The 57,671-nt window shown below is 48.6% G+C and carries 50 protein-coding genes and 1 pseudogene (1 of these 51 running past the window's edge); 18 read left to right on the forward strand and 33 right to left on the reverse strand.

Annotated elements, in window-relative coordinates; translation table 11 throughout:
• A partial coding sequence (locus tag H581_RS0130500; RefSeq protein ID WP_028609021.1) for an IS3 family transposase occupies positions 1-301 on the forward strand: 301 nt, incomplete at its 5' end.
• Between the two features lie 275 nt (positions 302-576).
• Here the strand turns inward: H581_RS0130500 and H581_RS0130505 are convergent.
• From H581_RS0130505 to H581_RS0130515, 3 genes are all read right to left on the reverse strand, one after another.
• On the reverse strand, positions 577-1,581 hold the full coding sequence (locus H581_RS0130505) for a hypothetical protein (protein WP_029192563.1): 1,005 nt from the start codon (positions 1,579-1,581) through the stop codon (positions 577-579).
• Between the two features lie 75 nt (positions 1,582-1,656).
• Positions 1,657-2,457, reverse strand: coding sequence for an ABC transporter permease (locus H581_RS0130510; RefSeq protein WP_051251483.1), 801 nt, complete (start codon positions 2,455-2,457; stop codon positions 1,657-1,659).
• On the reverse strand, positions 2,454-3,407 hold the full coding sequence (locus H581_RS0130515) for an ABC transporter ATP-binding protein (protein WP_029192565.1): 954 nt from the start codon (positions 3,405-3,407) through the stop codon (positions 2,454-2,456). The genes H581_RS0130510 and H581_RS0130515 overlap by 4 nt, the downstream gene beginning before the upstream one ends.
• A 300-nt stretch (positions 3,408-3,707) precedes the next feature.
• Here H581_RS0130515 and H581_RS0130520 point away from each other — a divergent pair, with 300 nt between their 5' ends.
• Positions 3,708-4,478 (forward strand): S-layer homology domain-containing protein, encoded by a 771-nt coding sequence (locus tag H581_RS0130520; protein WP_029192566.1) that lies wholly within the window; start codon positions 3,708-3,710, stop codon positions 4,476-4,478.
• Positions 4,479-4,585: 107 nt separating this feature from the next.
• Here the strand turns inward: H581_RS0130520 and H581_RS0130525 are convergent, their stop codons facing one another.
• Genes H581_RS0130525 through H581_RS0130545 form a run of 5 tightly spaced genes read right to left on the reverse strand, consistent with a single transcriptional unit; the run spans position 4,586 to position 8,055 of the window.
• Positions 4,586-5,395: a DUF817 domain-containing protein gene (locus H581_RS0130525; protein WP_029192567.1), complete on the reverse strand. Its 810-nt coding sequence runs from the start codon at positions 5,393-5,395 to the stop codon at positions 4,586-4,588.
• A gap of 34 nt (positions 5,396-5,429) precedes the next feature.
• Positions 5,430-6,374, reverse strand: a complete 945-nt coding sequence (locus tag H581_RS0130530) for an ABC transporter permease (protein ID WP_029192568.1) — start codon at positions 6,372-6,374, stop codon at positions 5,430-5,432.
• Positions 6,367-7,299, reverse strand: coding sequence for an ABC transporter ATP-binding protein (locus H581_RS0130535; RefSeq protein WP_029192569.1), 933 nt, complete (start codon positions 7,297-7,299; stop codon positions 6,367-6,369). The genes H581_RS0130530 and H581_RS0130535 overlap by 8 nt, the downstream gene beginning before the upstream one ends.
• 44 nt (positions 7,300-7,343) lie before the next feature.
• On the reverse strand, positions 7,344-7,565 hold the full coding sequence (locus H581_RS0130540; RefSeq protein ID WP_029192570.1) for a helix-turn-helix domain-containing protein: 222 nt from the start codon (positions 7,563-7,565) through the stop codon (positions 7,344-7,346).
• A 10-nt stretch (positions 7,566-7,575) separates the two neighbouring features.
• Positions 7,576-8,055 carry a DUF2975 domain-containing protein gene (locus H581_RS0130545; protein WP_029192571.1) on the reverse strand — a complete coding sequence of 160 codons (480 nt, stop codon included), beginning with the start codon at positions 8,053-8,055 and terminating at the stop codon, positions 7,576-7,578.
• Between the two features lie 635 nt (positions 8,056-8,690).
• Here H581_RS0130545 and H581_RS35890 point away from each other — a divergent pair.
• Positions 8,691-10,301 (forward strand): cellulase family glycosylhydrolase, encoded by a 1,611-nt coding sequence (locus tag H581_RS35890; RefSeq protein WP_245600208.1) that lies wholly within the window; start codon positions 8,691-8,693, stop codon positions 10,299-10,301.
• 140 nt (positions 10,302-10,441) lie between these two features.
• On the opposite strand, the gene H581_RS36780 is transcribed toward H581_RS35890, so the two are convergent.
• Both H581_RS36780 and H581_RS35900 read right to left on the reverse strand, forming a co-directional pair.
• Positions 10,442-10,906, reverse strand: coding sequence for a hypothetical protein (locus tag H581_RS36780; protein WP_051251484.1), 465 nt, complete (start codon positions 10,904-10,906; stop codon positions 10,442-10,444).
• Between the two features lie 142 nt (positions 10,907-11,048).
• Positions 11,049-11,523: pseudogene (locus H581_RS35900) on the reverse strand (GNAT family N-acetyltransferase).
• 345 nt (positions 11,524-11,868) lie between these two features.
• Between H581_RS35900 and H581_RS35905 the strand changes: the two are divergent.
• A complete protein-coding gene (locus H581_RS35905) occupies positions 11,869-12,585 on the forward strand; it encodes a DUF421 domain-containing protein (RefSeq protein ID WP_051251485.1) in 717 nt (238 codons plus the stop codon).
• A gap of 83 nt (positions 12,586-12,668) precedes the next feature.
• Here H581_RS35905 and H581_RS0130570 read toward each other — a convergent pair whose 3' ends face one another.
• The 3 genes from H581_RS0130570 to H581_RS35910 form a co-directional block, all read right to left on the reverse strand.
• A complete protein-coding gene (locus H581_RS0130570) occupies positions 12,669-13,463 on the reverse strand; it encodes an excinuclease ABC subunit UvrA (protein ID WP_029192572.1) in 795 nt (264 codons plus the stop codon).
• A 157-nt stretch (positions 13,464-13,620) separates the two neighbouring features.
• A complete protein-coding gene (locus H581_RS38175; protein WP_425414671.1) occupies positions 13,621-13,893 on the reverse strand; it encodes a helix-turn-helix domain-containing protein in 273 nt (90 codons plus the stop codon).
• 256 nt (positions 13,894-14,149) lie between these two features.
• Positions 14,150-14,479 carry a DUF2087 domain-containing protein gene (locus H581_RS35910; RefSeq protein ID WP_084134873.1) on the reverse strand — a complete coding sequence of 110 codons (330 nt, stop codon included), beginning with the start codon at positions 14,477-14,479 and terminating at the stop codon, positions 14,150-14,152.
• Between the two features lie 185 nt (positions 14,480-14,664).
• On the opposite strand from H581_RS35910, the gene H581_RS0130585 reads away from it, so the two are divergent.
• From H581_RS0130585 to H581_RS35915, 4 genes are read left to right on the forward strand one after another with little or no spacing between them, the layout of a single operon-like run.
• A complete protein-coding gene (locus H581_RS0130585) occupies positions 14,665-15,939 on the forward strand; it encodes a phytoene desaturase family protein (protein ID WP_036720664.1) in 1,275 nt (424 codons plus the stop codon).
• A gap of 24 nt (positions 15,940-15,963) precedes the next feature.
• A complete protein-coding gene (sigJ, locus tag H581_RS0130590) occupies positions 15,964-16,860 on the forward strand; it encodes an RNA polymerase sigma factor SigJ (protein ID WP_029192574.1) in 897 nt (298 codons plus the stop codon).
• Between the two features lie 27 nt (positions 16,861-16,887).
• Entirely contained in the window at positions 16,888-17,631 is a 744-nt protein-coding gene (locus H581_RS0130595) for a VOC family protein (RefSeq protein ID WP_029192575.1), read from the forward strand.
• On the forward strand, positions 17,628-18,026 hold the full coding sequence (locus H581_RS35915; protein ID WP_051251487.1) for a DUF6220 domain-containing protein: 399 nt from the start codon (positions 17,628-17,630) through the stop codon (positions 18,024-18,026). Before H581_RS0130595 ends, H581_RS35915 begins: the two co-directional genes overlap by 4 nt.
• Positions 18,027-18,240: 214 nt before the next feature.
• Here the strand turns inward: H581_RS35915 and H581_RS0130605 are convergent, their stop codons facing one another.
• Entirely contained in the window at positions 18,241-19,125 is an 885-nt protein-coding gene (locus tag H581_RS0130605; protein ID WP_029192576.1) for an RCC1 domain-containing protein, read from the reverse strand.
• A gap of 196 nt (positions 19,126-19,321) precedes the next feature.
• Positions 19,322-20,575 (reverse strand): MFS transporter, encoded by a 1,254-nt coding sequence (locus H581_RS0130610; protein ID WP_029192577.1) that lies wholly within the window; start codon positions 20,573-20,575, stop codon positions 19,322-19,324.
• A gap of 258 nt (positions 20,576-20,833) precedes the next feature.
• Here H581_RS0130610 and H581_RS0130620 point away from each other — a divergent pair, with 258 nt between their 5' ends.
• Positions 20,834-21,541: a MerR family DNA-binding transcriptional regulator gene (locus tag H581_RS0130620; protein WP_029192578.1), complete on the forward strand. Its 708-nt coding sequence runs from the start codon at positions 20,834-20,836 to the stop codon at positions 21,539-21,541.
• A 113-nt stretch (positions 21,542-21,654) separates the two neighbouring features.
• Here H581_RS0130620 and H581_RS0130625 read toward each other — a convergent pair whose 3' ends face one another.
• Positions 21,655-22,446: a sugar phosphate isomerase/epimerase family protein gene (locus H581_RS0130625; RefSeq protein WP_169507563.1), complete on the reverse strand. Its 792-nt coding sequence runs from the start codon at positions 22,444-22,446 to the stop codon at positions 21,655-21,657.
• Between the two features lie 130 nt (positions 22,447-22,576).
• Positions 22,577-22,864 (reverse strand): hypothetical protein, encoded by a 288-nt coding sequence (locus H581_RS0130630; RefSeq protein ID WP_029192580.1) that lies wholly within the window; start codon positions 22,862-22,864, stop codon positions 22,577-22,579.
• A 152-nt stretch (positions 22,865-23,016) separates the two neighbouring features.
• Between H581_RS0130630 and H581_RS0130635 the strand changes: the two genes are divergently transcribed.
• Positions 23,017-23,421 carry a CBS domain-containing protein gene (locus tag H581_RS0130635; protein WP_029192581.1) on the forward strand — a complete coding sequence of 135 codons (405 nt, stop codon included), beginning with the start codon at positions 23,017-23,019 and terminating at the stop codon, positions 23,419-23,421.
• 133 nt (positions 23,422-23,554) lie between these two features.
• Here the strand turns inward: H581_RS0130635 and H581_RS0130640 are convergent, their stop codons facing one another.
• On the reverse strand, positions 23,555-24,937 hold the full coding sequence (locus tag H581_RS0130640; protein ID WP_029192582.1) for a stalk domain-containing protein: 1,383 nt from the start codon (positions 24,935-24,937) through the stop codon (positions 23,555-23,557).
• Positions 24,938-25,333: 396 nt separating this feature from the next.
• Between H581_RS0130640 and H581_RS35920 the strand changes: the two genes are divergently transcribed.
• From H581_RS35920 to H581_RS0130660, 4 genes are read left to right on the forward strand one after another with little or no spacing between them, the layout of a single operon-like run.
• On the forward strand, positions 25,334-25,903 hold the full coding sequence (locus H581_RS35920; RefSeq protein WP_036720667.1) for a sigma-70 family RNA polymerase sigma factor: 570 nt from the start codon (positions 25,334-25,336) through the stop codon (positions 25,901-25,903).
• Positions 25,860-27,023 (forward strand): hypothetical protein, encoded by a 1,164-nt coding sequence (locus tag H581_RS36785; RefSeq protein WP_029192583.1) that lies wholly within the window; start codon positions 25,860-25,862, stop codon positions 27,021-27,023. Before H581_RS35920 ends, H581_RS36785 begins: the two co-directional genes overlap by 44 nt.
• The gene (locus H581_RS0130655) at positions 27,020-28,009 is read left to right on the forward strand and encodes an ABC transporter ATP-binding protein (protein ID WP_036720670.1); all 990 of its coding nucleotides are present in this window, start codon (positions 27,020-27,022) and stop codon (positions 28,007-28,009) included. Before H581_RS36785 ends, H581_RS0130655 begins: the two co-directional genes overlap by 4 nt.
• Positions 28,006-28,851 (forward strand): ABC transporter permease subunit, encoded by an 846-nt coding sequence (locus H581_RS0130660; RefSeq protein WP_029192585.1) that lies wholly within the window; start codon positions 28,006-28,008, stop codon positions 28,849-28,851. Before H581_RS0130655 ends, H581_RS0130660 begins: the two co-directional genes overlap by 4 nt.
• Before the next feature lie 154 nt (positions 28,852-29,005).
• Here the strand turns inward: H581_RS0130660 and H581_RS0130665 are convergent, their stop codons facing one another.
• From H581_RS0130665 to H581_RS0130675, 3 genes are all read right to left on the reverse strand, one after another.
• Positions 29,006-29,308 carry a putative quinol monooxygenase gene (locus tag H581_RS0130665; protein ID WP_029192586.1) on the reverse strand — a complete coding sequence of 101 codons (303 nt, stop codon included), beginning with the start codon at positions 29,306-29,308 and terminating at the stop codon, positions 29,006-29,008.
• Positions 29,309-29,458: 150 nt separating this feature from the next.
• Entirely contained in the window at positions 29,459-30,331 is an 873-nt protein-coding gene (locus H581_RS0130670; protein ID WP_029192587.1) for a PhzF family phenazine biosynthesis protein, read from the reverse strand.
• A gap of 209 nt (positions 30,332-30,540) precedes the next feature.
• Positions 30,541-31,338, reverse strand: coding sequence for an SDR family NAD(P)-dependent oxidoreductase (locus H581_RS0130675; protein WP_029192588.1), 798 nt, complete (start codon positions 31,336-31,338; stop codon positions 30,541-30,543).
• A gap of 237 nt (positions 31,339-31,575) precedes the next feature.
• Here H581_RS0130675 and H581_RS0130680 point away from each other — a divergent pair, with 237 nt between their 5' ends.
• A complete protein-coding gene (locus H581_RS0130680; protein ID WP_029192589.1) occupies positions 31,576-32,475 on the forward strand; it encodes an AraC family transcriptional regulator in 900 nt (299 codons plus the stop codon).
• Positions 32,476-32,612: 137 nt separating this feature from the next.
• Here H581_RS0130680 and H581_RS0130685 read toward each other — a convergent pair whose 3' ends face one another.
• Both H581_RS0130685 and H581_RS0130690 read right to left on the reverse strand, forming a co-directional pair.
• Positions 32,613-33,017 carry a nuclear transport factor 2 family protein gene (locus H581_RS0130685; protein WP_029192590.1) on the reverse strand — a complete coding sequence of 135 codons (405 nt, stop codon included), beginning with the start codon at positions 33,015-33,017 and terminating at the stop codon, positions 32,613-32,615.
• 87 nt (positions 33,018-33,104) lie between these two features.
• A complete protein-coding gene (locus tag H581_RS0130690) occupies positions 33,105-33,572 on the reverse strand; it encodes a DinB family protein (RefSeq protein ID WP_029192591.1) in 468 nt (155 codons plus the stop codon).
• A gap of 206 nt (positions 33,573-33,778) precedes the next feature.
• On the opposite strand from H581_RS0130690, the gene H581_RS0130695 reads away from it, so the two are divergent.
• Complete coding sequence (locus tag H581_RS0130695; protein WP_029192592.1) at positions 33,779-34,681, forward strand: LysR family transcriptional regulator; 903 nt, start codon at positions 33,779-33,781, stop codon at positions 34,679-34,681.
• Positions 34,682-34,793: 112 nt separating this feature from the next.
• Here the strand turns inward: H581_RS0130695 and H581_RS0130700 are convergent, their stop codons facing one another.
• Complete coding sequence (locus H581_RS0130700; RefSeq protein WP_036720673.1) at positions 34,794-36,602, reverse strand: helix-turn-helix transcriptional regulator; 1,809 nt, start codon at positions 36,600-36,602, stop codon at positions 34,794-34,796.
• 188 nt (positions 36,603-36,790) lie between these two features.
• Here H581_RS0130700 and H581_RS0130705 point away from each other — a divergent pair, with 188 nt between their 5' ends.
• Entirely contained in the window at positions 36,791-37,594 is an 804-nt protein-coding gene (locus H581_RS0130705) for a carbonic anhydrase (RefSeq protein WP_029192594.1), read from the forward strand.
• 298 nt (positions 37,595-37,892) lie between these two features.
• On the opposite strand, the gene H581_RS0130710 is transcribed toward H581_RS0130705, so the two are convergent.
• The 3 genes from H581_RS0130710 to H581_RS36790 form a co-directional block, all read right to left on the reverse strand.
• Complete coding sequence (locus H581_RS0130710) at positions 37,893-38,525, reverse strand: nitroreductase family protein (protein WP_029192595.1); 633 nt, start codon at positions 38,523-38,525, stop codon at positions 37,893-37,895.
• A 284-nt stretch (positions 38,526-38,809) separates the two neighbouring features.
• Positions 38,810-39,220: a GNAT family N-acetyltransferase gene (locus H581_RS0130715; RefSeq protein WP_029192596.1), complete on the reverse strand. Its 411-nt coding sequence runs from the start codon at positions 39,218-39,220 to the stop codon at positions 38,810-38,812.
• Between the two features lie 53 nt (positions 39,221-39,273).
• Complete coding sequence (locus H581_RS36790) at positions 39,274-41,049, reverse strand: LamG domain-containing protein (RefSeq protein ID WP_051251488.1); 1,776 nt, start codon at positions 41,047-41,049, stop codon at positions 39,274-39,276.
• A gap of 740 nt (positions 41,050-41,789) precedes the next feature.
• Between H581_RS36790 and H581_RS0130730 the strand changes: the two genes are divergently transcribed.
• Positions 41,790-42,623 carry an AraC family transcriptional regulator gene (locus H581_RS0130730; protein ID WP_029192597.1) on the forward strand — a complete coding sequence of 278 codons (834 nt, stop codon included), beginning with the start codon at positions 41,790-41,792 and terminating at the stop codon, positions 42,621-42,623.
• 91 nt (positions 42,624-42,714) lie between these two features.
• On the opposite strand, the gene H581_RS35940 is transcribed toward H581_RS0130730, so the two are convergent.
• The 6 genes from H581_RS35940 to H581_RS35950 all read right to left on the reverse strand — a co-directional run.
• The gene (locus H581_RS35940) at positions 42,715-44,799 is read right to left on the reverse strand and encodes an AbfB domain-containing protein (protein WP_084134875.1); all 2,085 of its coding nucleotides are present in this window, start codon (positions 44,797-44,799) and stop codon (positions 42,715-42,717) included.
• Positions 44,800-45,080: 281 nt separating this feature from the next.
• Positions 45,081-52,049: a LamG-like jellyroll fold domain-containing protein gene (locus tag H581_RS36795; RefSeq protein ID WP_051251489.1), complete on the reverse strand. Its 6,969-nt coding sequence runs from the start codon at positions 52,047-52,049 to the stop codon at positions 45,081-45,083.
• Positions 52,050-52,430: 381 nt separating this feature from the next.
• Complete coding sequence (locus H581_RS0130745; RefSeq protein ID WP_029192598.1) at positions 52,431-54,104, reverse strand: extracellular solute-binding protein; 1,674 nt, start codon at positions 54,102-54,104, stop codon at positions 52,431-52,433.
• A gap of 124 nt (positions 54,105-54,228) precedes the next feature.
• Positions 54,229-55,122: a carbohydrate ABC transporter permease gene (locus tag H581_RS0130750; protein WP_051251491.1), complete on the reverse strand. Its 894-nt coding sequence runs from the start codon at positions 55,120-55,122 to the stop codon at positions 54,229-54,231.
• Between the two features lie 13 nt (positions 55,123-55,135).
• On the reverse strand, positions 55,136-56,110 hold the full coding sequence (locus H581_RS0130755; RefSeq protein WP_051251534.1) for an ABC transporter permease: 975 nt from the start codon (positions 56,108-56,110) through the stop codon (positions 55,136-55,138).
• Between the two features lie 299 nt (positions 56,111-56,409).
• Positions 56,410-57,671, reverse strand: the 3' portion of a protein-coding gene (locus H581_RS35950; RefSeq protein ID WP_036720678.1) for an alpha-L-fucosidase. Its footprint extends 22 nt past the window's final position; only the last 1,262 of its 1,284 coding nucleotides appear in the window; its start codon lies off the right edge, out of view; its stop codon occupies positions 56,410-56,412.

A 57,671-nucleotide genomic window follows, 5' to 3' on the forward strand; every position in this document is an offset into this window, starting at 1 on the left:
TGATGCAATCCTTCACTCGGACCAAGGGGTGCACTACACCCATCCTGTGTTTCAACAGAAAGTAAAGAATGCGGGGTTCACACAATCCATGTCTCGCAAGGGTAACTGCTGGGATAACGCACCCATGGAGTCCTTCTTTGGTCATATGAAAGATGAGTTAGATTATGAGGACTGCCAAACCATAGAAGAGCTTCGTCAAAGAGTTAACGAATACATCCTAATGTACAACACATCTCGCTATCAATGGGGATTAAAAAAGATGACTCCTGACGAATACAGGAGCCATCTACTTTCAGCTTAGCACTTTTTATTAAGTGTCCACAAACGGGGTTACAGTTCAGGGGGTTACCCTGCGCAGCCGTTTTTTATACGTATATACGTTTAGTGATTTTTTATTCGCCCGGTTCTTGGTGCATCACAAAGTCATGCTCTAACTTCACGCCGTTCATCTTGACGGGAGGCTGCGGGTCAGGTTCATAAGCCCTCAACCGCATTGGTCGAAAATAGGATGTGATGCTCGAAAGTTACTGTACTAAATCCAGTATGGCCATAGAAGAGTATCTTCCGGCGAACCTCTTAGTCAATATTCGCGATATACCACCGGCCGCCTTTATCCTGAAGTAAATAGACGGTATTGCCAGACCTATGAACGATACCGTCCGATAAGTATTCAAACTCGGTTCCCACATCCGCTCTCTCGGTATCTCTTGGATAGGAAATCGGGGCAGCGAGCCTGATAAACCGATATTGTCTATCCTGCTCCAGAAAGAAGTCCAAGTAATCGGCATCCGTCGTCTGCAGCGTATCTCGGAACGCCGCTTTATCTTTGGCCGCTATCGCTTCGAGATTTTGCTTTACCAACCGATAAATTTCTGCTTCCTCTTCATTCTCTCCGTCAGGGAACTCGATCTCCATGCCCGGCTTGAACGCAGCCGGGTCTGCCACATAGCGGAGCGATCTGGCGGAGGCGAGCAGGTCGGGCAGTGCAGTCGTTAGATCCTTCTCGGGATAGCGAAGCCGGATGGCCAATCTGCTGCCGTGGTCGGTCAGCACAAAGTAATCGGTATAGGTGTCGTCGACCTTATGCGTACCGGCATATTCGTTAAACTTGACCAGCGCCGAATTGATGTAGTTGGTCTCGGGCGGAACATCCCCGGCTTCCATAAGCGACAGATCCGCCCGCCGGTCTTCCGTCCCCCACAAGATGCCTTCCTCCAACTTAACCTCCTTCATCGTTTCGAGAATATAGAACCCATAAGGCCGTGACGGGTCTTTCTTGAAAAAGGCCGGCGTATTCCCGCCTTCCAGACTGTCTATCTTGTCGCCCCCGTCATAGTAGGAGACGCTGCCCGAGAACAAGCTCTCCTTGCTTTCCTCTGGTATGGCTGCCGGATCTTCCGTAGGCGCCTCGGCTGCCGCCGACGGCGGCGGTGACGCATCGTTAGTGCCGCCGGTTCCTTCCGGATTTTGGACGGCATCAGGGGATATGCTATCCGGATTCTCTATCTGTCCGCAGCCGATTAAAGCGGCAAGAACCAGTGCGGCCGCACCGGCAGCGAGCCATCTTCGTCCTCTATGCATTTCTCATCACCTCAAGTCCATTGACGAGATAAATGCAAATAATGTTCCTGTAATTGGAAGGATTCATCCGATCTCTCACTTATTAACCCGCCAATTTACCATTTTGTTAATGAGCACAATCGTAACGAGGCTGTAACCGAGCAGCACGACGCAATCCAGCATGACGCCGCGCGACCAGCCGGTCAAGAGCACGTTTCGCATCGCATCCGCGGCATAAGTAGTGGGGAAAATATAGGACAGCCACTGCAGCGGTGCGGGAAGCTGGTCAATCTCCACCATGACAGGCGAGAGAAAGGTGACGACCATCATAAGCGCTTGAACCAGCATGTTGGTTAACTGATGGTTCGGCGACCAGAAGCCGATGTACACCCCGATTCCGACCACACTTGCGAGCGACAGAATAATGACCAGAGGAAGCCCCCACGAATAATGAAACTGAATCCCGTAGATCAGTTGTCCGATCATGCCAAGGATAACAAACGAAGGAATCGTATTGAGCAGACCCCTGAACAGATTGGCGAGCACGAAGTTGATTTTCGAAATCGGCAGTGAGGCGTAGTACGTAAAATGACCTTCATGTTTCTGCCAGGAAATTTCCTGCCCCATTCCGTTCATCCCCATCACGATGACACCGAAGATCAGATTACCCGCGATAATGCGGATCATCATCTCTTCGCTCGGATTTTCTGCGAAAAACTTCATGAACAGAACTGTCGTCAGCGGAAACATCGTGGCCATCAGGATAACCCAGGCCCAGCTGTCTCTAACAATAGCGAATTGGATGCGAAACAGAATAGAGAGTTCCGTCCACAGCCTGCCCGGTCCCTTTAACGGAACCCCAAACGCCGCGTGATTCGTTCCGGTTGAAAGCTTCATACCAGGGCCGCCTCCTTCCGGACCTGCTCGTCGATATGGAAATACACGTCCTCCAGACTCGGCGGTTTCACGGCGTACTCTTCGATCGGCAGCTCCGGGTGGCGAATAATATGATCCAGCATCCGGCTTGCCTCCTGCTTCTCGACAAGAAGAACCAGCCGGTTCTCCCCGTTATCCTGCATGCTCCCCCAGTAGGCCAAAGCCGCCATGACTTCCTCTTTCCGCCCGAACTCGGTACTCAGTTCGAATTTCAAACGCTGGTCGACCTTCTGCTTCAACCTCGAAACCGCATCGATGTCAAGCAGGCGCCCGTGGTTGATGACGGCGACGCGATGAACGACCTGCTCGGCTTCGAGCACATTGTGCGTGACCAGGATGACGGTCGTCCCCTGACGGTTGCGCTCCTTGATCAAATTCCAGACCAGGCGGCGGTTCTTCGGGTCGAGCTCATTGGTGGGCTCATCGAAAATCATCACCGGGGAGTGTCCGATCAGCACCGTGCCGATGCCGACCATTCGCTTCTGTCCGCCTGACAAATGCTTAAGCTGCTTATTGCGTAACTCCGTCATCCCGAACTGCTCGAGCAGCTCCTCCGCTTCCCGATCGGCGGCGGACTTCGTCATGCCTCTCAGCCTCCCAGTAAACGCAAGCGCTTCATAAGTTTTCAGCGCCGACAGAACATGGGGCTCTTGTGAATAGTACGCGACAAGGCTAGCCACTTTTCTCGTCTGCTTGGACACGTCCTCCCCGGCGAACAGAATGCGTCCTTCCGTCGGCTTCAGATGACCGACCATCTGCTTGATCAATGTGGATTTTCCCGCGCCGTTCGGGCCGAGCACACCAAGAATCTCTCCTTCCGGAATATCGAAGGTGATGTCTTCGTTCGCCTTGACCTTGCCTTTCTTGTACAACTTGCTGACATCCCGAACCTCATAAACCATCCGTTCCATGAACAACGCCTCCCGTACGTTTTCATCTTCATTCGAAAACCTCATACCGTTAAGGATATACGGAATCGTCAGTCCGTTGGAGCGTCCGCAGACCAAATCCCTTCACCATCCCGAGCCGTATTTTGCTCTCTGTCTGAAGACCGATTGCTCTCCGGTTCCGGAAAGAGGAATAATTTACACCTGGGTTCTGTAGGTGGATGTGTAGAATGCACGCAACTTTAAACGATTGCAAACGTCTAAGTAATTTAATGCGGAACATTTTCATCACAACTAGAATCGTAGGGGAAGGGGAGTTCCAGAATGCAAAAGCAAACGATGAAAGGCTTTGTCTTAGGTTTTTCAACAGCATTATTGTTCGGATGTGCATCACTTACCGCAGGAGCGGCAAGTGGAGCGTTTAAGGATATTAAAGCGGGAGCTTGGTACGAAAGCGCGGTCCTTTGGGCTCAAGAAAAAGGAATTGTTAACGGTTATCCGGACGGTACATTCAAACCGAATGGCAACGTCACGCGCGCCGAATTATCAGGAGTGGTACAAAACTTAGCCAAAGAAGGCTATATCGATACGGGAATTCCTTTAGAAGCGACCGAAGGTTATGGGAAACCTACAGTTACTTACGAAAAGTTTAAGGCTATCCGTATCGGAGAAACAACGCTTAAAGACCTGGAAAAGCTGTATGGTCAGAAACTGAACTATGATCTTTATGCCGATACATTCGAAATAATTGCAAATCATGCAGCGGATCCAAGTATTTTTGTGCGAGTAAACCTGGATCAAGTGGTAACGAGTAGATTTTTTTTAGGCGATGATGATCTCAAGAGCATCCGATATCCTCAAGTAACGGAACAGAACTATAACAAGTTAGAAAATAATATGAGCTATGAATTTGTTAGTGCCATACTTGGCGGAGAGGGTATTCTTGTCTTTGACAGTTTAAATGAGCAAATTTATAACTGGTACGGTACGGGGGATACTTACGCACATCTGGTTTTTACTAAGGCCGGGAAAGGATTGTCCTTAACGCTTGACGGCGGGAAGGAGGGAAGAAGCATGTTTGATGCTTTATCATAAAGCATCAAACATAGGCTCAATTTCATAAGCAATGCTTGACTGCTAGCCCGACATCCGAGCCGGTTGTACTCGATGAGTAAACCGGCCTTATAGCGGATGCGATTAAATTATCCTTTGATGCTCACGTCTTTTGATGCAAGGGCTTGTCGACCCTTCACCAGCTTTAAAGTCGCTACGATCAAAAAGCTGATAATCACAAGCAGCAGCCATGAGCTCACCTTGCCAAAATGGACGATCCGCCACGATACAGACTGATCCGGGTATTCCCAGGCTCCGAAGAAAGTAGCGACGTTTTCCGCTATCCAGATAAAGAATCCGATCAGAACGAATGAAAGCGCAAGCGGCATCCGATAGCGAAAATGCCCGACCTCAAAGGTAACCCATGTTCGCCAAAATACGAGCAGCACCAAGGCCGACAGCCACCAGCGGATGTCGATCCAATAATGGTGGGTAAAGTAATTCAGGTAGATGGAAGCGGCAAGCGGGGTAACCAGCCAGAGTGGAGGCCAACGAACAAGGTCGACCTTCATGCGCCGCCAGGCCTGACACAGATAGCTGGCCACGCTGGCATACATAAATCCGCTGTAAAGGGGGACTCCGTTGATCTTCGTCCAGCCTTCCTCCGGGTACGACCAGGACCCCATGCGCACCTTAAACAATTCCAGAGCCAAGCCGATCAGGTGGAAGACGGTGATCACCTTCAGCTCATCGCGTGTTTCAAGTCCGGAGCGCAGCATCCATATCTGCATGGTCAGGCAAATGATCAGCAGCCAGTCGTAACGGGGCAGCCAGGGAAGGGGGATGAGCTGTGTCAGAGCCAGCGAGGCAAAGATGACCACGGGAAATACGCAGGACAACGCTTGCTGCCAGCCGAATCGCACCAGCTGCTGCAGCGCATGCCATAAGCTTCTTTGCATAAAATCCTCCCCCTTCCCAAACAATTCCCTGGGGTCACGCAGCAACATCCCTCTTCGTAAATACGAGCCAAGACACTAGATTAAACAAGATAAAGTAAGCGCTCAGCACAACAGCCGAAAATGTGAGGGTCATCCCTTCCTGATAGGGGCGGCCAGTTAGATACTGGGTCAGATCGAGATTGGAGAACAGAATGAATTTACTCCACTCGTAAGCTTGCAAGACCTCCGAGACGATGGTTCCCGCAAACAAAGCAAAAATGGAAAAGCCAATCGCCATCGCACTGCTTCGGAAAGCGGAAGAAATCATAAAGGCCATGGTGACGAACATAATCGTGGAAACCCCGTTGAACAAATACGTTTTCCAGAGGGTGGCGACCATATTCCGCTCTACGATCTCCCCTTCGGTATTGACCATTACCAAAGGCAGGTCTATATTCCCGAAACGATAGATCAGCCCATTAAACAAAATCGACACGATGAATAGAATAAGCAGCAGCAAAATGCCAAACATCAGCATGGAAATATATTTGGATACAAGGATCTTGAGCCTGCTTGCCGGCCGGATGAGCAGCAGCTTGATCGTACCGCCCGAGAATTCGCCAGCCAGGCTGTCCCCCGCTACTATAACCGTAAACAACGTTATGAGAATCGTCAGTCCGGCCGTACCGTTGATCGCATCCCACATCGTGCCTTCTTCCGGGCGAATATCATGTTCCAGATGATAATCAAGAATAGCAACGCGCTGCTCGTTATACGAACGGTTTTCCTCATTCAACTTCGGATCATTCAAAATTTCCGATCGCTGCTGCTTCTCCTCGATCACGACATTCCGCCATTCGTCTCCTTCCGTACGCTTGTCGTTATGGTACCAGTCCATGATGCTAAGGAAAAGAACTATGGCCACCATAAACCCCAGCATAGCCCACGTTCGCGGACGCCGATACAGCTTCATATTCTCATTGAGGATCAAACTACCCATTCTGCCCACCGCCTGTCATCTCTAAGAATCGATCTTCCAATGATTGGCGCTGCGGCTGTGCCTTGTAGATACGGATGTTTAATCGCATCAGATCCGCCAGAATCTCCGGTATGTGCTCCCGCTCCGCCACGAGCTCCAGACCATCCGGAACGGCCTTCGCCTCTCTTACTTTATCCATGTCGCATAAAGCCCCGAGTGCTTGTTCCGCAGGCGAGGCATCGATGATATACGTTTGCACCTGTTCGGTCGCAGAGCTCATGAACTCTTGGATTCCCTTTACATCCACCAGCTTGCCTTGTTGAAGGATAGCGACCCGATCACACATCAACTCCATCTCGGATAATAAATGACTGGAGACAATTACGGTAATCCCCTCCGTGCGGGTCAATAAGCGCAAATAATCCCGAAGCTCTCGAATGCCCGCCGGATCCAACCCATTGGTCGGTTCGTCCAGGATGAGCAGTGACGGACGGTGCAGCAGCGCCTGCGCTACGCCTAATCGCTGACGCATCCCTAAAGAGTACTTCTTCACCTTGTCATGGATCCGTTTATCCAGCTTAACGAGGCTGATCACCTCATCGATTCGTTCCTTGTTCACGCCCGGCACCATCCGCGCATAATGAACAAGGTTGTGATAGCCGCTCAAATACTTATACATTTCCGGGTTTTCTACGATGGCACCGACATGGCGGATCGCTTGCTCGAACCCGCTCTTAATATTTTCTCCCTTTATGATAATCTCACCTTGGGTAATTGACATTAAGCCGACCATCATGCGGATGGTGGTTGTCTTGCCAGCCCCGTTAGGCCCCAAAAATCCGAAGATTTCCCCCTGCGGAACATCGAACGTAAGATTATCTATGATCGTGGAACGGCCGATTCGTTTCGTCACATGACGCAAGCTGACAATAGGTTCATGGCTCATGATAAACCTCGCTTTTCTACACAATGTTAAATTCCCCTGCTTTATTACCCTTGAGTGTCTTCGTCACTTTTGTATTCCAGAATATCTCCAGGCTGACATTCTAAAGCCTTACAAATTGCCTCTAAAGTGGATAATCGAACCGCTTTTGCCTTTCCGTTTTTCAATATGGAAAGATTGGCCATCGTTATTCCAACCCTCTGCGTAAGTTCTGTAACGCTCATTTTTCTTTTAGCCAGCATCACGTCAATATTGATTATAATCGCCATGTTATTCACCTCAGACCGTTAAGTCATTTTCTTCTTTTATATCTATGGCATTTTTTAATAGCTTCTGAAGAACAGCGGCAAAGACAGCAATCACCATGCAACCAAAAATAATGGCCATCCCGATCAGTATAATACCCGGGGCATCGTCTACCTCTGCCATAAGATATATGAGCGGCATAAATGCCACATATAAGGCACCGATGGCGATGGCGCAGTTTTTGATATTCTTTAAAGACTTTACAGATAATTCCGAAAACGACTGGTTCTTGTCAATATAGCTTAAAAGTTTTAAGGTCTGGTACAATGCAACGAAAAATACAATCGCTGTTACATATAACCCGATTAAAAAGGGATATTGCAAAAAATCTAATTTCGGATTTAATTCCGCAAAAAATTCAGCTATTTCAGGCAACGCAAATACACACAAAGCAAGGACAGGAAGCCCCATAAGAACAACAACGAACTTTAAAAAGAGTGTTTCTCGTTTCATAAAAAGCACCTCACTTATTTATTTACAATTAGAATTTAACACAAAATTTATCGTTTTGCAATATATTTTGATTGATATACAATTTATCATTATTGTTTTGTACTTCCCTTCATTTTGCGTAAAAATAAAGAGCATTTCTCATTACAAAGAAATGCTCTTGCCAGCACACTTGAATTTGTTCTCATCCGCCAATGTAACGCGATTGTTCGGATTCGGCAGTACTTCACCGACCAACGTAACACTGCCGTAATGATTGTAATCGAAGAGCGCTTGTCTAAACCGCTCGCCCCATACCGGGCCGCCCTACGCTTTGGAAACGCCGTTTGCGAATTCAACCGGCCTTGCCCCATGGGAATGAAGCGTATAGCCGCTCAGAAAGTCATGTTTCGTCCGATCTTAAATGATAGCCTTTTCATTTTTTTATATGATTTTTGCAACAATTTATGGGGTAATTACTATGCATTTATAATTGTATAATCATTACGCACCGCAGATATTCATACTCCAGTCCCCAGGTAGAAATTCCAAGAGACGGTAGGAAAGAAAGGGGGAATGAATCAAGTCGTTTTCGAATGGAAGCGCTTACGTTTTTATTCATGCACAATGAAGTAAAATAAGAAACGGAGGTTTGTGACATGTTGTCAAAAGTTAAGGCATTCAGGATCTACTTGTTAGCAATGGTAGTGGTATTTACAACCGTCATTTCCGGTTGGAGTCCGTCAGTATCAGCAGCAGAAACAGCTGACTTCACATCATTGAATGCTTCGCAAATTGTTTTTGAAATGGGTGCGGGCTGGAATCTGGGAAACCAGCTTGAAGCCAATTCCAACGGTACACCCAGCGAAACGGCGTGGGGCAATCCTACGGTAACACAGGCTTTCATTCAAAAGGTGAAGGCAGCAGGATTTAAAACCATCCGCATCCCTGTTTCGTATTTGAATTATATAGGGAGCGCACCGAATTATACGATTAATTCCACATGGCTGAACAGAGTAAAAACAGTCGTTGACTATGCCTACAACGAGGGCTTGTATGTAATCATCAACATGCATGGAGACGGTTACAATTCAGTTGCCGGCTCCTGGCTGTTGGTCAATTCAAGCGATCAAACAACGATTAGAACAAAATATCAAAAAGTCTGGCAGCAGATCGCTAATACCTTCGTGAATTATGACGAGCATTTGATCTTTGAATCCATGAACGAAGAATTTGACGGTACTTATGGCACGCCTAACACCACATACTATTCAAATCTTAATGCTTATAATCAAATCTTTGTAGATACCGTAAGACAAACCGGTGGAAACAATAGTGCCAGATGGCTTCTTATTCCCGGCTGGAATACAAACATTGATTATACCGTAGGTAATTATGGCTTTGCGCTTCCCGCAGACAATTATCGATCGTCTACAATTCCGAGTTCTGAAAAGAGAATCATGATATCCGTTCATTATTATTCGCCTTGGGACTTCGCTGGCGAGGAATCCGGCACAATCACCCAATGGGGAGCGACAGCTGCCAACGCTTCAAAAAAATCAACCTGGGGGCAGGAAGATTATTTAGATTCGCAACTCAAGTCCACGTATGATGCATTCGTAACAAAAGGATACCCTGTGATCGTCGGTGAATACGGTTCTATAGATAAAAGAGCTTTTGATTCAACGAATAATACTTATCGCGCGGCATTTGCAAAAGCAGTAAGCGGGGCTGCCAAGAAATATAGTTCTGTACCTGTTTATTGGGATAATGGACACAACGGACAATATGGTTTTGGATTGTTTAACAGGTCTACCCATGCTATAACCGAGCAGGGAATTATTGATGCGATAATGAGTGTTATGGGCACTTATAAAATGAAGAACGCAACGACTGGTTTGTATCTTGACGGCATGGGCCGTACGACAAACGGCTCAAACGCAGGCCAATGGAGCGACAGCGCCAGCAACAACCAGAAATGGGTAATGGAATACTACGGAAGCTATTACAAAATTAAAAATGTTGCTACAGGTTTGTATATTGACGGTATGGGCCGTACCGCAAACGGCTCCATCTGCGGACAGTGGAGCAACAGCACCAGCAGCAACCAGCGGTGGGTATTCGAAGCCTACGGAAGTAATTACAGGATAAAAAATGTCGCTACCGGTCTTTATTTGGATGGCGGCGGCAATTCTACAAATGGCTCCGACTTGAAATTGTGGAGCGGCAATGCCAGTACCAACTTGCAGTGGCAGTTTGATAAGCCCTAATCATAACAAAAACAAATGGTTGGTGACAGAAAGCCAATACAATCGTGTGACCTCCTCTGACTGACCCCAATAAGGAAACAGCGGCAGCCAATGGACCCTAAATAAGGTCCTGGACTGCCGCTGTTTAGACCAATGATTCTTTAAGTTTCACTTGCTTTCCTTCTGATTTTAAGTGAACCTTCGGAGAAACCTATACTTTCTCTAGCTTTCTGAAGCACTCCAGTGAGTAAATTGATTTCGTTATCCCGTTTGGCAATTTGAATTTTCAATTCTTTATTCTCTGCTACCAGGAGTTCAATTAATTGGGAAGCTTGTGTAATTACATCATCTGACGCAATAACAGTCAGATGTTCTTTAACGGCATTGTTTGGCCTTGTTCCTTTAATTTCAACTTTCCGCTCCTTCGCCTTTTCCAGTTGCTCAAGAAAGTTTTTACGAACTTCTTTGTTCCAACGGAATCCACATGCCGCAGGCGTACGCTGCAGGACCTGAGCAGCGGCCTGAAAACCTTCAAGTTGTGTCCCATTATTCTCTATATAGGAGAGTATCGTTTGGGCAAGTATTTGGTCTTGTTGTTCTGTCCATTGGCTTTCTCGATTTGCCATTCATTCACCCCCACCGAACTTTATTAAAAGTTCTTAACAAATACTAACTAATATATACTCTCCCCGCTGCAGGTATATGCGATACTCTATCGGCAATCTAGACTCCACAGCATGGGCAAAGTTCCTTATACGAGCATTAAAATCAGAGTCGCAATACGGTTATTAGCTCGTCTTCGATGATTTCGCCGTTGTCACGGAAGCCAAAGCTTTCATAAAGCCTATTGGCGGCCACGTTATCAGCCTTATAAGAAATCCAGCAGTAATGTGCAGGCCCGGCCGGAAAGGTACGGATAAATTCCAGGATTTTTTTCATGGCTTCCCGACCATAGCCCCTGTTCTGGTATTGCTTGTCAAACATCAGTCGCAGGATGCAATAGCTGTCGTCCGCGATTGTCGGCAGTTCGTACCCGGTGATTCTATAAGTAATCATAACAAAACCGACCGGCTGTTCATCTGCGTAAATGGCAAACGGAAACGGGTGTCCCCCATTGGTTGCAAGGACATAACACGAAGCCACGCTTGAGATTAGACGCAACGAAACGGCGTTGATCTTCTGAAACTTCCAGGTTAAATATGGCGCGACGGTTTTCCAGCGTGATCTTTCTGAGGGTAATCATGCAGGGTTTCTCCTTCCATTGATAAATCTTTTCTTATCGTTTTTTGCGCCGCGGCCGCTTAATTAACATACAATTTATGCAAAAAAAGTAATAGACTTATGTTGAATTTTTTTATAGACTATTATTTATCCATGGCTTATTTAGGGATCATCATTTCCTGGCATTATTGGTTAACCGGCACATCATTGTGCCGGTTTTATTTTTTCGTTCACGTTTTTAAACATGAATGATTAGTGCGCTTTTTAAAAAAATGATTTAAAACCACATAATCCACCGCAATATGTCGGAAAATAATTGAAGTTCGTTCAGTCCGTCATTATCAATCTATAGGTTAAGGTGGTTATTATGCTTCTTTACATTGGCAAGGTCATTCTACTGTATTCGGTTTCGGTCATCGTGATCCGATTGTTAGGCAAAGCGGCGTTCGCCCAATTGACTTCTCACGATTTGACGGCGATCCTTTTTTTAGCGACATTGGGCGTCCATCCGCTGCTGGAAGAGAGTTTCGACCGGATTTTTACCGGAATCGCAGTCGTCACGCTGCTTCACATTCTATTTACCCGCCTTGTCTTGTTCCGTTGGTTGAACCGGTTGTTGATCGGGCAGCCCGCCATCTTAATCAAGCATGGAAAAATCAATAAATCCAAGCTGCTTCGCAGCCGTTTCTCTCTTGTCGAATTGCTGGCTACTCTTCGTGCGGGCGGGTACCCCGACATTAAAGATGTAGAGTATGCCATTCTTGAGCCTAACGGCCAAATCAGTATCGTTCCGATGAAGGATGTCGTTGCCGTCACGCCAAGGCATTTGAACCTGAAGATGGAATATCAGGGGCTGCCGATTGCCGTCGTCGTCGAAGGAAAAGTGCAGCGGAAAAATGTCGCCTTGATCGGAAAAGACGAGACTTGGCTGCGGCAGGAGCTCAAAGCGGCAGGGCATCCAGACATCCGCGATGTGTTCTACGCGGCGATCCGGGATTCCGACCATTCGCTTACTATCGATACGGGGGAAGGGGAAATGTTTTATCGCGGCCGCCAGTCAACTTCTGAGGCAGAGAGATCATGACCAATAGCTGCGGGGGCTTATCAAAACCAATGGGATGTCCTCAAATCGTAGGATATTACCGCACTTACTTAGCATTTTGGGCACTATTCTCCTTCGTGAATCATCAGAGATTTAAGACCAATTTTATTTAAGTAGACCAACCGTAATTCAATTTCATCCTTCACCTGGCTATAAACCTCCAACTCATGCACGTCGAGTGAATGGGGTAAACCTCGAATGAACAGCAGCAATTCCTGTATCGGCAATCTTAGTGTATCTACAATCGATCGACCTTGTATCGTTGCAGCTAATAATTCAGGTGCCATCTTGCTTCCGTTACATGCGGCGCACCGGACGTGCTTGGAGAAGAAACGGATCGCCCTAAGGTTCCCCTTGCTCTTCGTTCCCGCATCGCGCATATATCGTAGATCGGTAACGCATCCGCGGTAGAAACTGGTTGCTTGTTTCTTTTTGTATACATAAGAAACAGGTTCCTGTTCGTAACCGTAAAGCAAAATATCCATAAATCGCCTATCCTGCTCGGCAAGCGGCTTTTCATAATCAATCCCGATCATCTTGGCCAATGCTTTGATTTTGAACACCGGCGCACAAATCGTACCCGCCCAAAGAAGCACGGCCCCATGTTTAAGGGATAGTTCGGATGCGATCATTCGGGCGGGATCAATATCAATCACGGTTTCGGTTCCATTACATGAAGTACAAGTCCCGTATGAACTTTTCGCGGAAAAACCCTGAAAAGTCCTTGAGCTGCTGTCTCTACATTTCCCAATCATTGCATAAAGCAATCTAAGATATTCCGACACGGCTGTTATTGTACCGACTAGGCTGCCTGCTCTTTTTTCGTTAAACTTTTCTTGGGGGAGTAATAGATTTTCCAAAATAATAACCCCTTCCGTTCTGTTATCCAAATCCTGCTCTATTTATGAGTTTCCTTAAAGATCCTCAAGCATAACATCAAGCTTATGCATATTAGCTGCCAGCCTATTCATCTCTTAGTCACGATGCGCCCAGCCGGTTTCGTCGGTTTCGAATTCTTCAATCTCTACTAATTTCGTAGCCTCTTGTTGTATCTCGATATGCCGCGTTTTCATCCCGATCATGGCGGTATAGGAATTCTCGTTTTAAAGCAGGTAGTTGTATCGCACAGTGGTTATACGACAACCCGCTGCCTGTTGCTGCATATGTATCTTTCCATATCGAAAGAAAGTGATTGACCACAAAGCGGCAGCAACCAAACAGCTGATGAATGAGTGTTCTCTGTTCTTGATTTGGATAGATGCGATATTTGTAAGCTTTATGTTGCAGCATGCGACGCGCTCTCCTTTCTCGAGCAAAGCATACCTGCATTATAGCACATATGTTCGTCTTTTGACATAAAACCAGCGATTCATCTCCCACCTTAGAGGAAGGAGTATTCTCGCCAAGAATGGTAAAGAACATCTAAATTCAAAAGATTCGAACACGTTTGCTTAAGATCTTCAAGTATGAATTCAGAATCCGCAACCTGAGTAATATTATTTCCTCCTCATCCTTATTGTTTCCAAGTTGACGTTGATCAAATTTCCTAATTGAGAGTTTTCCAATCCCGCCAATCTCCAGATTCATTCACTTCGTATATGTCGTTATCTCGGTTTACAAATTTGTGTATAAAAAGTTCCCTACGTATCGTAGCGTAGTCTTCGTTCAGTGGCTTAATGAATTCATTTATTTCTTTTTCTGTGTACTTTTTTTGGGCATTAAGCTGGTTTGCAAGATGCTCGAGTACGATTAACCTTTTTTTCAATTGTGACGGAAGATGCTTTATGCTGCCTTGCTCGGTGAAAAAATGTCGAAGCACAGATTTCTTCAGCTTTTCGTTTTTGGAAAGGGTATTTGTAGCTTGTTCCGACATCATGTCCCTCCATCTAATTAGATATTAATCTAATTAGATGATAATTAAATTTTTAACTAATGTCAAGAATTCTCAATCTATTTCACCATGACACACATCTTCTTGAAAGTTTCACTGTCAGAAAATCTGTCACGTTCCGAACGGCCGAACTGTCTTGTTTATGAGAGGATACGAAAGAGGTGCATGGAATGACGGATCATTTTGATGTAGCCATTGTCGGAGGCGGCATTGCCGGTTTGACGGCTGCGCTCTATTTGGCGAAGGGAGGCAAGAAGGTCGTTGTCCTGGAACTTCAGGACCAGTTGGGCGGAAGAGCCATAACAAACAAGAAAAATGGAGTAAGCTTTAACCTCGGCTCTCATGCCTTGTATGCGGGCGACGCGTATCACATTTTTCATGAGCTACAATTAAACCAGGACATTTTCAGAAAAGTCGACGAGTTTCATCCATACGGAATATGGAAGGAGAATATCCACTACTTTCCGGCAAGCACGGGTTTCCTGATGAAATCGCAGCTGTTGTCTGTATCGGATAAAGTCAAGTTCGGCGCACTTCTTATGAAAATACTCAGACTCGATACCGCTTCGATGCCTTCTGTCAGTCTGCGTACCTGGATGGAAAATAACGTACGAAGTCCGATGATCCGCCATCTGCTGTACGTGATGGCACGGGGAGGGACATACGTCCAGGCGCCCGATTTGCAGGTTGCCGGCCCGCTCTTCAGGCAAATGCAGCGCTCGATTACAGGGGTCTACTATATCAAGCAAGGTTGGGGCGCTCTTGTTTGCGAACTGACCCAGCAAGCACGGCGTCTTGGAGTTGCGCTGGTTACCGGCCGCAAAGTGGCATCGGTCGATCATATGGGCGGGCGAGTTTATTCGGTTACTTGCACAAATAAGGAACATATCCCGGCATCGCAGGTTATTCTGACAACGCCTCCCAAAGTAACAAGCAAGCTGGTTCCGTTCTCGGAGCAGACGTCGCTCAAGACTTGGGAAGAACAAGCGATTCCGATTACTGCAGCATGTCTCGATATCGGGCTGCGGCGCCTCCCCTCCTCCAAGCATCAATTCGTATACGGCGTCGATCAACCAGTCATGATGGTGAACGCCTCCCGGATTGACGGTTTGGAATTAAGCGAACAAGACGATGTCCAATTGTTCCAGATGATCAAATTTCAGAACGAAAACTGCGACCCCCAGCAGGACCGGAAAGAACTGGAGGACGCGCTGGACCTTGTTCAGCCGGGATGGAGACGGGAGGTGGTAACCGAGCAGTTTCTTCCGCGGATGACGGTCGTGCACGACTTTATGCATATGAAGCGCAAAGAAAATCCCGGCCCTGTCGTTCCGGAAATCAGAGGCCTGTACGTAGCGGGAGATTGGGCTACCCATGGAGAATACTTAGTCGACGGAGCTGCCGCGAGCGCAAAGCGGGCAGCCCAGCATATTCTTACGCAATAAGCCCGCCGACCGAAAGGAGCGTTTATGGATACGGAGAGGTTCTACCACAGCTATCGGACGATGCTGTTTTCACTCGCATACCGGATGCTGGGCAGCGTAGCGGATGCCGAAGATATCGTCCAGGAAGCGTTTATGATCATCGATCAATTGCCGGCTGACACGCACATTGTCAACGAGAAAGCTTATTTATGCAAATCGGTTACGAACCGCTGCCTCAATCTCCTGCAGTCCTCCGCGAAACAGCGGGAAGTGTATGTAGGGATATGGCTTCCGGAGCCGCTCGTGCGAACCGGAGCCGCAAACCTCGACCCGTCCGAGATCTACCAGCAGAAGGAATCCCTGTCTACCGCTTATTTATTACTTTTGCAGCAGTTGAGCGCAACCGAACGCGCCGTCTTCCTCCTTCGCGAAATCTTTCAATATCCGTATGAAGACATCGCGGACATAGTAGGCAAAAGCGTTTTCAACTGCCGGCAAATCTTTCTTCGCGCGAAGAAGAGCATTCACCATAATCCCGGCAAAAGGTCGAAAGGCTCAGTAAGCGGCGTAACGGAGCCCCAGGTCCAGCAATTCATTCAGGCATTGATTGATGGCGACACGAATATTCTTCTGAACTTGCTGGCCACGGATGCCGTCCATTACACCGACGGAGGAGGGAAAGCGCGAGCCGTGCTTACTCCTGTAGCCGGTGTCGACAACGTCGTTCAGTTCTATAAAGAGATCATGCATTGGTTTAAAGCGGCAGAGAGCCGATACTCTTATCTGGTGACCGATGTGAACGGGAGTGCTGGCGTCATCCTTTCGATCGATGACCGGATTGCATATGTATACTCGTTTGATTCCGCAAACGACCGCATTCGGTCCATCTACGCAACAGCCAATCCCGATAAATTGAAACTTGTGCGGCGCATGCTTTCCTAAACCAAAAAAGAAACGGAGTGCATATCATTGAAAATTATCGATTTGGAACTCAGGACGCATAAACTGGAAGAAATGAAACGCTTTTATACGGGGAAAATCGGATTTCCTTTGGAGCATCAAACGGAAGATTCCTTTACAGTTCGTGTCGGCGTTACGAAACTGACTTTTGTCCGGGAAGGAAGCGATACGATCCCCTACTATCATTTTGCCATGAACATCCCGGAGAATCAGATCACTGAAGCAAAGGAATGGCTGACCCGTCAAGGCTGCACGATAATGAATGCTGAGCCGATGGAATATATGCACATTCAGGCAGATGCGAACATCGCTTATTTTAAAGGTACCGATGCCCACGCGTTATATTTTGAGGATCCTTCCGGCAATCTTCTTGAGTTTATCGCCAGACACCGGATGCAGAACACATCCGCGAAACCGTTCGACGTATCGTCCATCTTGAATATCAGCGAGATCGGCTTCCCCCTTCGGAATACGGTCCCGGAGGCGATTGAAATTCTGGGATCTCAGACAGACGTTACACCCTATATCGGTGACGGAAAATCGTTCCAGATGATGGGCGACGATCATGGCATGTTCATCCTGGGAGATCTCGAAATCGGATGGTACCCAACCCGAAAAATTCCCGAAATTCACCCCATCCGCATGTCCGTTCTCCACGATCGCAATGAAGCGTTCCGGCTCCATGGCTATCCGTACGATATCCGTACCATTGCTCCTACTTCCATCACATTGGGAGAAAGGATCCAGTCATGAACGGAGCCGCGATGCCGAGCACGAATGCAACCAGAACTGTCAGGACTGCCCGATTCATACTATTCCTTGCGAGCGGGTTGTTTGCGCTCGGTGTTGCAGTTCAGATGTTTCTTGCAGGTCTGGCCTTGTTCATTGATTCCACGCGATGGACCGCACACTCCAATTTCGCAAGTTATATCGGACTTATTCCTGTGCTGCTGCTTCTTCTTACTTTCCCTGCACGAATGCCCGGGAAGACAAAGGTAAAATGTATACTGCTAATCGTTTTGACGATCGGCATCTTTATTACAGCGATGCTTTCGGGTAAGATCGGCTGGATCTCCGCCGCTCATCCCGTTATGGCACTGGGGTTATTCTTTAACTCGATACTCATATTGCGCGAATCACGGGAATGATGAAGGGGATCAAGTTCTTGTCATCGCTCTATGACAAGAACTTGATCCCATAAATAAAAAAGCCGCATCTATGCGACTTTAATTAGGACAATGTTTTTGACTTCCGACAAATAACAACAGGGATCTTCAACAACAGGGCGCTACATATAGAATATAAGCTATGCGAGGGAAATCGGCGCATGACTTTCATTATATGTATTATTAATAATGAAAACTAATTGCCGGGCAGCTGGATGCCGCGCCAGCCGCTTACATCGCATTGGCCATATTCATTACCGCCCACAGCAACCATCGTGCCGTCCGATTTAAGGCCGAGAGTATGAGCGCAACCCGCCGCAACCGCCACAATATCGCGCCAGCCGCTTACATTGCATTGGCCATGCTCATTCCAACCCACTGCCGCCACCGTGCCGTCCGATTTAAGGCCGATGGTATGATTACTACCCGCCGCTATCGCCACAATACCGCGCCAGCCGCTTACATCGCATTGATCATGCTTATTCAAACCCACAGCCGCCACGGTGCCGTCCGATTTAAGCCCGACGGTATGAAGGTAACCCGCCGCTGCCGCCACTATGTCGCGCCAACCGCTAACATTGCTTTGACCATACCGATTATTACCCGCAATCGTCGCCGTGCCGTCCGATTTAAGCCCGACGGTATGCCAGTCACCCGCCGCTACCGCCACCATATCATGCCAGCCGCTTACATTGCATTGGCCTTCATTATTTCGACCCACAGCCACCACCGTGCCATCCGATTTAAGCCCGACGGTACGGCGCCAACCCGCCGCAACCGCCACAATGTCACGCCAGCCGCTTACATCGCATTGGTCATGCTTATTCCAACCCACAGCCGCAACCGTTCCGTCCGATTTAAGCCCGATTGTATGAGCATTACCCGTATGAGCATTACCCGCCGCAACCGCCACAATATCGCACCAGCCAATTACATCACATTGGCCATATTTATTATCACCCACAGCTATCACCGTGCCGTCCAATTTAAGCCCGACGGTATGACGATAACCCGCCGCTATGGGTTCTTTAGGCCACCTTTCCACCTTTAACGCCGCTTCTCTCGGTGAAATGTACTCCATGTTTTACCTCCTTGAAAATAAGACCAATTTGGATCCATTAGTTTGTTAAATTTATGGTATTCATTGAAGTTTGATCTGTATCGGTTATATTCTATACGGGTTTTCCCGTAAGACCTCAAATTGGACGGGAATTGGCTTCACTCATGCTTACCATCCTTGAATTAACCGTATTTTTGCCATTAGGGCAGGCGGTACGTTAGAAGCCGCCGGCAGCTGGCTCCCGGATTGGTGCCTTCTGGCCGAATACCGGAACCAGCACCAGCGCTCCGAGTGCCATCAACACCGCCGAGACGGTGTAGATGACCGGCAGCGGAACAGCCTGCTTCATGATCCCCGCACCCATGATCATGAGTACCATCATGCCCAAGAACATGGGGTTCAGCACGCCGTTGACACGGCCAACGATCGAGTCCTCCGACCATTGCATGATCATCGTCATGATGCCGATGTGGATGGCAGGGTAAGACAATCCGCCCAGGAACGAAGCGCTCAGCGTCAGCGGAACGCTCGTCGAGAAACCGATCACGACCGTCGTCGCCGCGCCGACAGCCATTCCGAATGCCAACAGCTTCTGTGGCGGGATCTTCTTCGCGGCGACTCCGATGAGACCGCCACCGATCAGCATCGCGATGCCGTTCACCGACAGCATGTAAGTCAGGAATTCTTTCCGCTGGCCGAGTTGTTCCGTCACGATGAAGATGTTAAGCGCCTGGCTGATGCCAACCGCGAGGCCCGCCAGCGCGAACGTCACGCCGAGCATGCGTAGCACACGACTATGCCACACATAACGGAATCCTTCCTTGAACTCGCTCCAGAACCGCTTCTCCGTGTCCGCCTCGCCCTTCGCTTCACGGTCGTCCGGCAACCGCAGCAGCACAGCCGCTGAAAGGAGGAACGCCACACCCATGACGGCGATGGAGACCTCAATGCCGAATTGGATGAACACGAAGGTACCGAGGAACGGGCCGCTGACGAGGAAGATGGCCATCAATGACTGGAAGAACGCCATTGCTTGCTGCATCTGGTCGGCCGGCAAATGCAGCTTGAACAACCGCATCCCCGACGGCTGAGAAAACTGCGACAGAACCGCTGAGACTAGCGTGACGAAGAAGATCGCCTGCCAGCTCCCGAACATCAACGCCAGCAGAACGAGGAATACCGAAACGGCAGACAGGAAATCGCACCAGATCATCGTCCGTTTTGGCTTCCAACGATCGGCGAAGGTACCCCCGATGAACGAGAATATAAAGATCGGCGCGAACTCCGCCACATAAATCATCGACACGGCGACGGAATCTTCCCCGCCAGTCTTCTCCACCACGAACAGCAGGATGGCGAAGTTGCGCACCCAGATGCCGATCTGCAGTAAAATGTTGGACAGCAGAATCGTGCGGTAGAACTTGTTGCCGAACAAGCTCGCCGGCTTGGCGGCGTCTTTCTGCACATTCATAGTTCTAACCCCCTTAACCCGGTAGAAACCACCAGTCTGTTTTGCGGGATGTTAATTCCTTCTTGGGCTTGATGAATTTCTATTTTGGTCATGTCATTCCTCCTCGTATTCTTTTCTTTCCATCCGCTCGTATTTGATCATACAACATTCATGCAAGATTTCGTTTCCATTTCCTTGAACCCTTGCGCAGAAACCTAATATTTCGTTTAATATTGTTGTAGAGGTTTAAGGTTTAACTTAAAGGAAAGGTGATCAACAATGGAAATGAGTTATACGCCGAAGCAGATTGCCAAGAAACTTAGCGTTAGCACGACCACCTTGCGACGATATGAAGAACTCGATTTGGTACCCGACGTACCCCGAACAGCAAGTAATAGAAGATGTTACACATCGTTCCATGTTCAAGCATTCGTTGCTTTGCGTGCTTTAATTAAGGGATACGATATTCCTGTCGTCTACGATGTCATGAGGTTATTAAAGAAAGGCCACAGAGAACAGGCTCTATGGGTAATCAATCTACAGCAATACAACATTCAAACAGAAAAGCAGCGAATCGAAGAGGTCATAGGGCTGATTCGAAAAACCGATTTCTCTAGTTATAGAAACATACTGATAACGGAAGAGATGAGAATCGGGGAGGTTGCCGCTATAGCTGGTGTTAATCCATCCGCTATTCGACATTGGGAAAAGGAGAGGTTAATACGCTCTGAGAGGAATCCGGAAAACGGATACAGGGTCTTTACACGGCGAGAATTAAAAAAAATTATTATTATCAGCAGTTTAAGAAAGACAGTCTATTCTATTGAGAGAATGAAACCGTTACTTGAAGCCTTAGAGACACAAGATTTAACTGCTATTGAACACTCTTTCCAGGTAACTCTCCAGAAGCTAAATGAGCAATTGGCAAATCAATTGAAGGGCATATCCGAAATGATGAGATACATGAACGCACAGCCGATGGAATGATGGAGCAGTCTAACCCCTGAATAGGGAAGAGAAATCATATCATCAATGAGTAAAATACCGCGCCTCTCCGCCAAAGAAATTCTTTTCGAAAACCTGAGTAGGAAATCAATCCGTTAGCTAAGGAAACCATTTTTCTTAAGCTCGGCTACAGATTCAGTTAAGGCTTCACTGGTTTTAACTTCAATAACCACAGACAAATCATTCTTCTGAGCAAAATCCAATCTGTTATTTATTGGTACGACTCCAGTATATAAAGATTGATGGTCTGACTTACCATTATAATCGTGAAGATGCATATGTCTAATACGAGTATTAAAATGAGTAAAGATAGATTCTTCTCCGAAACCTGCTTTCGCGTCGTGACCGACATCCCATGTGAGATAGAAGTTATGGAAAACACTTAATTGATCAAGAGCTTTTCGAATATAAGGAATATGAAAATTCCCTGTATTCTCAATACATAATTCAACTTTAAAAGTTTTAGCTAGATGGTAAAGCTCTGAATAGGATTCATAAAGTAGCTCTAAAAACTTTGATTCATACTTTTCATTTATCCAGACCCTTGCCTGCGGAAGGGTGAAATAAATCCCATTATTCAAGTGCATGTTAAGCGTTCTAATGCCCGCTAAATTAGCCCATTCCATCGCTTGTCTGCATCGTTCTAAATGTCCCTTCCTTATTGAAGGGTGGTAAGAGGATAAGTCCATTTCTTCCGGGAGATGTATTGTAAAATCTAATCCCGTTTGATCTTTATAGTATTTTAATTCCGAATAACTTAAATTTTCTGGCACACAGATAGGAAGGTTCATATTTAGTTCAATAAAGTCCAATCCAAGTGTATTACACAATTGAATATTCTCAGTTATGGATCTATATTCTACCAGGGTAGGCATGCCAAGTTTCATATGACATCCTCGATTCGTTTTATTATTGAAAATGATTGCGGTCTTGTCATCCGACTTCTTAAAGAGGATATAGTCAATACACTCGGGGTCGCTTTCTTCAAGCTCCATTATCGTTCGCTGAACGATGCATTCACCAACTTCTAATTTTCCTTATTAAGTTATCAATCGATAAACCGACTACATACCAAAACCCAATAGCCAATAAAACTGTTATTAATCTGAAATTATAATTTACGATATCATCATATCCTAGAAAATGTTTTATGAAAAATTCAATATTACTTACAAGGTTGGCTCTTACTTGATTTACTCCCTCACCTAGACCATTATTGAGACTCTGGTCTATTATTACAGACGCAATAGTCATTATAATTTGGGCACTTGGCAAAATAAATTTCAATTTCCAAACTTTACGCATAACTCACCACCAATCTGCCTAGATTTTCTCTATAAATTGCCTAACTGATCTTGGGTAATGCAAGCTGAAATTCTCAATATGGCTCGACCCAGTCACTTCCACATGCACCCCGCGCCGAAATATGCTTTAATATACCAAAGGAGCGTGATTCAATGGACATCAAATCGTTTCTACATCCCAAGAACGAGGTCTCTTACCTCATGACATCCTCTAATATGAAAGAAGCCATGGATAAATTGGAGGCGAGCCACTATACGGCCATTCCGATCTTGGACGACAATGGCTTGTATTTCGGAACGCTGTCCGAGGGAGATTTGTTATGGAAGCTGAAAGACACACCCGGCCTCGGCTTCGATACGATGCACGAAATTCCTGTCGTCTCCATCAAAAAACGGATGAAAGTCGAATGCGTCGCCATCAACGCCGATTTGGACGATATGCTGGCGCTGGCGGCCGATCAGAACTTCGTTCCGGTCGTAGACGCCGATCGTGTATTCCTCGGTATCATTCGCCGCAAAGATATAATCGAATACTATACCCGGAATATTGCTGATTAGTTGGAAAGACCTGATCTTGCCGATCATGAAGGCTGCCGTCGCCGGCAGCCTTATCTTTGTTCTTACTGTTTATTACCTTATCTGCTTTTGCAAAGAAAAGAATTTGCGGATTTGCTTAACTATGAATATATCCTTAGAGCGTTATCCCAACCGTTTTATTAACGCTATCCCATGCGATTTTTGCGCCAAGCGCCTCTCCAATAAATCGGAACGGCACCATCGTGCGTCCATTCTCAACACGAATAGGATCGTCTAATATTACGTTCTTACCGTCTATTCGAGCTGTCGTCGTCCCGATCTCCAATTCGACTAGGCGCTGCCCGTATTCAATCGTGATCAGCTTATCAGTTAAGCCGATTCTCCCTCCAAGCGATTCGAATAACCCCCGTACTGGAATATATACTCGATTGTAAAACATTTGCGGCTGAGTTGGAAGCGCCCAAAGTTCTCCGTTTACTTTAATGCCTACACCTACTATTACCTTAACCGGCTTTATTGGAAATCCAACCATGGACTCGCTATAGTAAAAACGATGACTAAATACTTTGTTCGACCGCGCCCCGCTCCAGGAAGATACCGTTCCGTCAAGATGCAGAGCCGTCCCGCCTCCCATGCCTTTCGCAGAAACGGCCGTCACCTTTGACAATCCCTTTACCTGCTGCAAAATTACGCGATCGCTTCCTGCGAAGGCGTCGATAAGCGTCCATACAGTGCCATTATTTTGAAGCAAAAATGTATAATCGGATCGAAGCTCGACGAAGGCGCCGGAAACAGCTGTTATCGTCTTGGATAAAGTTCGAAGATCAACCTTGATCTCACCGCCTGAGCTGCCATATCCATTCAGCATGTTGTGATAAATTTCGGTCATGCTCCAATCGTCTCCGACCGCTAACCCGCCTGTAATCGTTTTAATGCTGCTCAAGCCCTTCATGGGACCAAAAGGTTCGTTAAATTTATTTATGCCCCATGCCCAAACATTCCCATCCTTGTCAAGCGCACTAACATATGTATTGACATCCAGCTCGATGATGTTTTTTAAGCCCTCGACTTGTTTTGCGTTATGTTCAACGCCATTTATTTTCCACACATTCCCTTTTGTATCGATCACATAGCCGCCGCATACCTGTTCGATGACGGGAAGTCCTTCAATTTGAGTCGGTTGTTGGAACGGTGTACTCATCCATCCTTCATTATTTGAGCTATAATGTACTCCCCATACCCATACCGACCCGTCATCTTTAACCGCAAGTTGACTTGAGGAGATTTGTTTTACGTTTTGCAAAATAGGAACGGCCGTATATTTGGATTCATCCCATGACCAAAGCACGCCGTTCTTGTCAAGCGCATGGTTGCCGGCGATTTGTACAATTCCTGATAGCGATTTCCCTGATGCGGCGGCGACTTCGACAGCCTGCAGCCTGGTTTCAAACAGGATTACGGCTAACAAGCTAAGCAAGATAAACCATTTTGCGAGAAAAAGCAGCTTCCTCGTCCCCTCTGAACGAACATGCATCATCCTATTTTGCCTCCTCAAGGTTCTATATATTTGGAAATATATCCATTACCTTCATTTAGACGAAGGCCTACTACATTTTGTTTCGTTTCAATGGAACGCATTCCCTTAAATATATATTACACGCGCCATACAGTTCACAAGACGCTCCACAAGCTTCCTTCATTATTTCACTTCTATAGTGAAGCTGCCAAATTAAAACGGGAATTGTCAATTTGTATTTACTAAATTTATTGTTTTACAATATATTTTGATTGTTATATAATACATTACGATCGTTTTGCACATTCCCTTTATTTCTATACAAAGAAGGGGCATCAGGATGAGTATTGTCTTTTTACACTGCTACAAAACCGATCCGGCATCCGTCATATAAGCGAAAGGGGGGAAGGCGACAACATGGAGGAAGGCGCACAGGTACCCGAACTGTTCCAGCGCTTGTTCCGGGAGTATTACCCCGGAGTGGCGCGGAAGCTCTATGCCTTGACCGGCGATTATGCAGCGTCGGAGGATTTGGCCCAAGAGGTATTCCTGCGTCTCTACCGGAGCCATCCGGAACGGCTGGATACCGTCGGCGCTTGGTTGCACCGGGTGCTGACCCGGGTAGGCTACGATTATTTGAGACAACGGTCGTCGGGCAAGGCGTTATTGGAGAAGGAAACCGCCCGCGTGGCGGCTTGGTCGGAAGGCGCCGCCCCTTCGGGAGAGGCGGAGGTCATCCGCGAGTGGGAAATAGACGTGGTCCGCCGGGTGCTGCAGAAGCTCACGGACCGTGACAGAACTGCCCTTCTTCTTCGGGAGGAAGGATACAGCTACGAGGAGATTGCCCTCCGGCTGGAGGTCAACCCGAAGATTGTCGGCACGCTGCTGGCCCGGGCAGAGGAACGGCTGAAGAAAAAATACGGGCAGGAGGAGGAGCGGCACGATGGGTTACGGAGTGAAGCGGACCGGCGAGACGCCGGTTTTTGATACAGACCGGGCTTGGGACCGGTTCGAGAGAATAGCGGGCCGGGAGCCGGTCCCGGCGTTCTGGAGGAAGGTGGAGGAAGGTCAGCGTTCGGACGAAACAACGATGAAGGCAACAGGGGGTAGGAATCAAGAAAATCATGAGAAGGATGGAGTGGTTGAGATGAAGAAGACGGAAGCATTGCGGGCGGTACATGGTTCCTCGGATGTAGGGACCCTGGGAGCTGTAAGCGAGACAATGGCTAACGGGGCGTGGCGGACGGAGAGACCGGCGAAGCGCAGGCTCCGGAGACTGACCGCCGGAGTTGCCGCATCTTTAATAGCCATCGGGCTGATCGCCACCCCCCTGGGGGACCGGGCGCTGGCCGCCATACAGCAAACCTTCCGTATTCAGCACATGGTCGGAGTCGGAATCTCAGCGGATGACATGGCAGCCATCTCCGACCTGCTGGAAAGCGGCTCGCCCGGTGGAGACCGGAGCTTCGACCTGGCCCAATACGGCACCTTGACCCAATCGGGCGGCGGGGAGGCCCGCACCGTTACCTGGGAGGAAGCGGAAAAACGAATAGGCGCCCCCCTGCTCCAGCTGGGGAACCCAACCGCCCTCGCATACCAGCCGGCCACCACGCTGACCTTCCGCCTGAACGTGAAGGCAGTCAACCGGCTGCTTAACCGCTTGGGCAGCAGCACCATCCTGCCTGCCGAGGCGGACGGCAACGCTATCCGGCTGCACATCCCGGACGGCATCGCCACAGAAGGCACCTTGTCGGGCAAGCCGGTGCGGCTGCTCCAATTCGGCAAGCCGGAGCTGACGGTGGATGGCGGCATCGATGCGGCAACCGTCCGTGAGGCGGTACTGGGGCTGCCTGTACTGCCGGATAGCCTGCGGACCAAGTTGGCTGCCATCGGCGATTGGCAGAATACCTTGCCGGTTCCGGCCCGGGACGGCGTGACCACCAGTTTCAAGCTGGGCGGACATGATGCGGTCATGACCGTTAACGGCGAGAATCGTTATCTTCTCTGGCTCGACGGGGACCGGATGGGCTTGCTGAGCGGTGAAACGAATGATTTTCCTACGGAATCCGTCTTCCAGCAGGCAGCGGAGGGGCTTATCCAGCCATGATGATGATTGATACGGCAGATTTGACCAAGACCTACAACGGCCGCGGCGGCTGCCGCGGCATTACCTTGCAGGTGCCGGAGGGCAGCATCTTCGGCCTGCTGGGACCCAACGGTGCAGGTAAAAGCACCTTCGTCAAAATGCTCGCCGGCCTCCACCGCCCCGATTCCGGGCGGGCCAACATGCTGGGGCTGCCCCTGGGCCGGCCGGAGGCGCGGCGCAAGCTCGGGTATTTGCCCGAGCTGTTCCGCTTTCAGGATTGGCTGACTCCGGCGGAGGTGCTCCGATTCCATGGCCGGCTGGGCGGGCTTCGCCCTCAGGAAACACGGGCGCCCGCCTTCCGCAGAAGAATTCGGGACACCCTGGAGCTGGTCGGCCTATCCGAAGCCGAGGACCGCCGGGTCGGCGGCTTCTCCAAGGGGATGCAGCAGCGGCTAGGCCTGGCTGCCGCCCTGCTCCTCGATCCCGAGCTGGTAATCCTGGACGAACCCGCATCGGCCCTGGACCCCGTCGGCCGCTACGAAATCCGCAGCCTGTTGAAACGGCTCCGGAGCAAAGGCGTGACAATTTTCCTCAATACCCACCTGTTGGAGGATGTGGAGGAACTATGCGATGAAGCCGCCTTCCTCTACGGAGGCGAGCTGCTGGCGTCGGGTCCGCTGCACAAGCTGCTCAGCAGCACCGGTGATAGCGGGAGCAGCGGTGCCAACTGGCGATTCCGACTCGGCGGCTGGCTCCCGGAGACTTGGGCGGAGCTGAATGATGGCGCCGGCGGTGCCCTCACTTCCCTGCTGCACCTGGTCGAGGCCGATGAGAGCGGTAACGCCCTCCTGTCCGCGCACGTGACCGACCGGGAACAGGCCGGCTACCTGTGCTCTATATTCATCCGGAGCGGCCTGACGCTATACGAATCCGGCCCCGAGCCGAACAGCCTCGAGGCCTGGTTCCTCCGGATGGCTGGGTCCCGCCAAGGAGGTGTCCCGCAATGACCTTGTACATCTCCGCTACCTTCAAGGAGTTGACCCGCAAGCGGGTGTTCCTGGTCACGATAATTCTGACCTTCGTCTTTCTGATCCTGTTCGCTTTCGGGGTCCGGGAGCTGGCTGGAATGGGCGGGCAGAACATGGTCTCCCCCGCCGAACGGCTGCTGAACAGCATGGTGCTGATGGTGCTGGGACTTTTTTTCGCACAATTTCTGGCGTCCTTCTTCGTGCTCTTCTCGGCCATGGGGACCGTCACGGGCGAACAGGAGAACGGTCTGCTGCTGGCCGTAGCCGCCCGCCCTATTCCCCGCTGGAAGCTCTATCTGGCGAAATGGCTGGGCCACGCCGTATGGGTCGCCGTGTACAGCACTGTCCTGTTCGTTTCCGTAGTCTGGACCATCCATAGCCAAACCGGATTTCCCGTACGGGCGGAGGAGCTTCTGCGGGGCTATGGGCTGTTTCTCTGGATGCCGCTGCTTCTCCTCACGGTGACTATGCTGGGTTCCGTCTATTTACCGATGCTGGGGAACGGGATTTGCGCCGCCCTGCTGTACGGGTTTGCCCTCTTCAGCGGGCTGATCGAAGGAGTATCGGTCTATGAAGGGACCCACCCTGTAATAGAAAAATTCGTGTTTTTGACCGGTCTGCTCCTTCCCACGGACTCGGTTTACCGAAGAAGCCTCTACGAGCTTCTGGGGGGAGCGGATTGGGCCGGGTTGGCGATGGCTGACATGGGACCTTTCTCCATGCCAAGTGTTTCTTCGAATGCCTTCCTCCTGTATACGGTGGGGTATGCGGCGGTTCTGCTCTTGCTGGGGTGTCGGGCGTTCAGCCGGAAGGATCTGTAGAGCCTAGTTGGTTCTAGACTGGTGTTATTAGCTTAGTCTACCATTGAAAAAAAGAGACAGCGGCAGTCCAGGACGAGAAAATAAAGTCCTGGACTGCCGCTGCGCTTTTTCACTGGAATATCCGTTACTCGGAATCCTTGTTTGTCGGTAGGCATTAGCTAAAACCTATTCCTCCGAGCGGCTGAACCTTTATAGCACTGCCCCCTGCGATTAAATGACGGCAACGGCCGATTAGTTCAAGCACTTTTTCGTTCTTCAGCGAGGCGGCATGCGCCTCCTTGCTCTCCCACAGCTCCGTGACCCACAAATCATCAGGATTATCCTCGGCTGCATGAAGGATGTAATAAATGCAGCCTTCCATATCGTTCAGTGTTTCACTTTCCAACATCATCTTCGCGAGTTCTTCCCGTTTCCCCGGGTGTGCTGTCAATTTTCCGAACATAGCATATTTACCCATCTATTCATTCCCCTTTCTTCTTGTGTAATCAATAGCATTGCTTCGTTATCATTATAATCGTCAATCCCTGACAGATACAGTCAGTCATCTTACCTCTTCCTCAATATTCTGTTATGCAATAAAAAAAATTAGCATTGTTAGTTCAATCGATTATATCGAAACCTCAAACTCATTTACATAAACAGCATTGCCCGTTATTTCTATTCCGTAGCCATTTTTTACTGTGACTTGCACTCTTCCATTCCTTCTGATCTCCTGACCTTGTTCAATCAAAAGGTTTAATAAAGAATCAGATTTTATATATTTTGCATAATAAGCTCCCATCACCCCAGAGGCTGTACCGGTGACTGGGTCTTCAATCGTACCCGAAAACGGCGATGAAAAATGGCGAGCGTGCATATGTGCATTAGAATCGTATGTTTCTAAACAAAAAGGATGGATGGATGCTTTAGGCATTTCCTTCAAAATATTCGGGAAAAGCTTGTTATCGGGTTTCATTTGTTTGAAAGCGGCAAGACCTTTTACAGGAATCAACAGTGTCCACGTACCTGTGCTGCCATATAGTGTCGGTAGTTCTGTCTCAATATCGCTCTCTTCAATCCCCATCGAAATGGCCAATTCTTGCAATGAGCCTTTAAATTCTTGAAATTGAGGATTTGCTTGCCTCATGGTTATGTAAAGTCCGTCTCTTGAATCTAGTCTAATCGGCAAAACCCCCGCTTTTGTCTCAATTGTAAAATCAGATTTATCACCCAACAATCCCTTCGTTTTCAACGCATAAATAGTTGCCATTGTTGCGTGACCACAAAGATTTATTTCATGACCCGGTGTAAAAAAACGAATTTTTAAATCAGCTTTTGTGGATATAAGCGGGAAAGCGGTTTCATTAAACCCAACTTTTTCTGCCACTTCCCGCATTTGCTCTTCCGTAAGATTTTCGCCATTCAAGACGACTCCCGCCGGGTTTCCCATATTGGGAATATTACTAAATGCGTCGTAATGATATACCTTTATTGTTTGCATAAGCCGCCCCCCAATGTAATAACTCTTATGATACCGATTTCAGGTTTTTTTGTATCTAAAATTCGTAATTAGTGTTCAATTTTTTTGATCTAAAGCGATTGGCTGGGTACTTACAAGGTCATAAGAGACTAACCTGCCAGCTTAACGAAAAGAAGAGCAGTTGCCGCCGGCACACTGCTCCATGGTTCGTTAAACGATCTTGTGCTGTGTTATTCTATCGGTTGGACTTTTTGGTTATTCTTAGAATTGCCTGCATAAGCAAAAAGTGGTTCGCTAAGTATGAATTCAAAGGCTTCTCTGTCAACTCGACCAACAGTCATGTTGCTATCATAAAGCTGCAAGAGAAAGTTGGCCATTTCATCGCTCGTATGGTACGCACTAAAAATTTTTTCATAGTCATACTCGCTTGCATGGTTTGCCACTTTCCCAAATTCGGTTTTGGTTGCCGCTGGCGCCAAAACTTTAGCTTGTAATTTGGCATTGGCGGCTTTCAGTTCATGGGCCAATCCCTCGGTAAATACACTGACATAAAACTTGGAAGCACAGTAGGTAACGGCCGTAGGCACGATTGTGTATCCGCCAGCTGAAGATATATTGATTAATTGCGTACCATCCACGTCGCTGTAATCTCGTACATACAAGGACGAAAAGATAGTCAGGGCTTCCACGTTTAATCGCAGCATTGTTTCAATCTTTTCCAAGTCTTGACCGGACACACTGTCATAGCTCCCGAAACCTGCATTATTAATCCATGTTTCGATTTGATACGGATTTAACTCTCGATAGAGTTGACGGGCGTTTTGACTGCCGGATACATCGACTGCTTTTATCACAATATCCAGCCCGGGATTTTCCTGCAAGATTTCTCTTTTCAGTTCGTTCAGATTGTTTTCACGGCGAGCAACAAGTATGATATTTTTCTTGCGTTTTGCGAAGGCCTTAGCTGTCGCGTAACCTATACCAGAGCTTGCTCCGGTAATAACGGTATATTTCCCCTGTGTATCCATTTCAATCTCCCCTTTAACTTGGAATACTAACCCTAATACAAATATGGCTGGTTAATAAATATTGAAATTATAATGAGTATTGGATCAGCTTCGGCATCCTTATTATGCAGCAAATGAAAAGACGACCGTTATCTCATTCTGCTCAAATGATTGCCTATTCCTCTCACAGCCATTTACGTTACGTACGAATATGAATTATGATGGAACGATCAAGGACAGAGGAACAAGGAGGATCTTATGTCTGAACGAATGTATAAACAGCAGGAGGAGCTTGCCAAACTCATTGAGCGTTATTCAGGCCGGGACGGTGTTCACGAAACTGCTATTCCGTCTTTATTTTTCACTCGTCGATCTAATGTTACTGGTTCAAATTTTGGAGTTTACAATCCTTCCTTCTGCATTGTCGTTCAGGGCGCGAAGGAGGTATTGCTGGCACAGGAGCGCTTTAGATACGGTCCTGCCGATTACCTTGTTGCAACCGTTGACCTACCGGTTACCGGCCAAGTCATGGAAGCCTCTTCCCAAGTTCCGTATTTGTCTCTCAAACTTGAATTTACCCCGAGTCAAATTTTTGAGATTTTAAGCGATTCTGAAATTCGAGTTGGCCCGAAAGATGCTAAGCGGGGTATGTTTGTCGGCCGGATGGAATTATCTTTGTTGGATGCTGTAATCAGGTTAGCTCGTTTGCTTGACAACCCTAAGGATATCCCGGTACTTGCTCCACTCTTCACGAAGGAAATTCTTTATAGAGTTCTGCAAGAGCAGCATGGGGTTGTGCTGGAACAAATTGCAATCGAAGGAAGCAGTACCAAACGAATCCGAGACGTTATCGAACAAATCATGAGTAACTATGATAGGTCTTTTCGAATTGAGGAGCTTGCGGAAATAGCGAATATGAGTGTTTCTTCGCTTCATAGGCACTTTAAAGAGGTAACCGCTATGAGCCCTATTCAGTTTCAAAAACAACTGAGACTGCAGGAAGCACGGCGCCTGTTATTATCCGAGTCAACTGATGCCGCGGATGTCGCATTCCGGGTAGGCTATGAAAGCCCGTCGCAATTCAGCCGTGAATATTCCCGAATGTTTGGTTTTTCACCTATACAAGATATAAAACGCCTGAGGGCAATAAACGTATGAATCCCCCTGCTCAAGTGAGATTTTAAACGGCGTATTAAATGATCCATTGACGAATAGCTTCGTTGTACGATGAAGGAAGTTCTGACGAGGGAGGATGTTTTCTAGAGGCTTAAGATTTCCGTTCATGGCAGTATCTATTATGGGGCCTCGTAGTTTTTTAACGGCATACCTACATATTCGCGGAAGGATCGGATCCGCTCTGCCTCGAACTCGAAGACGACCGTAAGCTCATTGCGATAAGGCCGCCCGTTCAACGAACCTTCCGCGCGAAATACAACCATCCCGTTGACTTCATTCTCAAGCACGATAAGTGGAATCAGTTGCACCTGCAATACTGATCGCTCGAACCTGATCAATTCCTCGAACCGCTCTTTGCCTTGCTGCTCGTGATTCCACCCCTCTAGCGGGAGCGGAACTAAGAAATGAAAACCTTCCGTAACCTTCCTAAGAAAATCGACTGTATGCCCTGTTTCGAAAGCCCGCCTAAAAGCATCAAACACTTCGTAAGTTCGGGATGGGACTGAGCCTGCGGATTTCTCCATGATAGAATCCTCCTCATTATGGTTTATTGATCGCTCCAAATATTACGTTTTCATTCGCCATGAAAAAGGACTCTTGCTATTCATTGGCTAGCGCGACAGAACCTTTACCTGGCTCGATATCGTTCCAAGGTGAATAGCTTCGTGAATCAGAGCGAAGTTGAACAACTCGCCGGCGGTGTCGAAATGGAACGGTCCCAAGGCATACGGAGTTGAAAGCTTCTCGCCCAGCATTTCAGGTGTCAGCTCAGATAGGCGGGAAAGCTGCGCCGCTAACGTCTCGACCAACTCTTCCTTCGATGGAGGAGCAAACGTCCAGTCCAAGGGCTTTGTTCCAGAGTTAAACAGCGTATCATATGAGTCCGGTATGGCCGACGGAGAGCCGAAGCTTAGGGTAGAATACTTATCCATCCAATAAATCATATGGCCGACATTCCAACGAATGGTATTGTTGAAGCCTTCAGGCTGCTTGTCGAAATATCCATCCTCAACTCCCTGAAGCTTGCCAAGCACAACCTGATGCAGTACTTTGCCGGTGTTAATAATCGATTGCGTCATAATCAAACGCCTCCTGATTTGGTTTGTGTCATATGGTTCGCTTTCTTGTTCCTAGTATAGGTCTCACGGAACCTTCCATCAATGCAGTGGGCATTACCGGAACGTTAAGTGTAAGTTAACGACTATTCATTGACAGAAAAAGAAGTTGGAGTGACAATAATCATTGAACATGCATTCAGCGATGCAATTGAAAGCAGGTGTGAGCTATGGAGTTAAAACAACTTCAGTATTTTATGGCGATTTGTGAAGAGCTTCACTTCACGAGAGCAGCCGAAAAAATGGGAGTCAGCGCACCCAACATCAGCCAGCAGATAAGGAGATTGGAAGAAGAATTAGGGGTTCTGTTGTTCGATCGTGCAGGAAAAACAATTGTCCTTACAGAAGCCGGAGCGATTCTTCATAAACATGGTGCTGCCGTGTTCGGGCATCTGCAGCAAGCGAGCGACGCCATTGCTGACCTGAAGCAGATGCAAGGCGGATCGCTATCCATCGGCGTCTTGCCAGGCGACGCGGATCTTATGTTTAATGCCTTGCTACTGAACTTCCATCAGACCTATCCCACCATCTCGCTGTCCCTTCTGGAAACCATGAAAGTAACAGAACAAGTTCTGGACCGAAGCATCGATGTCGGCATAACCATTGGACCTGTTAACGATGAACGTCTCACGTTAATTCCCTTGTTTCACGAGGAGTTCTCATTGGCGGTAAGTATGGATGATCCTCTTGCCACGGAGAGCTTCATCCCCTTAAACAGGCTGCATGCCTTGAAGATGGTCATGTTCCCACCCGATCATCAATGCCGCAAGCTGATTGACCGCTTTTGCATGGATAACGGGTTTACTCTGCAGCCGCATTTGGTGACGACAACGTTATCCTCCCTCCTCCAGATGGTACAGAGCGGAGTTGGCACCTGTGTTCTGCCGCGATTGCTACTGGATAATCTTCACGATCCTGACATCAAAGTCGTGCAGTTGAGGAATCCTACGCCTTCTCAGGACATTTGTCTGATCTACCGCAGCGACAGATATGTCGGATACGCCATGCGCACGTTCATCAAAACTTTGAGAGCCTACATCGAGACGGCTATCAATCATGCGAAGTCTTCTTAGATAGGTTATTGCCAGTACAAGCTTTTATCCTTCCGTTTCCCGGTTCCTTATCATTATGGAGAAATCTGCAGTCGACTGCCTAAACACGGGCAAGCTTATCCGGGTTTCGCTCCTAACCGGGCAACAAGCCTTCCGTACGCGCCTTCTCCACCGCCTCCTCGCGATTGCTGACGCCCAGCTTGCCGTAAATCGTTGAAACGTAATTGCGTACCGTTCCTTCGGACAAGAACAGCTTTGCCGCCAACGTCTTATAACGCATCCCCGAATCCAGATACTGCAATATCTCCATCTCGCGTTTGTTTAATCCGTAAAGAAACCGATCCACAGCGGCCGGTTCGGCGACCTCGGAAACTTGCTCGAGCCTCTCGAGCATTTTGGCCGTGATCTCCCGATTAATCGCGGTTCCTCCCGAATGGACGAGGCGTACTGTCTCAATAAGCTCCTGCAGTTGCGCCGACTTCAGGCAGTACCCGTCAGCGCCGTTCTTTAAAGCGGCTAGCGCCTGATCCAACTCCTCGAAAGTGGACATCATCAGCACCTTGATTCCCGGATGAGCTTGCTTAATTGTCTGTAAAGCGGAAATTCCGTCCATGACCGGCATTTGCATGTCCATGAGAACCAGATCCGGATTCGTTCGTTCGCAGACCCTAATAGCCTCAAGCCCGTTCCCGGCGGTGGCTGCTACATGGATCCCGTCCTCGTTCTCCAACAAGGTCTTTAATCCTTCCAGTACGATCGGCTGGTCGTCCACGATGACGACATGAATGACTTGCTTGGTTTCCGGCGATTGATACGGCAGGGAGCAAGTCACGATCGTTCCGTCCCGCGGATCGGACTGGAGCTGTAGGCTTCCGTTTAAGGCTTCGAGTCTCTCCCGCATACCCGTTATGCCGAATCCGGGCTGCAAAGCTTCACGTCCCGTTCCGTTATCCCGGATCTGCAGCGCAATGCGATCCTTCTCGAAGCGAAGCATCACGGTGATATGATCCGCCTGGCCGTGCCGAACCGAATTGGTCAGCGTCTCTTGCAAACAGCGCATGAACGTGAACCGGCCTTGCCGAGGCAGAGGAATAGCATCCCCCGACTGTTCCAGCTCGATCTTAACTCCGGTCTGCTGCACAAAGGCTCTGGTGATATCATCCAGCAGCATCGGAAGCGGCAAGTCCGTTTGTTCCGTTTGAATATTGTGAATATGCCTGCGAATATCCTCGAAGCCCGACCTCGTCAGGGAAAGGAGCGTTTCCAGCTTGCTCTTCTCCGTGCCAGGAGCCATCGACCCGCGAAGCGACTCCATACCCATGATCAGGGAAGTGAGCATGTGTCCGATCGTATCGTGCATTTCGCGCGAAAGCCGGTTGCGCTCCTCCAGAAGCGTTATTTTCTCAATTTGCTTTATATTTTCCTCCAACGTTCTGTTCTGCTCTGCGATGATTTTGCTTTGCTTAGTCGAAGTAATAAGTAAACGGAAGGCATAGCCCAATCCGTAAGCAACGCAATAATTGAAAATAATCCCGAACACAATGATATCCCAAGAGTAGTTCATATGCCAACCGAGCCATGCCGGAAAAGCGAAGGCTGTCAGAGGAGCCAGCCATATGAACGCATAACCTGGGCTGTTGTAACCGATCATGAAAGAAATCGGAAGGAGATACAAGTGGGTGTCCGGGTTCGATTTATTCAGCAGGAACAGGATCACACCCGGGAGCAACAGCTCGCACGCAGCATACAGGTGTTGATTGATCCGCATAACCAGGTACGGAACGGATATGACAATGAAAGCAGTAACCATCTTGATCCAGAACGGTAAACTCCACTGACCCTCTACTTCCCACAATAGCGCAATGATAGAAATGCACCAGCAAATCCTGAGCGCAATCATAAACCAATCGTACCATTCCCATCGTGCTAACAGACCGCGCATGACAATACCTCCAAGTTGCTTCGTTATATTCGATTATATCTCGTTGTCACGCCGGCAGTAAAATCATATGACAATTTATCATAGGAAAAGAGTGACGTTTTATAACTGGACGATATGATTCTCGTTTATGTTAAATAAAATTGGAATCTTCCAAAATGAACTTAAACGAAGAAACGAGGAGAATGTCAATGAACAGAAACACAGTAATTCGTGGATTGATGGCTGTTGTACTCACCCTGCCGCTGGCGGCGTGCGCTGCTCAGAATAGCGCAATACCTAGTGCCGGCAAAGCAACTGCAACGAAGTCCGCCCATTGGTCCTACTTGGGTGATACGGGCCCTGACAAATGGGCGACTCTGGACACGCAAAATGCCGCATGCGCGAATGGAACCGAGCAGTCCCCTATCGATATTGAGCTTTCTCAATTAAAAGTGGACAAAGAGTTAAGCACTTTCGAGACCAATTATAAACCGACCTCTTTCACCCTGATGAACAACGGGCATACCATTCAAGCGAACGACGCATCCGGCAGCAATACCATTACCGTTGAAGGCAAAGTTTATACGTTCGTTCAACTGCATTTCCATAAACCTAGCGAAAACCAGATCAACGGTAAAACTTTCGATATGGAGATGCATCTTGTACACAAGAATAGTGAAGGCAATCTTGCCGTGCTCGGCGTTCTAATTAAATCAGGCAGTGAGAACAAACAACTGGCGGAAATGTTCTCGAAGCTTCCGAAGGAAGAAACCAAGGAGGATCTCAAGCTGGATCAAGTCATTGATTTGAACGCGCTGCTGCCGCAAGATAAGAAAGCATTCCGATATAAAGGCTCGTTGACGACGCCTCCTTGCTCGGAAGGGGTGGACTGGACCGTGCTGGAGGAACCGATTGAACTATCCGAGGAGCAAATCCAGTCGTTCGGCGCTATTTTCTCCGACAATCATCGCCCTGTCCAGCCGCTCAACGGCAGAACGGTTGCCACCCAATAAAGCCTGCGACCGCTGCGGTATGGATCAATAAATAATCTCAGCCGTTAGCGGTCGCCCTTCTTCACCGCCAGTGCTGGCAAAAGCAGCCCTTTAATCACTAGTACACCAGTATCATTACGCAATCTTATAACTCATCAATCTTGTAACGTAAATACTGCTTTAGTAGCCCCATCTTATAAAAATCATAAATTCCGTTATCCTGCCCGTTAACGTAATAAAGCTGCCGATCATGCCGGCAGCTTCATTATAACTGTTTATTGTGCTATTGTTACCCGTTAGCAACATTGATGAGGAACGGTTAAAACGTATTGGAAACGGTAACCTGATCCAAAGCGAGTCTTTGGGACGGTCTGGCTGGTGTTGCGGCTAAGCCTACGCTGATCAGCATTACAGGCACGTAACGCTCAGGTATATTAAACTCCTTAGCGAAACGATCGGCGTCGTATCCGCCCATCGGGCATGTGTCATATCCCATTGCCTTCGCAGCGATCATCAATTGCATGGCAGCTAGCGAAGCGTTGCGGATCGCTTCATCGCGGGCAACCTGAGGGTGTTGGTACGCTCCTTCAATTTGACCGGCAAGCGTATCTTTTAGATCTTTAGGCATATGGCCTGCAGCAACAAGAGGACCAAACACGGGCTCCACATTTTTGTTCGCTTCCAGGTCGCCTAGAACCGCAATAACGACAGAACTATCAACTATTTGTTTTTGTCCGTATGCAATCGGGTGCAGTTTTTCTTTGTAAGCTTGCTCCTCGATAACGACGAATTTCCAATGCTGCAAATTCCAAGCGGATGGTGCTTGTGTAGCAGATAGGAGCAATTGTTCCAGATGCTCCTTAGGCATTTTGTGCCCAGCTTGATATTCTTTGACAGAGTGACGTTCTGCAAGAACTTTCAAAACTTCCGATTGCACATTTTGTTGACTCATTTTGTTTCCCTCCAAATATGGTTTTTGTTTAGTATCTAACTGCAGTGATAAAGCCATACAGCAACTTGCGAGAAAAGCCAAGCCAGCTTTTATGTAAGCGGATCTCAACTGTAATAAATAAAATAACAGTTAAATTCGATATTAAAGGCTATTGATTCAGATGTCAAGAGTTAAGTATTTTAAGTCGCATTTGTAATATGACATTTTATGACCATCCTCATTAAGCTTCAACTTGTTTCCGTGTCCAGCCCGTAACGAAGGGGCCTTATGGAGTTTTGCTGCTATTACTCCAGTATCTTAGTAAGGAGGATTTCCAACGGCTCGCCTTCGAGTATGAGACACCCTGAATCTCGATAACCCAATTTTCTATAAAAGTGCTGAGCCCCTTCATTGGCCAAGGTGGATGTCATAACCCATTTAAATCCCTGTTGCTTCATTTCATTCTCCCAGAAAAGAACTGCTTTCTTCCCTAATCCCTTACTTCGATAGGGTTCGTCGATCCATATCATATTCATAAAAGGGGTGTTGTCCCAAAAATATCCATGGCGCATCCACCCAACGATACTATCGTTTTCATTCTGCAGAATGTAAATCTCATTCCCCTTAATTTTAGGTAAGATTAAATTTTCTAAAAGATGATGGTCATGTTTTCTAATGTATTCATAGTCCGAATCAGTTGCGGCAATAACTCTCATTTTGATTACTCCTTTAGAATCCTCTACTACACTTATGTGTTTAAAAAACACAACTACGATAAGTGTGCCACGATCTCTCTCAATATTCCCAATCCGGCCGCTTCAGCCTTCCGTGCTTCGCGAAGCAGTCTAATTGCTTCCGATTTCAAAATGGGGTCTGATGGATCTGCGCTCTTCGGAAACGGAAATAACTCACGCATTCCTACCCATGCCCGATAACCGGTAAGATAAACATCAGCCGCGTTCATCATCATTTGTTGAAGGGGAACATTCTGAATGGACATACAATGGGTAATCGCCGATTGGGTAAAGAATGGAATCAGATATTGCCGTGCGGATGTAATCCATAAAAGATTATAACTGGTTCCGAATGGACTTGCCGAGCCGTCCTCGAATGCGGTAATCCATGCATCAATAGCGGCAATTCCACTCCTGCGCTCTTTTCCTTCCCATCCATTGTCATCCATGTGGCGGATGGCAATGGAGAGCGCCGCTTTTAATCCTTCCCGATAACTCCTATCTTCCTCCTTGGTGTATCGTGTAACGTTTAGGTGTCGAGCTTCATTCCGGTCTCTGAGCACCAACACAAACATCTCGGGATTTATGGGGACCCCGTTTCGTGAGCGCCTGCCAAAATCATCGTAGGATAGCTCTCCGCCATTTCGTGCATTGATATCGTGGATGTTTAAAACTCTGCGCTTATCATCATATCCATAGATCAAGCCGTGCTCATAGTTATCCAGATTCCAGCCTACGACTGCCATGCCGCGCTGAAGACTATCCCGAACCAAATAAAGCGCTTTATCAACGGTCTCATCGTCCCAATCCCCGTCGTAGAGGTTGGCCGCAAGAACCTCCATGTCAAAACCGAGGTTGTCCAAGGCTGCTCTCAGCAGACTGCCGTCTCCGAAAACATCCATCGGGGAAACCGTCTTATCCGTATTGATAGCGAAGGCCTGTCCTGAATATACCAAAGCCTGCGGTAAACTGATGGGCTTGTTAGAATATTGAAAAGCGCCATATAAAGCCATCGCGAAAGAGTTATAACAATCATTCCAATTAAATGGTTGGCGATCCAAAATTCTTCTTACGCGAATAGGTTTGTTAACCCATTTCTTCGCTGAAGACTTTTTCTGACGTATCGTACTAGGAGGTAGTGGAGCAAACCCAGGATCCCCCCTATATCCATGTTCCGTATACAGCTCTAAAACTTCTTCCTCGAATACCGCCCTGTTATAAATCCGAATATCATCCAACTCTCCATGGAACCAAAAACGTTGTTCATTCGAATTCTTTTTCCCAAAAAAGATAGGCTCTTCCGGGTTTGGGCGCAAAAATCCGGCTTTCTCATCCTGCAATTCGCCATTTATGAAAAGTCGGTGGCGGTCTCCATCAAATACCGCAACAACGTGATACCAAACGCCGCGTTGAATAGGCTGCTTTCCAATCGCATCGGGTGTCACCAACATTCGATGCCAAGTGAAGATTTCCCCTTTCGTACTCAATTGAAATACACGCCGCGACTTATCGGTTTGGCAACCATGATCGTCCTGCGAGATGATGGCATTGTTCCACCCCTTCATCGCGGCTTCCCCATCGTACTTCACCCAGACCGAAACGGACAATGCTTCGGCATAGAGCGGCGGTGGCGGATCCAGCACAATAAAGTCTCCCTGCCCGGAAAAGGAGTAAGCTCGATTGCTCTCCCCAAAACGATTGGCTGTTAGAGCGGCGCCCTCCACCTTGCCATGATAACCATGACCACTCGTATCATCGGCACTTCCATCAAACAGATATTCACCGACTAATCCTTGTCGTAAGCTGCTCAAAAAAACTCCTCCTCGGTATATGATCTTGCTATCGTACGGCCGCCATCTGACAACCTTTCCGTTTCATCATATTCCTCCTATACAAATATTCACATTATCACTGTTCGTCGGACAAATAAGAAATCCTTGTCAAAGTAAAAATTATTCCGCTCACCCTCCTGTTAACGTAACGAAGCTGCCGGTTACTCGGCAGCTTCGTCTTAACTGTTTATTTTCATCTTTTAAATAGCTTCATTCGATCATTTTCTCCTCCAAAACCCTTATGCATACGGGCTTCGGACAATACTGCTTCATTCCGTCCCAATGACCCCAAATACATCCCCGGCATTTTTTCGGCTGCCTAGGCTTTATAAACATATATTCCCCCTCTTTCCCAAAATGGTTTTCCAAATAATTGTTCCTTATACCCAATAACAATATACGCAATCCTTAAAACGGTTCAGATCGTGAAGTTTCTTTTCAATCGCTCAGCCTCTTTCCCAGCCTTCATCTGTTGCTCTGTAATTTGCATCAGTCACTTCACTGACAAATGGAGCAATAGCAAGGAGATCGTTTATTCTAACTCTGACCTTTACATGCTCAACAAATTCATTAACTTGTTCCGTTTGGAGCAATGGCGCGATTTCCAAAAATAAAACAATATTACGATTTCACGATTCCATTTCCGGCTTTTTTTCGTATATAATTGATTTAGTTGGCATGAATATTCATATGATTATAAATTACATGGGAGTGGTTCGATGTACCGCCAATATATGTTGCCTGCCTTCGACGAATATAACTTTTTATGTTTTCCGCATTCGGTCGGGAAAAACACCAAGCCTCTTGATCACAATGTCAATCGCGAATCGGGGGTAAGAGATTTCAGCTTGCATTTCGTGGTAGGCGGCAAGGGATTTCTGGAATTGAACGGGACCGTCTATGCCTTAAAACAAGGAGATGTCTTCCTTCACACGCCGTATCAGAGAATGCGCTACTACACGTCGGAAGACGACCGCTGGGAGATTTACTGGATGCAATTGAACGGAAGCGCCTTGGCGAACTTTATGCTGGAGAGAGGCTTTCACGAATCGTCCCTCTGGTATATGAATGAGAACGGACCGCTCGAGCAAGCCTGGCTGGAGCTGCTTGATGAAGTAGAAGCAAACAACTTCTTGCGACCTGCCAAAATTTCCTCCCTGACCTATGCCGTCATCGTTGAATTTATGTGCAATGCCATACCTTTTACCAATAAAAGGGGGACGCACAACGTTGACCGAATCATTGGGCTGCTTCCGAGGATGCAGGAGAACGCACATCTTCCATTCAACCTTGAAGAGTGGGCGGACAATGCGAACCTAACGCCGAATTATTTCTGCAGTTTGTTCAAAAAGGTAACGAAAATGACGCCTCTCGCTTATATCACGAAATGCCGGATCCAATTGAGCAAGCAATTGCTGCTGGGCGATCAGAGCATTCAAATCAAAGAGGTCGCCATCAACTCCGGCTACCCCAGCGTAAGCTATTTCAATAAAATCTTCATGGAGATGGAGGGTATGACCCCGGGCGAATTCCGAACCATTCATTACAAATAAAAAAGTCGATAGTGACTGTGTTGTTTTTGTAAAGGGCTATCCCTCAGTCGTCTTCGATAACTTTTTGGGACAGCCCCTTTTTCACTTGGCTTTACGGGGCGATTTCAGTAAAAGTCGCATCGGCTTCAAATAACGCTCCTGAACCGATTTGGGCATACAAAAGATTATTTTGGTGGCGCAAATATCTTGTCGAATCCATCCACATTTGGTAGGACGATTTTTGGGCGTCCGCCAATCCCGCTACCCGGCGGAAGGTTGCATCATTTGCGAAAGCTGTCGTGCTGTCGTTCGAATCCAGCCATACTTCTCCATTGGACCGGACACGCAGGTAGCGCCCGGGGAAGTTGACGGACTCGAATGAAACGCCTCTCGAATCAGCCAATCCGGCAACCATCCTGAACTGGGCATCTTGAACCGGGGAAACATCGGCATCGATCCGTGCACGGTTGTTACTGTGTCGGACATAACGGTCCGGGAAGTTATGCGATTGCAAGCGAACGTTTACCGATACCGGTTCCAGCGTCCACTGCTGGTTACCGCCAAGAACATATCGCCATTGCTGTAATAGGGCACCATCCGCGGTGGAGACACCATCCACGTCTACCGGTTTGTTGCTGTGCACAGGGGTGATACGGTGATAACCTTCGCCTACAGGGATAAAAGCAAACCTCTGATTGTCCCCGCCATGATAGCTCCACAATTGAAATCTGGCTGTATGATCCAGGGAAGCGTTTGCTACATCCAGGGAACGTCCGCTCCTTACATCCCTGACGCTGTATTGGCCTCCGCCAAGATGAGTCACGATCCACTGCTGATTCGTTCCCCCATTGGATGTCCATTGCTGAACAGCTGCACCGTTTGTTGTGCCGGCTGTATCCATAGCCTTGCCGCTATGGCGCACAATGAAACGATAGGTGCCGCCCGGAATATTTCCGTCAGAAAGAGTTGCAGTTCCACCGCTGCCGGCCGGCCGGGTATAGAGAAGCGTACCGTATCCGGGTTGGTCAAATGTCGAAGCATGGTTATTGTTTGCGTTCGGGCCGCCTTCAGTTCCTAATAGTTGGACGCGTGCGGCAATATTAGGCACCGATAGCCCCTTGCGGTTTGCATAGTGGTTGTATATCATTGCCCAGACCGGACGCGCATCACCGCGGCCCGAGCTCGATATTACCGTCTGTCTTTGCACTGAGCCGTTTACGCCGGAGCCCCATTCGTAGGTCGCAAAGGGTACGTTATCGTCTCCGTTGTTATATTTGGCAACGTATTCGGCGGCGCGCAGGAAGCGGTTATTTGCCCACCCATACAGATCGTCGCCTTGATTCCAAGCCATTTCAGCTGTTGCAGCCATTAATCCGATACCCAATACCGAATGCGGTTGATCGCGCCCGGACTCCTGCCACTGCGCGAGCCCGCCCGGATGCAGGAACGGAATCGCATTATAGATGGAACCGTTTCCGGCACCGTTTTTAAAGTATTCGATTCCTATGTCGTAGATATCCCGGCGGTCAGTAAAAATCCCTATCGCAACCGTCGCTGCCATATTGCACAGATCCCAGTTCGCCCAGTAATTTTGGATGTAGGCGCCATTGTGATCATCGCCGAATTCATTACCGATAAGGAAGCGCTCGTTAAGAGGCTTGTAAAATACATTGAGCAGCATATCTTGCATCTGGGTCACATTGAACCCGGGATAGTCCCGCATTATCTCTGACGCGTTGGCCAGCTGATATCCGAAAAGTCCGGCAGCCAGATAGCGGTCGGCATTGCCGGTGACCGTCGTAAGTGTGGATGACCAGGCATTCAGAATGTTGACTGCCGTGTCGCCGTGAGCTTTGATGCCGGTAACCTTCCACCTTACGGCATTCTGGAAAGCGCGGGCAACATCGATGTACAGCAAGGCTACATTATCGCCGGTGCCGCCGCGAATGATCGTCTCCGTCGCGCGCGGAGTCCAACCGGACGCTGAAAGCGGGCTGCTCGCCAATCGATCATAACCGTCGCGATACGGCTGTACGTTCGCGTCAACCATCTGTGTCATGCGGTCGAAATCCGCCTGGGTGTGCAGGATGCCGGGATGTACAAAAGGGCCGGTTGTAGCTGCTTCCACTTCCCTAACATTCCCTGCCATGCTTACCAGAAGGCATAACATCATTGAAAAGGCTAAGATCTTCTTCATCTTAAAAATCATCTCCTTTTTTCCTGAATACTCCTACCGTTTTTTTGCTCTAGCAATGTCGGCGTTTACCCAGGTTGCGGTTAATCATGAGGTATTGTGACGGGGATTTCACCGTCATACTCATGCTTAGTGTATTTTCGCTTGCATCACCTCCTTATGGGCTTCAAGTTTCGGCACCAAATTGTAACCGCTTTCAGCTGATTCACTCTTTCAGTTGAATTAGGGAAGGCCGGGTCTGATTACTCTAATCCCCAGCCTTCCCTTCCGGCATTATCCTTCGACTAGATCACAATTCGTGCCCACCGAATCAGAATGTCTGCTTGTTCCTGAGTGAAATATTTTCCGGTTTGATCCTGTACTTGCTTAATATAGTCGGCCATCATGCTCTTGGCCGCGTCAATTTTGCCGCTGCCGGCTGCGGCTTTCGCCTGATCCAGCTTTTGATTGTACGATATGGCCACTGTTTCCCATCCTTTGGCGCCCGTTGTTTGCATAAAGTCGTTCGTCACGGTCTTCAGGCTATCAAAAGTGACCGTTACCGTGAAGGCATGCGAAGTCGTCGTTTTATTGCCTGCCATATCCTCCGCCGTTACGGTTGCCGTATTCTGACCGGATGCCAGCGCATACGCCTTGGATTGAACCAGCGGCTCGACACAAGGTGTACCGTATACGCTCGATATGACATCAGTCGCGCTGCATGTTATGGTGACCGTCTGATCGATCGTATACGAAGCTTCACCCGTTATCTGAACCTCGGGTCCCGTAAGGTCGATTCTGATCTCCAGTAATTCCGCCTCTCCCGGTTCGACGGAACGGCGATACAGAACCTGATGCGTTCCCTCTTGGTTCAGGTTTACAGGCGCGCTGTAGCCAGTCCACGTGTTCCCGCCGTCCAGGCTGTATTCTGCGATTCCCGCAGGAGACAGGGTCATCGTAACCTGAGACGTATACCACCCGTTCTTGCCGCCTGGAGCCACAGGATCCAGGGATGCGGTTACGTCCTTCCACTGCAGCCCTTTGAGCGCCGCAAGCAGCCCTTCGGATGCCGCATCAATCTCGGATGGAGTTGCACTTGCCTGGTTATAGACGGATTGGGCTTTCAAGATTTCCGCCTGAAGTGCTTGTACGCTCTCCTCTTTGTAAAGGCCGGTGTCGATCGCGGCGGCTTCTTCAAGCAAGACCGGAATTAAAGTGTTGTCAATCCACTTCGCCGCCGAATTGTTCATTGCAGACTTGATTTCTTCTGCGCTCAAGACGGAATTATACACGCGGAATTCATCAATCATGCCGTTTAACAGCGGATCGGGCCACTGGCTTTTGCCGATGTAATTGACGCTTGGTTTAAAATCGCTCGGCTTGATTGTACTGCTCGCTGATGCTTTCAGCTCACCGCCCACATACAACTTCGCCGTACCGCCGCCCAGCGTCACCGCCACATGAACCCATTGGCCCGCCGGCAGCTGCGACGTTTGCACCATTTGCTCGCTGCCGCCGTTCTTGATCGCGAAGCGCAGCGTATTATTGCCTGATCTCGGCGTTAGGAACAGATTTTGATTCGTGTTGTTGCCGAAATCAAAGATCCGCTGCCACTGGTTGCCGCCCTTCCAGTAAACCCACGTTGCCAAGGTGATCTCATCATATTCGGCAAGCGGATGCGTCTTAGGCAGCGTCACATAATGTTTTCCATCCAAATCGATGGCTTGCCCAACCTTGCCGGCCGTATAAGCAGGGGTTCCCTCTACGGTTCCGTCAGACGAGCCGATGGAGTTGTCCGCGTTGTCTTCGAACGAATAAAGCGACAACGGCACTTGATCGAGCTGCCCTTCAGCCTGCTCAAGCTCGGCCAGAAGCTGCGCTTTGTCGGCGTCCGGTTTGACGATTTCCGCCTGAATCCGTTCCACTTCCTTAAGGTACAGGTAGTAGCTTCCTTTCGTGTAATCTTCCGCCGGCAGAATGTTGAGATTGACCTTGAAAGGAATCGTTTGGCTGACCTCAAACAATCCGTTGCCGACCGCAAAGGTTACCGGATGGATGCCGTAATCGGCTTGATCAGGAGTCCAGCTGAATATGCCTTTCGCGGCGTTGAACTCCGCGCCTTCAGGCAATTCACCGGCACGGTATACGAGTGGTTCGCCCGTCGGATCGGAAACCGGCACCTGGTAGGCGAACGGCTGCTCCGCCGGCAACTCAACCGTCGTGACCGGCTCGAACACCGGCTGCCCTTTCACCGTGATTTTGATCGTTCTGGACGACGAAAGCTCGCCCGCCGCCGCGTTAAACGTTACAGCATGAACGCCGCCCTGTTCTCGGCCAGGCGTCCATGCGAACGTTTGAGTTGCCGCATCAAAGGACGCTCCCGCCGGCAGATCAATTGCCCCATATGTCACATCGGCCGCCGCATTCACCGCTTCAACACGGAACGCAAGCGCGCTCTCCGCTACCACGGTTTTGTCTCTCAGCGAATCCAGCACCGGCATGCCTGCGATGTACGCCAGCGCATCGAATGCAGCCAGCAGACGGTTGTCCGCAACGTCCACATCTTTCTGGGTTGCATCTGCATTGTCCAGCACCGCCGATGCACCGGCCGCTTCCGACACAAAAGCTTGCAAGCTTTCAGCCGTATAGATTCCGGCTTCCTTAGCAGTCGCCGCTTCGTCCAGCAAGAGCGCGAGCAGCGTCTTGTCAACGCCGATTTCAAGGAACTCGATCTCTTCAAAATTCACGAAGCCGTTATGATCGTCGTAGATCCGGATATAACGATATGGCGTCGAATCCTGGTTGATAGCGGAATACCATTTATATTCGGATACTCCTGCAATGCGGTGCAGATCCGTCCAAGTCTGCCCGTCATTAGAGCCCTTAAAAACGGTGTTATTGACACGGCTGACAATATTCCTCCTCGGAAGGTAGCGGAACGTATCGACCGCTTTTTCATTTCCGACGCCAAAATCGACATCCACCCAGCTCACAGCAGACCTGGTGTGGGCGATCGTGTCGGGATTTTCATCGAACAAATACCAAGCGTTCTGTTCCTCGGAGATGTTATCGTTTTGCCAGAATTTTTCCGATGCTTTGGCCATTGGAGGTTCCATCTCCACTTTCATCAGCAGCGTCCGGACCGAAACGAGCAGATTCTTCGCATCGAAGATTTCGTTAATCAACGCTTTCTCGTCGGCTTCTGGCCTCACCATCTCCGATTGGATGCGGTCCAGCTCCTTATGGAACAGGTAGAAGCTCACCTTCGTATAATCGGAAGCCGGCAAGCTCCGCGCATCCTCTAACAGGATATCAATCGAATCCGCATAAGCGTTTACGGTGGCCGAGAACGGTTGCGGGGAGCCGTCGCCGTGAACGGCCATCACCTTATAATGCACGCTGCCGAACCGCAAGCCGTCCTGGAATGAAGTCGCTCTTGTACCCGTGAGAACCTCTTCCCAAGGGGAACCGTCCTCCAACTCGGTTGTGCCTGTTCTCAATACCGGATCGGTCAAGCTCGCCTCTTCATCATTGGTGCGGTACACATTGAACCAGGAGGCTTGCTTCGGCTTGTTCCAGTACAGCGTCACCTGATCCTTCACTTTGGCGGTGAAAGGAGTGACGATTCCTGCCGGAACTACCGTAACCGCTACCTCGCTGAATGCAGCCTCGCTTGCGGCGACAACGCCGGTATAGTAGGCGTACGGCAGGAAAGTAATCATCTTCGTGACATATTTCCAGTCTGTGCCGTCCTTGGAGACGAACGCGTACACCGTCTGCGAGTCATGATCCCGCATTAGCTTGATATACGGATACTCCGCCGCCGTATAGCCTTCAATGTTTGCGTTCAACGGACTTGCAGCCTGATTGGACCATTGGTGCATCGAGATCCGCGTACGGTTCTGAAGCACGAGGTTGCCGTTCTCATCCGAGCCGAAATAGATATAGCGGGCCTTGTCGGCGGTGAGCCGGTCGCGCAGCATGATGCCGCTTGCTTCACCGGCCGCGCTGTCCAGCTTCGCGCTGATCGAGCTGTTTCCGGCTGCGACCTGACTGACAACATGCAGCGAATCGTTAATGTCCCGCTTGTAAATGTGATTGTCGTCCCCTTCGCCCAGACCCGTCCCGTTAGCGGAGCCGATCGAGATAGACGAACCGTCGATCACAGCGCTTCCTGACGTACCGCCGAGACGGTCGTCCCGCCATGCCGTTCCCGGCAGGCCGGATACCGGCGCCGTCAAATCGACCTTTGCGCGCCAGGAATCCCAGCCTGCTCCGTTCCCGTTTACTGCGGCGACCTTGTAATAGTAAACCTTGCCGTTCTGAACCGTTGTGTCCTTGTAATCGTTGCCTTGAACCCCCGTTGCGACGGTCGTATAAGGACCCTCTTCCGATTCCGAACGTTTAATTGTGTAGGATTGTCCGCCGGAGGTTGTTTTCCAGGAGACGCCGACATAACCATTGCCTGCCAAAGCGTTCACAAAGTCAACATGGAACGGCTTCGGAGCAAGCTCGATATCCGATGTTAATTTCAATACCATTGCAGATTTGGGCGCTATGGTCACTTTTCCGCCCGCGACCGGAACGTTCGATCCCGTTACGAGGTCAAGCACCGTACTGCCGCTGAAATCCGCCGGCAGTTCAACGTCGAACGATTGTTCATTGCCATATGCCTCGCGTGTCGTGTTGAAAACCATGAAATATTTGCCGTATCTGGACGTTTGCAATTCCGGATAACCGGAATAAGGCGTGTCCGCTTCATGATTGTCACGGTCTACGGTCCCGACGCCCGGTTGATAAGAAATCGGCGCAACCTCGCCAACGAGCGCTTGCGGAGCTCCGCTCACTGAAGCTCCCTGAGGCGACATGTAATCGGTATCGAAATAAGAAGGACGAATATAGTAGTCTTCATACCGGAACCGGTTGTTGGTGGCGATCTGAACGACGTGACTGTAGTTGTCTTTCATCACATTAAGCTTGCCGTTGCTTACCGAACCTTTATTCCGGTAGAAGAGCGCGCCGAACATTCGGAAATCGCCGTCTTTTACCGACAGGTACAGATTGTCGATATCCGCCCATGCAAACTGCTCGTAATCGGCCGGATTGACGCCCAAGGCAGCGATTTCTTCGGGCTTGTAATAATCGAAATCGGTTTGCGGAAGAACTACCCCGGCCATCGCGTTGCCGCCGAACCGGCTGAAATTGGCCCGATCTCCCGTAACGTACTTGTACGCCTCGGCAAGACGGTAATTCCGCGAGCTGTTTGTTCCGCTGTTGCCGAAGTCGTTAGCGTTGAATAACTGGCGATCCGCAAGCTGCTGCTGTACGAAGCCAACCGCTTCTTTCGCATACTGCCAGTACTCGTCCCACTCCGGACCGCCGTATTTTTGCTCGTTTTGGGCCATCATCATTTCCAGAGAAGCATGCTGTATTCCCATTCCAAGCCCCACTCTAGCGCCGTACGCAGTGAACCCGGTTGAACTCTGATTTCGCTCATCCGTCACTTGTTCCGCTCTCATGACTCGTTTTCCGTTGTCATCCAGAGATGAGTAACGGACAAATCCGCGGGCATGAATGTTTTTTAGCGCCGCTTTCAGAAGCTCGTCATTGATTTCCTCGTCGCCGGCATGGCCGAGCGTTTTATAGAAAAAGTTCAGAACGTAGTTTGCCGCTTCGCCATAGTTGGCGACATAGCCGTTTTCTCTGGTCAGTCCCGCTTCCGTCAAGCCGGTGTAATGCTCGCCGTACGGCTTGCGGCGCACCACGCTGCCGTTCTCGTCCAGCTTGCTCTTGGCAAGTCCTTTACCGACAACGTGAACGAAATCGTCTGTAAATTTCGCTTGCCCGTCATGGTAGAACAGGGAATGATACAGATCCAGCTCTTCGCCGCTGGGACCGACCAGCACCTCTTCGCCGAGGAACGACCGGATCCCTACGGCCTCCAGCAAAATTTGATGGCTGCGCTCCTTGCCTTCAAAGAACGGAGAGCCGATGATGCGCAAGCCTTCGTGAGCTTCCCACGCGCCTTCATAAGTATAGAGCATCTGGTTATAGATATAGGACAGACGCGCGCGGGCAAAGTCGAAGTTCGCTTTCAGCACGCGTTCCCACGCTTCGCGTCGCGTCAGCTCGCCGCCGTTCCAGTCCACGCCCGCAAGAGAAAATTCGCCTTCGGTCGATCCGGTGACGAACGGCTCATCCAGAAATGCATTGAACGCATCTTCCCCATAAGCGGAAGAGTCCTTGATCAGGTTTTCCGCGATGTACAGCGCTTCGCCGAGCGCGCCGTAGTAGCCGCCCCAGTCTCCCTGATGGCCTCCCCTCAGCACCAATCTTGTATTGCGGTAATAATCCTTGACATGGTTGTCGATCGTTTTGAAGATACGCTGCAGCGCCGCCTGTTTCTCATCCGGCGTCTGCGCCGGAGACCAGCTGTATTTTAAAGCGCTCGCGTAAAATTTCAATTCATCCTGATAACGGATGATCGATAGCTTGCCGCCGGCATTGGAATCCACTTTGGCCGAATAATGGTTAAACAGGTTGATCATGTCTTGCATATAGCTGTCGATTCTCGCCTGCTTCTCCTCATTCGTCAAATCCGCCGCCACAATGGTGTCCGGATTCTGATCTTCCTTAAACTTATAGCCTTGCGGTTCTCCTTCCACATTCAGATAGGCCTGCGTATGGGCGTAGGCGCTATAGAAGCCTCTGGAAGAAGCCGTTACATTTCCCCACTGATTAAGCGTTCGTATCGTGATTTCAACGGTCTCTTTCCCGTATGTGGACTCCAGCGGAAGCATGACCGTATTGTAGTAAAAGCGATTCGGCAACCACGCGCCCTTGCTGATAGCTTCATAATCGCCATGTCTTAAGAAACCGACCTGCTCGCCGTTTATATTGACCACGCTGTTATAGCCCGAAGTGTTGTCTTCTCCCGCTAGTTTCAAGGTAAAGTAGTTGCGGAGATACGGATCGACCTTCATCGTAAACGTCAGATCCCCGCCCTGATCTTCCTGCGGTGCGAGCGGATTCGACACCCGGGCGGTTTCGCCCTTGAATCCGGTGATCACGCTTGTAAAGTCGCCTTTAAAATTGTGAGCGCTTTCAGAAACGCCGTTCCCGAAGTCAAGCTTGTCCAAATAGTCCGTGTCTTCATTCGCAGCATATACTCGATCAACCCCTTCAGGGATGATGAATTGCAACAGCATAACTGTCGACAGACAGACAGATAAGATGCGCGTTGCCACGGTTCTTTTCTTTTTACTCCAATACATGTCAACTTTCCTCCTTAAAAATAATAAAAGAAACGCTCCATCCATTCTCCTTTCCTAAAGTTTGCCGCATTTTGCTATGTTCTTGCCTTGCATCACCCCTTTAGCCAAGAATGAACTAACATTATATTACTACTATAAGTTATTAGTTATCCAATATAAATAAAATAATATTATAAATTATATAACAAAATTATGATTTTAAATCTCTCTCCGGGTGCAGACTGGTCCAGGATAACCCTCCTGTCGAGCAAAGAAAAAGAGACCATCACCTCAGTAGAAATAATCTTCTGGGATAGCCCCTTTTCTCAAGATCATAATCCGTTCCGAACAAATGGTTGAGCGGGATTACTCCTGCTCAACCATTTGTTCAACCGCTTACATTTACTTCGCTGCATTGTCCATCGCTGTTTGAATGATTTCCAAATAACGGTTCAGCTTCAGCTTTTCAAATCCTGCAACGTAAGAGTCCCAATCTTTATCCAGCTTTTTGTTTCCGGTGATGAATTGGATCATATTTTCTCCAATATATTTGTTGATATCCGTAGCCAGCAATCCGAATTCGTCTACTTCCGCCGGATCGATGAACAAGCCACTTGGAAGTATTTCATCCGGCTGGCGTCCGTCATAAAGCTTAGTCGCCTGGTACAATCTGAGCTCGTACCCTTCGCGAGACATGATATCCTGGGCAACCGCCCAAGACGCGCGGTGCTCTGCCGTCTTGACGAACGTACCGATCTCACTCCACGCATTGTTCAGCGCCCTCGTTTCTTCCGGCGTTTTGGAGATCAGCTTGTATTGGGCCGGTTCTCCGTTCATATCCAAATCGCCTGCCGCTCCGCGCTCCCAGTTCACGCCTTCTTCGCCCATTGTCATCCGGACCGTGCCCTCTTCGGACGCCATATAATCGGCGAGCCTGATGGCGGCGATTTGCTGCTCTTCGGTTGCCTTGTTAGTGATGGCAAAGTACGAAGCCCAGATTCCGCTACCGCCAGCCCCTGCCAGTTGAACGCCGTTCGGCCCCTTCAACGGAGGAATCGGCATATACTGTTGATGGACAGGATTGTCGGGCGGGATAAAGACATATGGATGCAACGCCGGAGCGACGCCCACCGTCGCAATCCCTTCCCTATTGGCCACTTGCTTATACGCCTCGCCGTCTTGGGACAAAGCGCCGAGATCGATTAAACCTTCTTTGTACAGTGAAGCAACGTATTCCAACCCTGCTTTAAACTCCGGCTTGTTTGCGGTTAAATCCACCTGGCCGTCATTGACCGTCATATAACAAGCGCCGCTATTGCATTCGCCTGGGTTGTTGTTAAAAATGAAGGCATTCATTAAATAAGATTCCAAACGGTTACCTTTGGAGCCGCTCAACGGTACCTCGTCATTCTGACCGTTGCCGTTCAAATCGTTATTTTTGAAGGCTCGAAGCACTTCCCTGAACTCCTCCGTCGTTGTCGGCACATCCATATCGACTGCCTCTAACCATTCCGTGTTAATCCACATCTTGGAGCCGAAGCCGCAGTGATAGCATTCGTTGATCGCCGGCAGTGCGTAAATGTTGCCGTCAGGCGCGGTAACTCCCGGTTTGTAGTAATCAATTTCTTTCATACGCTGCTTAATATTAGGAGCATGCTCCTCTATGAGATCGTTTAGCGGAATATATACGCCTTGCTTCCCCAACCTCATCTGTTCCGCAGAAAAAATCGGGTCGGACCAGGTCAGCATGAATACTTCCGGATAATCCCCGCTATTAAGGGTAAGCTGTCTCTGGTCTTTGATTACTTCATTTGAGTAGACTTGGATATCCAAATCGATATTCAACAATTCTTCTACTTCTTGCGTAAACTTGTTGGTATTATAATCCTGCTCAGGATCGCCGGCCATAAAAACCGAAAGTTTTACAGGCTCTGTGTTCTCTTCGTTTGGTTGCGTCGTGCCGGTTCCCTCGCCGTTCGTTTCGTTATTGCCTCCGGTTTCGTTGGAGGAACAGCCTGCCAACACCAAACTGACAATAAGCAGCAGGCCTAAAAATCGCGCCAATGGTTTCTTCATATATAAACCTCCCTTGTATTTGCCAAACCGTTCGTCTTTCCAAGTCATATCATTCTCTGCATCTACAAAACCCGTTTTATTCAGCAGGTTTACAATGCGCTCACCTCCCTCGAAGAATGACATCCTAGCCCTTCAAAGACCCGATCATAACCCCTTTGACAAAATGTTTCTGAATAAACGGATACAAAATGAGTACCGGCAAGCTGGAGATGACGATCAACGCATATTTCATTTGCTCAGCCACCCCTTGTCTCTCCATGGCTTCCGTAATGTTTGTCGGATTTTGATTTGCATTGAGAAGCAATATATTTCGAAGGACCAGCTGCAGCGGATACAGATCAGAGTCTCTGATATAGATCAATGCGTCGAAATAAGCGTTCCATCGTGCTACGGCAAAGAACAACACAAGAACTGCGATGATCGGCTTAGACAGCGGAAGCACGACGCGCATCAGAAACCCGATATCGCTGCATCCGTCAATTTCGGCCGCTTCCGCCAACTCATCGGGTATCGTGTTCTGGAAGAAGGTCCTCGCGATAATAATTTGAAAAACACCAAGCGCCTGCGGAATAATCAAGGCCCATCGCGTATCCAGGAGATGCAGATCCCTTATGACCAAATACACCGGGATTAATCCGCCCGAGAACAACATCGTGAAGGTCAGCAAAAACATTAGCAGATTACGCCCGTAAAAGGTTTTGCGCGAAAGCGGATAGGCCATCATAATGGTGACTGTGACAGCTACCAGCGTGCCTGCCGCCGCATAAAAAACAGAATTACCGAACCCGACCAGAACTTGCGAATTTTTAAATACGGTCTCGTAACCTACCAAGGTGATATCGACCGGATACAACCACACCTTGCCGGATATAACGGCGAACGGGCTGCTGAATGACGCGCTGACAATATAAATCAACGGATAAAGCACAGCCAATACGCATATCGACAGCACTACATAGAGTATCACAAGCAGCAATCTGTCCCCTGGTGATTCTTTTATCGTTTTTTTTGCAATCATGTCGATCCTCCCTTTACCACAAGCTGCTTTTTGTAATCTTCCTGGCCACCGCGTTGACGCTGACTAGAAGAATCAGATTGATAATGGAATTGAATAGCCCGACGGCTGTCGCATAACTGATATTCGAATTGAGTAAGCCGATTTTATACACATAAGTAGCGATGATTTCCGATGACCCCGCATTCGCCGCATTTTGCATTAAATAAATCTTCTCAAATCCGACAGACATAATGCTGCCAACTGCCAAAATCAATAAAATGACGATTGTGGGGAAAATGCCGGGAAGATCGACATTAATAATCTTCTGCCATCTCGACGCCCCGTCCACTTTGGCGGCTTCATACAGCGTAGGGTCGATACCCGACAATGCCGCAAGATATATAATGCAGCTGAAACCGGCGTTCTGCCATAGGTCCGACCAGACGACAAGCGATTTGAAATATCCGGGCTCTCCCATGAAATTGATTCTGTCCATGCCTAATGAAGCCAAGAAATTATTCAAAAGGCCGGATTGAGGTCCGAGCAGCAGCGATAACATCGAAACGATAATGACCGTTGAGATGAAATGAGGTGCATAGGTCACCAACTGCACGAACTTTTTGAAACGTTTGCCGACTTCATTTAATGCAAGCGCCAAAATGATCGGAATGGGGAACCCGACGAGCAGACCGTAAAGACTTATTCCCAAAGTATTTTTTATGATAAGCCAGAAATAGGGCCCTTCGAAAAAATAAATGAAATGTTTGAATCCCGCCCACGGACTCCCTGTAATCCCTTTCACAATGTTGTAATCTTTAAATGCCACTGTCGCTCCGTACATCGGATAATAGTTGAAAGTAATAAGAAAGCATATCGGCAATAAAATAAGCAAATAAAATTGCCAATGCCTCATTATTTTTTTGACTGCCGTTTTTCTCGGCGACTTCTTTTGAAACGGCAACGGTTTACCGGCGACTGCGGATTTCAGAGCGATCTCCTCCTTTAGCATGTGCACTTCCGATGATGATGTCGTTTGGCGAAAAAAGGTTGACAGCGCTTTCAGATCAATTGCAAATTCGAAGCCATCCGTCCGGCGATTGTCAATTTTCACCAACATAAAACATAATTACTATGCAAATATATTATAAGCCATTGATATTTCTGTATAAATAGAAATATAATATGAACTCTATAACAATATTACGATAAACCCCCCCTTCACCCAGCTTGCATTCCACTCGGAACATGATTCGTATACTAGGCTAGAATAAGAGACCGAATCTGATAGCCGGTCCCCCCGATTCTGCCTCATGGTTCTACAACCAGCTTAATAACGGTATCAAGCGGTTGCCATTTTTCTTTAGGAACTTTGATGGATATTCCCTGCTCATCTTGTTCGAAAGGAACCTCGCTGCCGTCCAGCAATTGGCAGCTCACGATTTGCCGCGGAGGTGCCGGCAAAACCATTTCGTCAAATACCGGCATATCTTGCACATGCAAATAGAGATGGTTTCCCTTGCAGGTCATGCCGTAAATATGGTCGACCGGCTCGAGCGGTCCCGGCCGCGTGCCGTAAATGGCTTCACCGTTTTTCTTCATAAACGCTCCGATTTGCTTCAATCGCTCTACTTGGCTTGCCGGTATTTCCCCATCCGGATTGGGAGCTACGTTGAGCAGCACATTTCCGCCGCGGACGAAACAATCAATCATGATTTTGATGATGTCATCGAGCGGCATGACTTTTTCTTCCGGTTCGTAGGACCAATGATACGCGATGGTGAAGCATTTCTCCCAATCGATGGGAATGATGTTGCCGGTAATGTCATGCGGACCTTCGTCGCATTGAAAATCACCGGTCCAGCCGGATCGCGGATTGATTACGCATTTCGGCTGGTTACTCCTTACCATCTCGTTTAACCTTACCGGCTCCCAGAACCATGCCGCATCGGCATCCGATCCGGAATGAGCCAGCCAGCCTCCGTCGTACCATAGAATATCGATCGTCCCGTATCGCGTGGTCAGCTCCCGGATTTGCTCATAGCCTTGTTTTTTCATCAACGCCGCGTTGTCCGCCAGCTCCTTCGGCTTGAAATATCCGGAAAAGCGCCAATCCATAGGCGAATAATACAGACCGACCCGGAGTCCGGCTTGACGAAAGGCATCCGTATAGTCTTGAACAAAATCGCGTTTCGCGGCGGAATGCATACTGTCGAATCGTCCGTAGCTGCCCGGGCTGTTCCATAGCGCAAAGCCGTCATGATGGCGGGTTACCATGACCGAATACCTCATTCCGGCTTCTTGGGCCAGGTTGGCCCACTCTTCCGGGTTCCATTTCTGCGGGTTAAACTGACCGGCCAGATTCGCATAATCGTCAGCGGGAATTTTATCGTTGAACATGGCCCACTCGCCGCGTCCAAGCATGGAGTAAAGTCCCCAATGGACGAAAAGGCCGAGCTTGGCATCCCGCCACCATTCCATGTCCTCATCAATAAGGTTCAGCCAAGGGGCCTCTATGCCTTCACGGCTTTTCAGCTTAATGCTGCTTTTCAGCATGGAAGAAAGCTCGGCAT

This window comes from Paenibacillus harenae DSM 16969 (genome assembly GCF_000422465.1).
Taxonomy (GTDB): Bacteria; Bacillota; Bacilli; order Paenibacillales; family Paenibacillaceae; genus Pristimantibacillus; species Pristimantibacillus harenae.

What these genes read in the sequence shown, in the direction of transcription:
- H581_RS0130755 (WP_051251534.1), bottom strand. Translation starts at nt 56,110, where the DNA reads ATGCTAAAGGAGGAGATCGCTCTGAAATCCGCAGTCGCCGGTAAACCG.
- H581_RS0130665 (WP_029192586.1), bottom strand. Translation starts at nt 29,308, where the DNA reads ATGGGTAAATATGCTATGTTCGGAAAATTGACAGCACACCCGGGGAAA.
- H581_RS36795 (WP_051251489.1), bottom strand. Translation starts at nt 52,049, where the DNA reads ATGTATTGGAGTAAAAAGAAAAGAACCGTGGCAACGCGCATCTTATCT.
- H581_RS0130530 (WP_029192568.1), bottom strand. Translation starts at nt 6,374, where the DNA reads ATGGGTAGTTTGATCCTCAATGAGAATATGAAGCTGTATCGGCGTCCG.
- H581_RS0130655 (WP_036720670.1), top strand. Translation starts at nt 27,020, where the DNA reads ATGATGATGATTGATACGGCAGATTTGACCAAGACCTACAACGGCCGC.
- H581_RS38175 (WP_425414671.1), bottom strand. Translation starts at nt 13,893, where the DNA reads ATGCTGCAACATAAAGCTTACAAATATCGCATCTATCCAAATCAAGAA.
- H581_RS0130515 (WP_029192565.1), bottom strand. Translation starts at nt 3,407, where the DNA reads ATGGAACGGATGGTTTATGAGGTTCGGGATGTCAGCAAGTTGTACAAG.
- H581_RS0130690 (WP_029192591.1), bottom strand. Translation starts at nt 33,572, where the DNA reads ATGACGCAATCGATTATTAACACCGGCAAAGTACTGCATCAGGTTGTG.
- H581_RS0130635 (WP_029192581.1), top strand. Translation starts at nt 23,017, where the DNA reads ATGGACATCAAATCGTTTCTACATCCCAAGAACGAGGTCTCTTACCTC.
- H581_RS0130540 (WP_029192570.1), bottom strand. Translation starts at nt 7,565, where the DNA reads ATGGCGATTATAATCAATATTGACGTGATGCTGGCTAAAAGAAAAATG.
- H581_RS0130730 (WP_029192597.1), top strand. Translation starts at nt 41,790, where the DNA reads ATGTACCGCCAATATATGTTGCCTGCCTTCGACGAATATAACTTTTTA.
- H581_RS0130660 (WP_029192585.1), top strand. Translation starts at nt 28,006, where the DNA reads ATGACCTTGTACATCTCCGCTACCTTCAAGGAGTTGACCCGCAAGCGG.
- H581_RS0130610 (WP_029192577.1), bottom strand. Translation starts at nt 20,575, where the DNA reads ATGAATGTGCAGAAAGACGCCGCCAAGCCGGCGAGCTTGTTCGGCAAC.
- H581_RS0130545 (WP_029192571.1), bottom strand. Translation starts at nt 8,055, where the DNA reads ATGAAACGAGAAACACTCTTTTTAAAGTTCGTTGTTGTTCTTATGGGG.
- H581_RS36785 (WP_029192583.1), top strand. Translation starts at nt 25,860, where the DNA reads ATGGGTTACGGAGTGAAGCGGACCGGCGAGACGCCGGTTTTTGATACA.
- H581_RS35890 (WP_245600208.1), top strand. Translation starts at nt 8,691, where the DNA reads ATGTTGTCAAAAGTTAAGGCATTCAGGATCTACTTGTTAGCAATGGTA.
- H581_RS36780 (WP_051251484.1), bottom strand. Translation starts at nt 10,906, where the DNA reads ATGGCAAATCGAGAAAGCCAATGGACAGAACAACAAGACCAAATACTT.
- H581_RS0130710 (WP_029192595.1), bottom strand. Translation starts at nt 38,525, where the DNA reads ATGAGTCAACAAAATGTGCAATCGGAAGTTTTGAAAGTTCTTGCAGAA.
- H581_RS0130745 (WP_029192598.1), bottom strand. Translation starts at nt 54,104, where the DNA reads ATGAAGAAACCATTGGCGCGATTTTTAGGCCTGCTGCTTATTGTCAGT.
- H581_RS0130640 (WP_029192582.1), bottom strand. Translation starts at nt 24,937, where the DNA reads ATGATGCATGTTCGTTCAGAGGGGACGAGGAAGCTGCTTTTTCTCGCA.
- H581_RS0130695 (WP_029192592.1), top strand. Translation starts at nt 33,779, where the DNA reads ATGGAGTTAAAACAACTTCAGTATTTTATGGCGATTTGTGAAGAGCTT.
- H581_RS0130680 (WP_029192589.1), top strand. Translation starts at nt 31,576, where the DNA reads ATGTCTGAACGAATGTATAAACAGCAGGAGGAGCTTGCCAAACTCATT.
- sigJ (WP_029192574.1), top strand. Translation starts at nt 15,964, where the DNA reads ATGGATACGGAGAGGTTCTACCACAGCTATCGGACGATGCTGTTTTCA.
- H581_RS0130700 (WP_036720673.1), bottom strand. Translation starts at nt 36,602, where the DNA reads ATGCGCGGTCTGTTAGCACGATGGGAATGGTACGATTGGTTTATGATT.
- H581_RS0130715 (WP_029192596.1), bottom strand. Translation starts at nt 39,220, where the DNA reads ATGAGAGTTATTGCCGCAACTGATTCGGACTATGAATACATTAGAAAA.
- H581_RS0130630 (WP_029192580.1), bottom strand. Translation starts at nt 22,864, where the DNA reads ATGCGTAAAGTTTGGAAATTGAAATTTATTTTGCCAAGTGCCCAAATT.
- H581_RS0130705 (WP_029192594.1), top strand. Translation starts at nt 36,791, where the DNA reads ATGAACAGAAACACAGTAATTCGTGGATTGATGGCTGTTGTACTCACC.
- H581_RS35910 (WP_084134873.1), bottom strand. Translation starts at nt 14,479, where the DNA reads ATGATGTCGGAACAAGCTACAAATACCCTTTCCAAAAACGAAAAGCTG.
- H581_RS0130520 (WP_029192566.1), top strand. Translation starts at nt 3,708, where the DNA reads ATGCAAAAGCAAACGATGAAAGGCTTTGTCTTAGGTTTTTCAACAGCA.
- H581_RS0130685 (WP_029192590.1), bottom strand. Translation starts at nt 33,017, where the DNA reads ATGGAGAAATCCGCAGGCTCAGTCCCATCCCGAACTTACGAAGTGTTT.
- H581_RS0130585 (WP_036720664.1), top strand. Translation starts at nt 14,665, where the DNA reads ATGACGGATCATTTTGATGTAGCCATTGTCGGAGGCGGCATTGCCGGT.
- H581_RS0130535 (WP_029192569.1), bottom strand. Translation starts at nt 7,299, where the DNA reads ATGAGCCATGAACCTATTGTCAGCTTGCGTCATGTGACGAAACGAATC.
- H581_RS0130510 (WP_051251483.1), bottom strand. Translation starts at nt 2,457, where the DNA reads ATGAAGCTTTCAACCGGAACGAATCACGCGGCGTTTGGGGTTCCGTTA.
- H581_RS35940 (WP_084134875.1), bottom strand. Translation starts at nt 44,799, where the DNA reads ATGAAGAAGATCTTAGCCTTTTCAATGATGTTATGCCTTCTGGTAAGC.
- H581_RS0130750 (WP_051251491.1), bottom strand. Translation starts at nt 55,122, where the DNA reads ATGATTGCAAAAAAAACGATAAAAGAATCACCAGGGGACAGATTGCTG.
- H581_RS0130620 (WP_029192578.1), top strand. Translation starts at nt 20,834, where the DNA reads ATGGAAATGAGTTATACGCCGAAGCAGATTGCCAAGAAACTTAGCGTT.
- H581_RS35920 (WP_036720667.1), top strand. Translation starts at nt 25,334, where the DNA reads ATGGAGGAAGGCGCACAGGTACCCGAACTGTTCCAGCGCTTGTTCCGG.
- H581_RS0130525 (WP_029192567.1), bottom strand. Translation starts at nt 5,395, where the DNA reads ATGCAAAGAAGCTTATGGCATGCGCTGCAGCAGCTGGTGCGATTCGGC.
- H581_RS0130625 (WP_169507563.1), bottom strand. Translation starts at nt 22,446, where the DNA reads ATGAAACTTGGCATGCCTACCCTGGTAGAATATAGATCCATAACTGAG.
- H581_RS0130675 (WP_029192588.1), bottom strand. Translation starts at nt 31,338, where the DNA reads ATGGATACACAGGGGAAATATACCGTTATTACCGGAGCAAGCTCTGGT.
- H581_RS35915 (WP_051251487.1), top strand. Translation starts at nt 17,628, where the DNA reads ATGAACGGAGCCGCGATGCCGAGCACGAATGCAACCAGAACTGTCAGG.
- H581_RS0130670 (WP_029192587.1), bottom strand. Translation starts at nt 30,331, where the DNA reads ATGCAAACAATAAAGGTATATCATTACGACGCATTTAGTAATATTCCC.
- H581_RS0130505 (WP_029192563.1), bottom strand. Translation starts at nt 1,581, where the DNA reads ATGCATAGAGGACGAAGATGGCTCGCTGCCGGTGCGGCCGCACTGGTT.
- H581_RS0130605 (WP_029192576.1), bottom strand. Translation starts at nt 19,125, where the DNA reads ATGGAGTACATTTCACCGAGAGAAGCGGCGTTAAAGGTGGAAAGGTGG.
- H581_RS35905 (WP_051251485.1), top strand. Translation starts at nt 11,869, where the DNA reads ATGCTTCTTTACATTGGCAAGGTCATTCTACTGTATTCGGTTTCGGTC.